We start from the raw sequence: 57,671 nt of genomic DNA, 5'->3' as shown, positions 1-57,671 counted from the left end.
TAATCGGTCTTGCACCTTCTTTTAACGGGCGAATAAAAAATTGATTAAATGAAGCATAATCTTTAGCATCGGAAAACTGTGCTTCATCCATATTAATACGATATTTTTTAGCAAAAAGACGAATTATCGTATGTGTTACCGCTCCCCACTGCTTTTCCGCTAACCAGCCGGCAGCACGTGTTATTGACAGTTGTGGCAATAAATAATGAAAGGCGACTTTTAATTTATCAAAGTAGCTGATCGTCTTGTTCAATTTGTTTCCCTCTTAAATAGAAAATAAATATAACTCCGTTATTCGGTAAATAGCGGATTATAACAATTTGGGTCTATTCTGCAATTTTCAAGCAAAGATGTTTATTTTTTCAACTTTAATATATAGCTTTTAATCACAAAAACTAAGAAAAAATCTGTATTTCCTTTGACTATTGTTGTATCTAACGTTAATATTTGCACCCTATGAAAAAGGTAAAACTACCCTTAACCGTTGATCCGGTTAAATCTGCACAAAGACGTTTGAATTATGAGGGTTATTATTCTCATAATCAGCTCGTGCGTTTGGCGGAAGCGGTTAATCAAGTGCTGAGTGATGTTGAGGCGAAGTTAAGCTTTACAATTGATCCTCAAAAATTAGTTGTAATGCAGGGCAAAGCGGAGGTTGATGTAATGTTGATATGTCAACGCTGCGGACAACCGTTTCCTTATCATTTATCTTGCACTTTTAGTTACAGTCCAGTGTCTAATTTGGATCAGGCTGATGTGTTACCTGAAATTTATGAACCAATCGAACTAAACGATTTTGGGGAAATAGATTTATTGGCAGTGATTGAGGATGAACTTCTCCTTTCACTTCCGTTGGTTCCAATGCATGAACCAGAACACTGTGAAGTGTCCGAGGACGAACAGGTTTTTGGTGAATTGCCTGAAGAGTTGGCAAAGAAACCGAACCCGTTCGCTGTGTTAGCTAGTTTAAAGAAGCAAAAATAGTTAGGAGTATAGCCAATGGCTGTTCAACAGAATAAAAAATCTCGTTCAAGACGTGATATGCGTCGTTCTCACGATGCGTTAACTACTGCTGCGGTTTCTATCGATAAAGAAACTGGTGCGACTCATTTACGCCATCACGTTACTGCTGATGGTTATTACCGTGGTCGTAAAATCAAATAATTTTCGTCTAAAGGTAATACATTGAGTCTAACCATTGCGTTAGATATGATGGGCGGGGACTTTGGTCCCCGTATCACTGTCCCAGCCGCAATTCAAGTGTTGGAAGAACATCCAACGCTTCGTTTTTTGTTTTTTGGTGATCATAACGCCATCCAACAATATCTTCCTCAAATTGATAAATCGCTTTCACAACGTATTATTGTTCATCATTGCGATCGTCAAATTTTTTCAGACACCTCCATTACTCAAGCATTACGCTATAGCAAAGGCACTTCACTGCGGTTGGCAATCGAAGCCGTGCAAAAAAATAGTGCTGCTGCTTGCGTTAGTGCCGGTAATACCGGTGCATTAATGGGGTTATCAAAGATTTTGATTCAACCTATTCCGGGAATCCAACGTCCGGCATTAGTTTCATTATTACCAACAATGAACGGTCGCCATACTGTGATGTTGGATTTAGGTGCTAATATTGAAACCAATGCCGAACAGCTATATCAATTTGCTAGAATAGGGGCAATTTTTGCAGAAAATATGTTGGATCTGGTTTATCCACGCGTTTCATTGCTAAATATAGGCATTGAGGCAATCAAAGGCTTGCCTGCAATTCGTGAAGCAGCTACTTTGCTTGAGAAAGACATTAACATTAATTACATCGGTTTTATTGAGGGTGATCAGCTGCTTAACCACTATGCTGATGTGATCGTATCAGATGGGTTTAACGGTAACATTGCCTTGAAAACACTGGAAGGTACGGCTAAAAATATTATTCAGCTATTGAAACAGAATCAATCCACTCATCCAATATGGTGTGCAAGTTGGTTTAAACAGATTCTTCGCCATATGCTGAAAGAAAAATATCAGCAATTACAATCTTTCAACCCAGATAAACATAGCGGTGCGTCATTATTAGGCTTACAGTCTGTTATTGTAAAAAGCCACGGAAGTTCAAACAGTAATGCTTTTGCTACAGCAATTAAACACGCTATTACCCAAGTAAACAAAAATATTCCGGAAAAAATACTCAACGAATTACATTAAACGTTAACAAAACTTTTGATTATCTATAAAAGTGCGATAATATTTCCAACGATTTTAATCAGATAGTTTAAGTGCAGGAACAGTGAGGATAGCAGATAAACAGCATCATTATCAAGCAAGGTTTCGTTGGGGCAAAAATCGCAGCAATAGCGTATTAACTTATACTGATATTGAATGTGTAAAGTAATTATATTATCAAGATCACGAAGCCTGTTTATTGCTAATTCACTCAATTTTCTTGTAAATTGTGAACCGGTTTTTGATTAAAAATATATTGGTGTAACACATTATGATTATGCCACTTTTCAAACAATAAAATGAGATAACTATGTATAGCAGAATATTAGCGACAGGTAGTTACCTTCCGCAAAAAATTAGAACAAATGCTGATTTAGAAAAAATGGTTGACACTTCTGATGAATGGATCACAACTCGTTCCGGTATCAAAGAACGCCGTATTGCAGCAGAAGACGAAACCGTTGCTACTATGGGGGCAAATGCAGCAAAGCAGGCATTACAAACAGCAAATATTGATCCACAAGAGATTGATCTGATCGTAGTAGGGACAACTACAAACTCACATTCTTACCCAAGTGCGGCTTGCCAGATCCAAGGTATTCTCGGCATTAAAGATGCTATTGCTTTCGATGTTGCGGCAGCTTGTACTGGTTTTATTTACTCATTAAGCATAGCAGATCAGTTTGTGCGTAATAATCAGGTAAAAAAAGCTTTAGTTATCGGTGCAGATTTAAATTCTCGTCATCTCGATGAAACTGATCGCAGCACTGTCGTCCTGTTTGGTGATGGTGCTGGTGCCGTTATTTTGGAAGCAAGTGAAAATGAAGGCATTATCTCAACCCATCTACACGCTTCCTCTGATATGGATGGAATGTTAACCTTATCACAAACTCAACATCACGATGAAAAATCTGGTTATATCTCTATGCAAGGTAATGCCACATTCAAATTAGCAGTAAGCCAACTATCCAATGTAGTTGAAGAAACGCTAAGTTCTCATCATCTTGATAAGAAAGATATTGATTGGTTGGTTCCTCATCAAGCCAATTTACGCATTATTAGCGCTACCGCAAAAAAATTAGATATGGATATGTCTCAAGTTGTGATAACGCTTGATCGTTATGCTAATACTAGTGCCGCAACTGTGCCAACAGCACTGGACGAAGCGATTCGCGATGGTCGTATCAAGCGAGGACAACTATTATTATTAGAAGCATTCGGTGGTGGCTGGACTTGGGGTTCTGCATTAGTCCGTTATTAAGTTTTTATAATTACAAAAAGGTTATTAAATGAAAAAATTTGCAATGGTTTTCCCTGGACAGGGTTCTCAATCTGTAGGAATGTTAGCCGAATTGGCTACACAATATCCGGTAGTGGAAGAAACATTTAAACAAGCTTCAGAGGTGTTAGATTACGATCTTTGGGAATTAGTACAGCAAGGCCCAGCTGAAGAACTGAATAAAACGTGGCAGACTCAGCCGGCACTATTAGCTGCCTCAGTCGCTATTTTCCGTGTATGGCAACAACAATATCCGGATTTACAACCCACAGTAATGGCAGGACACAGTTTAGGAGAATATTCTGCTTTAGTTTGCGCTGGAGTGATTGATTTTCAAGATGCGATCAAATTAGTGCAATTACGCGGTAAATTGATGCAACAAGCTGTGCCTGAAGGAACTGGAGCAATGTATGCCATTATCGGTTTAGATAATGAAAAAATTATTTCTGCTTGCCAACAAGCCGCTGAGGGAGAAGTAGTTTCCGCTGTGAATTTTAATTCTCCGGGACAAGTAGTGATTGCAGGCAATAAAGCTGCTGTTGAACGTGCAGCAACTTTATGCAAAGAAACTGGAGCTAAACGAGCATTACCATTAGCGGTAAGCGTACCTTCACACTGTGCATTAATGAAGCCAGCAGCAGATCAATTAGCTGTAGCATTGGAATCTATCTCATTTAAGCAGCCTCAAATTGCTGTGATTAATAATGTTGATGTAAAAGCAGAAAATGATCCTAATGCAATTCGTCACGCATTGGTACGCCAACTTTATAATCCTGTGCGTTGGACTGAAACCGTAGAAAAAATGGATCAGCAAGGTATTGAAATTACATTTGAAATCGGACCAAATAAAGTTCTTACTGGATTAAATAAACGTATTAGTGCCAATATTCAATCCTATGCCGTCAATGATACTACTTCCCTTACCGAAGTGGAAAACTTAAAAAATGCATAAAAAATGAAAGGAGAAATTATGCAGAAAATCGCTTTAGTAACAGGCGCTAGCCGAGGAATCGGGAAAGCAATAGCTGAAGAGTTAGTCAGCAAAGGGTTTACCGTTATTGGTACCGCAACCAGTGAAAAAGGTGCTGACGCTATTTCCGACTATTTAGGCAAGAATGGGAAAGGATTGGTATTAAATGTTACCTCTTTAGAATCTATCAACGCATTATTAGATCAAGTTAAGCAACAGTTCGGCGAGATAGATGTTCTCGTCAATAATGCTGGCATTACCCGTGATAATCTAATGATGCGAATGAAAGAAGAAGATTGGGATATTATTTTGCAAACTAATTTAAGTTCCGTTTTCCATCTCTCAAAAGCTGTTTTACGCAGTATGATGAAAAAACGCTTCGGTCGTATTATTAGTATCGGTTCTGTTGTCGGCTCAATGGGAAATCCTGGGCAAGCCAACTATTGTGCGGCTAAAGCCGGTATCATCGGCTTCTCTAAAGCCTTATCAAAAGAAGTTGCTTCTCGTGGCATTACAGTGAATGTTGTAGCACCAGGTTTTATTGCTACCGATATGACGGATGCACTTACCGAAGAACAAAAAGCAGCAACGTTAGCACAAGTGCCAGCAGGTCGTTTAGGTGATCCGAAGGATATTGCTAAAGCAGTTGCTTTCTTAGCTTCTGATGATGCGAGTTATATTACCGGCGAAACATTACATGTAAACGGTGGTATGTATATGAATTAACCTGCTGTTATACTTTTGTAACAGAAAAACATATTCCGGCAATACGATATATTAGGTTAAACAAAAAGCATAGCAATCAAGTTCGCTTAATGTTAGAATTGCCATTGAGTATGTAACTTTGGTCAATGTATGCATACAGATTTTGACCTTCTTGTTAGAGGTAAAATTAGACCTTTAATTTAGCAGTTGCAACTTAATTTATTATGCATACAATTTCTCCTTTTGCAGAACAAATAAATAGGGAATTAACAAATGAGTATTGAAGAACGCGTAAAAAAAATTATTGTTGAACAATTAGGCGTTAAAGAAGAAGAAGTGAAACCAGAAGCATCTTTTGTTGAAGATTTAGGTGCTGATTCTTTAGATACTGTTGAATTAGTAATGGCTTTAGAAGAAGAATTTGATATCGAAATTCCTGATGAAGAAGCTGAAAAAATTACTACGGTTCAATCTGCTATCGATTACGTTCAAAGCAACCAATAATTTCAGTAGAGTTTTTGATGAAAAAGGATTATCTCTTTGAGGTAATCCTTTTTGTTATATTAAGATTTTTAGTTTGATTTAAAGAAGAATTGATAATAACACATACAAATCGTATCAGTCTTTCCAACTCTTTCATCTTTAAATTTGCTTGATAAATTGCTAAATTTGAGAACAGTTGTCGTATAACAACTAATCACTAAGGAGATGTTAATGAACCCATTAATTATCGGAATTATGCTTTGCATTTTATCTCAAATCCTATTTAGCTCCTTGTTTTTATTCAGCTATGCAATGCAGCCACTTTCCGGTGTCTCTATCTTTGCCTTGCGTATTGTTGTTACTTTTTTCGGCTTCTGGTTATTAACACTTTTAAGTTCAAATCGGAAAGAAATCTTACCATTTATTTTGCAAAAACTTGGTTCCTCATTCAAAAACTGGGTAATTATGTTAATAGGTACTGCTATTTTGGCAAGCCAGCTATGCTTATTTATGTGGGCTCCGATTAACGGGGAAGGATTAAATGTTGCAATAGGTTACTTCTTATTTCCATTAATGATGGTTTTTTTCGGGAAATTAATTTGGAAAGAACAACTGACGAAATTGCAACTACTTGCCTTAATACTTGCTGTCTGCGGAATTTTAAATCAGCTTTACCATACTCACGCCTTTTCTTGGACAACATTATGGGTAGTTTTGCTTTATCCTCCTTATTATCTCTCAAGAAGAATTCTTAATATTCCTGCGTTGCTCGGTCTTACTTTTGATTTAACCTTTATCGCACCTTTCGCATTGCTCTACTTATTGCCTCAACAAGATATTTGGCAATTAATATATTCTGAACCTCGTTATTGGTTATTACTGCCATTATTAGGTGCTGTAAGTGCCTTATCTATGACATTTAATATTCGTTCCAGTGCTATTTTACCAATGAAGTTATTCGGCTTATTGAGTTATATTGAGCCTTCACTTTTATTTATTCTTTCGATAACAATCTTAGGAACCGTAATGCCGGCAGAAGCCTATATTAGTTATGGACTTATCTGGAGCGCATTATTAGTATTGGCTATCAATGGCTTTATCGCTCCAGTTAAGACTAAATTAAAAACAGTATAAAATTACTCTTGTTCCTTCAAGAAACGAATTCTATGGCGAGCTTGAATATATTGTTTACGTTTTTGAATTCGCTTTAATAACATCAAGCGACGAATTCTTAATGTTTTGAAATTTTTAAGTGAACTTCTTCTAACTCGGCGCATTTGATCTCCTCCTGTACTAAAATACTTTCATAAAAAAACACCTTACCATTATGGCAAGGTGTTTCCTTTATTTCATCATTTAATTAAATTATTTTTTTGGACCTGCTGCAACAAGTGCTTTACCTGCTTCATTACCAGTATATTTCACAAAGTTCTTAGTGAAACGATCTGCTAAATCATCAGCACGTTTTTCCCATTCACCTTTTTCTGCATAAGTATCACGAGGATCTAAGATTGCAGGGTTTACGCCAGGTAATTCAGTTGGAACTTCAAAGTTGAACACTGGAATTGTTTTTGTTGGTGCTTTATCAATAGAACCATCAAGAATCGCATTGATAATACCACGAGTATCTTTAATAGAGATACGTTTACCAGAACCGTTCCAACCTGTATTAACCAAGTATGCTTTCGCACCATTAGCTTCCATTTTCTTCACTAACTCTTCTGCATATTTAGTTGGGTGTAAACTTAAGAATGCAGCACCGAAACAAGCAGAGAATGTAGGAGTTGGTTCTGTAACACCGCGTTCTGTACCAGCTAATTTTGCAGTAAAGCCTGACAAGAAGTAGTATTTAGTTTGTTCAGGAGTTAAGATAGATACCGGCGGCAATACACCGAATGCATCAGCTGACAAAAAGATTACTTTATTTGCCGGGCCAGCTTTTGAAACTGGTTTAACAATATTTTCAATGTGATAAATTGGATAAGAAACACGAGTATTTTCTGTTACGCTCTTATCTGCGAAATCAATTTTACCGTTTGCATCAACAGTGACGTTTTCTAATAATGCATCACGACGGATTGCATTATAAATATCAGGTTCATTTTCTTTAGAAAGGTTGATAACTTTAGCATAGCAACCACCTTCAAAGTTAAAGATACCATCATCATCCCAACCGTGTTCATCATCACCGATTAATAAGCGGTTCGGATCAGTTGATAATGTAGTTTTACCTGTTCCTGATAAACCGAAGAAGATAGCTGTTTCTTTACCATCTTTGCTGGTGTTTGCGGAACAGTGCATTGACGCCATTCCTCTTAATGGAAGCAAGTAGTTCATATAAGAGAACATACCTTTCTTCATTTCACCACCATACCAAGTATTCAAAATAACTTGTACTTTTTCAGTCAAGTTGAATACAACTGCAGTTTCAGAATTTAAACCTAATTCTTTGTAGTTTTCTACTTTCGCTTTAGATGCGTTCATAATAACAAAATCAGGTTCACCGAAGTTTGCTAACTCTTCTTTAGTTGGACGAATGAACATATTGGTTACAAAGTGAGCCTGCCATGCAACTTCCATTACAAAACGTAATTTTAAGCGTGAGCTTTCATTTGCACCACAGAACGCGTCAACAACAAATAGACGTTTACCACTTAATTCATCTGTTGCCAATTTTTTGATAGTTTTCCAAGCTTCAGGAGTAACAGGCTTGTTATCATTTTTGTATTCGTCTGATGTCCACCAAATAGTGTCTTTTGTTGTATCATCTTTTACGAAGAATTTGTCTTTTGGAGAACGACCGGTGTAAACACCTGTCATTACATTAACTGCGCCAAGCTCAGTCACTTGACCTTTTTCATAACCTTGTAAATCTGCTTTGGTTTCTTCTGCAAATAATTGTTCATAACTTGGGTTATGAATAATTTCAGCAACATTGTGAATACCAATTGAATCTAGATAGGCTTTTAAGTCTGACATAATATTTTCCTTCAAATTGAATATAAAAAAATCATACTTTGTATTCTAATCCTTTTTCGAAAAAAAAAACGTTATCTAGATCAAATTTCCGTGATTCACTCCCTCAAGATAGTTATTTTTTTTTGATTTTTTCAATTTTTGTTGAGTTTTTAGAGATTCGGACTGGCTGACAAATAGGGCAATAAAAACTACTGCGTTGTCCGATAGTTACCATTTCAATCAAATGTCCGCAGGTTGGGCAATTTTCCCCCTTTCTGCCATAAACATTGAGTGATTGTTGGAAATATCCAGGGCGACCATCTGGCTGGATAAAATCTTGCAATGTTGTGCCACCCTGTTTAATCGCTTGCTGTAATGTCTGTTTAATATTAGCTACTAAGCGTTCACAATCTTCTTTACTCAAAGAACTAACCGAAGCGTTAGGATAAATTCCACAATTAAACAACACCTCATTAGCATAAATATTACCAACACCCACAACTACTGCATTATTCATCAACCAAGATTTAACTGCAGTATGCCGATTACGGCTCTTTTGATAAAGATAATCTCCATTGAAATCATCACTTAACGGTTCGGGCGCCAATTTTGAAAATAAAGAGAAATGCTGTATTGAATCCACCCATAGCCAAGCACCAAATTTACGTGGATCGTTATAACGCAGAATTTTTCCATTCGACAGAATCATATCAATATGATCGTGTTTATCGATCTCATCTTTTGCTGTTACAATTCTTAACGATCCTGACATTCCTAAATGCACAATGATATATCCACACTCCAATTGAAAAATTAGGTATTTTGCACGACGTTGCACATCCAAAATTTCTTCATTCTCAATTTGATAAAGCTCTTTACTGACAATCCAACGTAATTTTTCTGTTCTAATAATCAACTTAACAATTCGTTGATGTTTGGTATAAGGCTGAATCCCCTTTCTCGTAGTTTCAACTTCCGGTAATTCAGGCATCTTTAGCACTCCAATATCAAAATCTACAAATAAAAAAACTGCACCCTAAAAAGGGTGCAGTTTATAAACTCTCATTAAACTGATAAGCAAATTATTCAGTGACAATACTTACGTATTTGCGACCCTTGTCACCTTTCACTTCAAACTTCACTTTACCATCAGCTGTTGCAAATAAAGTGTGGTCACGTCCCATACCAACGTTATTACCTGCGTGGAATTTAGTACCACGTTGACGAACAATGATATTGCCTGCTAATACAGACTCGCCACCGAAGCGTTTAACACCAAGGCGTTTAGCTTCAGAATCACGACCGTTACGAGTTGAACCGCCAGCTTTTTTAGTTGCCATCTACTTGATCTCCTCTGAAATTATGCTTGAATCCCAGTGATTTTCACTTCTGTGAACCACTGACGATGACCTTGTTGTTTACGACTGTGTTTACGACGACGGAATTTAACGATTTTTACTTTATCGCCACGACCGTGTGAAACCACTTCAGCCACTACTTTCGCACCAGTAACAACCGGAGCGCCGATTTTAACATCTTCACCATTAACGACCATCAACACTGAATCAAATTCAACTGATTCACCCGTTGCCACTTCAAGTTTTTCTAAACGAACAACTTGACCTTCGCTTACTCTGTGTTGCTTGCCGCCACTTTGGAAAACCGCGTACATAGAAGAAAACTCCGCTAAATAAAATAGTACCATCAAATCAAACTCGAAAGTTATCTAACTTGGCACTTGTAAAATTCACATAATAGGTGGCGGATTTTACGGAAAAAAAAACAAAATAGCAAGCACGGATTTTAAACAAAATAAAAAATCTGCTTAATTTCACAGTTTAATTTTAGAAATTAAATTTTTAAGGTAGAATTGGGAATTCATTAATAGTATTAACAATTCTTGCACAACAATTATGAAGGGAAGTATGGATTTAAACGAAATTCAAGCGCTGTCTGCTAAGGATATGCAAGCCGTCAACGCAATGATTTCACAACAATTGCAATCTGATGTAGCCTTAATCAATCAACTTAGCTTCTATATTATTAACGGTGGCGGCAAACGTATTCGACCATTAATTGCTGTGTTAGTAGCTAATGCATTGAATTATCAAGGTAATCGGCATATTACCTGTGCAACATTTATTGAGTTTATCCATACGGCTACTTTATTACATGATGATGTTGTTGATGAGTCAACTTTGCGCCGTGGTAAAGATACTGCAAATGCTATTTTCGGCAATGCTGCCAGTGTTTTAGTCGGTGACTTTATCTATACTCGTGCATTTCAATTAATGGCTCGTTTAGGTTCATTGCCTGTTATGCAAGTAATGTCGGATGCAGTGAATGTTATTGCTGCTGGTGAAGTGTTGCAATTAATGAACTGTAACGATCCTGATACTACTGAACAGAGCTATATGCAGGTTATTTACAGTAAAACCGCACGTCTCTTTGAAGTTGCAGCTGAATGTTCGGCACTATTATCCGAAGCAACTGAAGAACAAGTACGAGCAATGAAATTATATGGTCGTTATTTAGGAACAGCATTCCAACTGATTGATGACGTATTGGATTATTGTGCTGATGTGGATAAATTAGGTAAAAACCTTGGCGATGATTTGGAAGAAGGCAAGCCAACATTGCCGCTACTTCACGCTATGCAACACGCCAGCGAAAATGAACGACAATTAATTCGCTCCATTATTGAACACGGTCACGGGCGTAAATATCTTACTAAAATTCAGTCAATGATGGATAAATATAAATCTCTTACCTATACGATAGAAAAAGCAAAACAGGAAGCCCAAAAAGCAATTGATGCACTCTCTGTTATTGATGATAGCCTATATAAAGAAGCATTAATTTCTCTTGCAAAAATTTCTGTAGAACGTAATTATTAAGAAAACAATATGTCAGATATTCAACAAATACCTCCTATTTCTAGAGGGAGAAAAAAGAAAATTACTAAAGATCCGAATGCCCCCTTTGTTCGTCCAAAATTAACTTTGCCTGACGGACATAACAAACTATTGCTCCACTCCTGCTGTGCACCTTGTTCAGGTGAGGTAATGGAGGCTTTACTTGCTTCGGAAATCGATTTCACTATCTATTTTTATAATCCTAATATTCATCCTCAAAAAGAGTATTTAATTCGCAAAGAAGAAAATATTCGGTTTGCTGAAAAATATAACATCCCATTTATTGATGCTGATTATGATCGTGCAGAATGGTTTGAACGGGCAAAAGGGATGGAAGATGAGCCTGAACGAGGTATTCGTTGCACAATGTGCTTTGATATGCGTTTTGAAAAAGCGGCTCAATATGCACACGAACACGGTTTTCCTGTGTTTACCAGCAGCCTCGGCATTTCTCGTTGGAAAGATATGAATCAAATTAATGGTTGTGGTCATCGTGCTGCTGAAAAATATGATGATGTCATTTATTGGGATTATAACTGGCGTAAAGGTGGCGGTTCACAACGAATGATTGAAATTAGTAAACGTGAGAAATTTTATCAACAAGAATATTGCGGTTGTGTTTACTCTTTGCGTGATACTAATAAGTGGCGTGAATCTCAAGGCAGAGCTAAAATTGAGATCGGCAAACTTTATTATTCTGCAGATTAATTTTTATTTGATAAGGACATATTTATGAAACAGTTAAAAAATTTTCTATTAATTGCTCTATTTTCTCTCTTTTTAGCCGCTTGTGGCGATAAAACTGCTGATATGAAAGCAGATGTTGATTTGCTTCAACAAACATTGAATACTGTGTTAAAACAGGAAAGCGGTTCTGCATTAATCCAGCAATTGGAATCAGCTCAAACTGCTGAGGATAAAACCAAAGCATATGCAGCAATTATTGATAATTACAAAATGGTAGTGAAATCTATCAGTGAACTCAAAATCAAAACCGAAGAAGCAAAAAAAGTACAAGCACAATATGATGCTGGTTTAAAATCTTTTATTGATTTAATGCAACAATCTTCCGATTATGTTACTCAACAACCTACACCGGAACAAATTAAGGCATATACCGAACTTCAAGCCAAGACCACACAATCACTTACCGATGCTGAAAAAGCACTTGCCGATTTAAAAGCTCAAATTGAAACCACACAAAAGAAATAAATTTTAAAAAAATCACATTGAAAAAGCGATCTTCGGATCGCTTTTTTATCGCATAACTACACCTCAACAATCGCATTTAAACGTTCTATTTCAACATCAGCTGTTAATGGTTCCATTGATGGTAACTGCTTGCTAACTTTATTAGAGAGCGTCTGAAAACGCTCGACTTTACCATATAAACCTCGTTGTCCGGAAAGCGAAGTAACCGAATCATTATATTGTTTAACCACACTATTTAAACCATTACCTAATTTTTGTAGTCGCTCCGCCACCACGCAAACTTGGTTATAAATATCTCCCGCTTTTTCACTGATTTCTCGAGCCTCACGATTTCCTTTTTCAATGCGCCATAAGCTAGCAACAGTGCGTAAAATCGGCATTAATGTAGTATATGACACTAAAATAACATTTTTTTCATAAGCATTATTAAACAATGTCGGATCTTGTTTTAATGCTTCGATATATGCCGGTTCAATCGGAATAAACATCAACACAAAATCGGGACTTTGAATACCCTCTAAATGACTATAATCCTTTTCCGATAACGATTTAATATGCTGTCTAATAGCTTGAATATGTTCTTTTAAATGTAACTGAATTTTAGCTTCATCAGTAGCAGAAACCGCTTGTTCATAAGCCACTAGTGACACTTTACAATCAATCACGATATGCTTGTTATCAGGCAATTTAATTAAAAAGTCAGGATAGCGATGATTACCCTCATTATCTTTAAAATGAGCTTGGGCAACATACTGCTCATCCGCTACTAAGCCAGCAGATTGCAAAGCATTTTCCAACTGCATTTCTCCCCAGTTGCCCAATGTTTTTTTCTGCCCTTTCAATGCTGTTGTCAAATTATTTGCCTCTTTCGACATATTTAATCCAATTTCCAACACCTTTTTAAGTTCTGCTTCCAAACTGGCATTCCCTTTTACCGTTTCAGAATGCACTTCATTAACACGTTTTTGAAAGCCCTCAATCTGCTCTTTAAATGGTTTTAATAAACTATCCAACGCTACTTGATTGGATTGTGAAAAACTGCGGCTTTTCTCTTCCAAAATCTGATTGGCAAGCTGTTGGAACTCTAACGTTAATTGTTTTTTATTATTTTCTAACAACTGCTGTTGTTCAGCAAAATGCATCTCTTTTTCCGCTAAACTGGTGCGTAATGCTGCTAATTGTTGCGATAATTGCGTAATTTGTTGTTGCGCCGATACATTTAGCTGTTCCAGTTCTTGGTGTTGTCGATTTTTCTCCTGTAGCAACGACTCAATTCCCTGTTTTTCCGTTTGGCTACGGATTTTTTCTTGTAACGCCAATTGATATTGCTCTGTTAATAACTCTGATTTCTGCAACAGCGCATTATACTGTTCCACCGTTTGTGCTTGTTGCTGTTGTAACGCCTGCAATAATTTTTGTTTCTGCAAATTCAATAAGATAAACACAACACTGGTCAAAGCTAATAACAACATAACAATATAAAGTACAAAATCCATAACTTCTCCTCAAAAAACAAATTGACTGATTCAGTATAACAAATGCTGATCTGAAATCCCGTAATCATTACAATATTAGCCAAACTGAATATAGGAATCTATTATGAAAAAAATTTATCTAGGATCTAACAGTCCACGCCGTTTTCAACTATTACAACAACTGGGTTTATCTGTCGAGGTATTAAAAGGTGAAATTGACGAAACGGTTGGTGAAAATGAAACAGCAAGTGATTATGTTTTACGAATGGCAATCAGTAAAAATCAGCAAATTCGCTATCTTTTCCCTAACAAAAGAAAATATCCACTTCTCACTGCCGATACCTGTATTGCATTTAATAATCAAATTTTAGGCAAACCCCATACAGAAGAAGAAGCTTTTGCAATGCTTTCAATGTTGTCCGGCAATACTCATCACGTATTAACAGCTATTTGCGTTTCAACACCCATCAAACAACATTATTGTCTGCAATCTAGCGAAGTCATTTTTAAATCGCTTTCGACAGAAGAAATTCACTCTTATATTGCCAGTGGAGAACCTTTTGATAAGGCAGGAGCATATGCGATACAAGGATTGGCTGCAAGTTTTATCAGGCATTTAAGTGGCAGTTATTCGGGTGTGATGGGCTTACCGTTGTTTGAAACGAGCGAATTATTAAAGAAATTTTCAACAAATATTCTCTAACCAATTGTATTTAAATAAAAAACTGCACTTTGTCGTGCAGTTTTCTGTTTCATTAACCGCTTTTAAAATTACAACAATAAAGCCGAACCCCATTTGATGATATCAAAGAAAAATTTATTTTCATTGGTCGCAATCCCATCCGGATTACTATTTTTACCATCCTCTGAACTGTTTTTAGGCTCATCCACAGCCATTCCGCTTTGATACTGTCCTTTCACCACTTTTAAATCATCACGTGCTTTAATTCTCAATGTTGCACATTCCGTCGTTGGCATCGGTTCAAATTCAGTTTGTTTGAATTTTTTATATTGATATTGTGCATACCCCATTGATTTTTCATCCTGTTGGATCATCTTTACATAATCTGCGCCAATAATGTCTTCCAGAGGATAAAAGAATACATATTGTGAATGAATATAAGCATCTTCTTTAGAAAAATGCTCTTGCTGAATACGTGTTAAGTTTGGATAGATGCATTGTTCTGCCTGATGACTCGCCACTACCCAATGCCGTGCATCATTATCACTTAACTCATAATCAGCATTAGCATATTCTGCAGGATAAGGATCAATATTTGAACTGCATCCTGCAAGAAATAAAATTGTTATTGAAAAAATTACTTTTTTTATCATCATCTTTTTCCATTAAGCTAAGCGCTGTCTGACAATTTCAAATAAACAAACACCAGTTGCAACCGAAACATTCAATGAAGAAACAGAACCTTGCATTGGAATGCTCACTAATTGATCGCAATGTTCTCGGGTCAAACGGCGCATACCATCGCCTTCTGCCCCCATCACTAACGCTAATGCTCCAGTTAACTTATTCTGATAAATTGAGCTATTGGCTTCACCGGCAGTCCCCACAACCCAGACATTATAATCTTGTTGTAGCGTTTTTAAAGTGCGAGCTAAATTTGTTACCCGAATTAACGGCACGACTTCAGCCGCACCGCACGCTACTTTTCTTGCCACAGAAGTTAATTGTGCGGATTTATCTCTCGGTATAATAACCGCATCCACTCCAGCTGCATCGGCAGTACGCAAACAAGCGCCTAAATTATGTGGATCCGTTACCCCATCAAGCACCAATAATAATGGATGTTTCTTCTGTTGCAATAAAACATATAGATCATTTTCTGTCTGCTCTTTTGGTGGTTGTACTTTGGCAATAATGCCCTGATGTGTTTCACCATTTGCTTTTTTATCCAACGCTTGACGTGTTAAAAACTGTACTGAAATGCCCCATTGGTGTAATTCATTTAATAAAGGCTGTAAACGTTTATCTTCACGCCCTTTTAACACAAATACTTCAATGAAACGCTCCGGCGTAGTTGATAACACTGCCGAAACTGCGTGAATACCGTAAATTTGTTCGCTCATACACACTCTCTAATTATTTTCGTTTTTTATTCTTGTTCCGCTTAGTTTTTTTCTTTTTCTCTTTACGTTTTTTCTCATCAACATTGGCTTGTTTCCGTAAACGTTTTTGCAAACTTTCACTATAACGCAAGCTCTTTTTAGCACGATCTTTTTCTGTTTTACCCAATCGTTGCGGTTTACGCTCACTTGAAATCAGTGTGAAATCTAATGTTTTTTCTTCCAAACTCACCGCTTCAACTCTGACCGTAACCTTATCACCGATACGATACAGCATTCCACTGTTCTCACCGATTAAACGCTGAGTACTCGGATCAAAACGATAATAATCGTTATCCAGCGTAGAAATATGGACTAAACCATCAATGAAAAGATCATTCAATCTGACAAAAAAACCGAATCCGGTAACACTGGAAATAGTTCCCTCAAACACTTCACCAATGTGATCTTGCATAAATTCACATTTAAGCCAATCTGCAACATCCCTCGTTGCTTCATCCGCACGGCGTTCCGTCATTGAACAGTGATCGCCTAACAAATCAATCTCATCCAATTTATAATGGTAGCCACCACTCTTAGTAGTACGTTTGGTTAAACCGTGCTGTTTTGACAATAAATACTTGATGCCTCGGTGTAAAGATAAATCGGGATAACGGCGAATCGGTGAAGTAAAATGCGCATATTCTGTCAAAGCCAAACCAAAGTGTCCAATATTATCACCACTGTATATTGCTTGGCTTAATGAGCGCAATAACATTGTCTGAATTAATTCTTTATCAGGGCGTTCATTCACTTTTAACATTAATTTGGCATAATCCGCCGGTGTCGGCTTTAATCCGCCTTCCAGAGTTAAACCGCATTCTCTTAAGAAAGTACGGAAAGAGGTGAGTTTTTCCTCGCTCGGCAAGGCGTGAATGCGGAATAGTGCCGGCTCTTGATGTTGCTCCATAAAATGTGCTGCACAAATATTCGCCAAAATCATACACTCTTCAATAATCTTATGGGCATCATTGCGTTGCACTGGCTCAATTCGTTCGATTCTGCCTTGATCATTAAAAATAAATTTAGTTTCTATCGTTTCAAAATCAATCGCACCTCGTTTATGCCGTGCTTTCAATAGCACTTTAAACATTGCATACAGTTCTTGTAAATGTGGCACTAAATCTTGATAACGTTCGGTTAATTCTTCGTCTCCCTGCAAAATTCGCCATACTTTGCTGTATGTTAAACGTGCGTGTGAATTCATTACCGCTTCGTAGAATTGGTACTGTTCAATTCTGCCTTTTGCAGACAGTTGAATTTCACACACCATACAAAGGCGATCTACCTGTGGATTAAGTGAACACAATCCATTTGATAATACTTCCGGCAACATTGGCACAACCCTACTTGGGAAATAGACAGAATTTCCTCTTTGATAGGCTTCTTTATCTAGCGCACTTTTTGGACGCACATAGTAACTGACATCCGCAATCGCCACCCATAATTTCCAACCGCCGTGCTCGCATTTTTGACAAAATACTGCATCATCAAAATCACGGGCATCTTCACCATCAATCGTAACCAAAGGTAGTTGTCGCAAATCGACACGCCCTTGTTTATCCTTGTCATCAACGATTTCACTCAATCCTTGAATCTGCTGTGCCACCTCTTCCGGCCAAACGTGCGGAATATCGTAATTGCGAATAGCAATTTCCACTTCCATTCCTTTCGCCATATTGTCGCCCAACACTTCGGTGATTCTGCCTGTTAAACGGGAAAGCCCTTTTTCTTTAGGTTTCAGTTCCACCACCACAACTTGCCCCATTCTGGCTCCGGCACGATATTCATTCGGAATTAAAATATCGTGATTAATCCGGCTATCATCCGGCACTACATAACCGATGCCCTCTTCTAAGAAAAAACGACCGACAATCTGCTTCTTGCGACGTTCTAGTACCCGAACAATTCGCACCTCTTTGCGTCCGCGACGATCTACGCCGTTCGGCTGTGCCAATACATAATCATCGTGTAACACTTTTTGCATTTGGCTATTAGGGATAAACCAATCATCCTTTACGCCATCAACCTGCAAAAAGCCATAACCATCTTTATGACCAATCACCGTTCCCTTCAAAAGATCCAATCGTTCAGGCAAGGCATAACATTTGCGCTTAGTAAAAACCAACTGCCCATCATTTTCCATTGCTCGTAAACGGCGACGCATTCCCTCCTGCTGCTCCGGATCGGTAATTGCTAACGCTTGTAAAATAGATTCCCGACTCATCGGTTTATTATGATCTCGAATAACCGTAAGGATCAATTCACGACTTGGAATTGGATTTTCATATCTTTCAGCTTCCTCGCTATAATGAGGATCTTGATATTGCATTAATGTCTCCTTAATTTTTTGTTTTATTTATTGCTTTTATTCACAATTAAAATATTGATTCATTTCTAACGCCGGTTTTGCTTTTTTATCTTGCCCTATCTGTTTTGCAGGCACGCCCGCTACCGTAGAATAAGCTACAACCGGATGTAACACTACCGAGCAGGCGCCAATTTTGGCATATTCACCTACTTCGATATTTCCTAAAATTTTTGCACCAGCACCAATCATCACCCCTTTACGCACTTTAGGGTGGCGATCACCAACTTCTTTTCCTGTACCGCCCAATGTCACATCTTGCAAAATAGAAACATCATTCTCTATCACAGATGTTTCCCCAATAACAATACCTGTGGCGTGATCTAACATAATACCGTAACCAATTTTTGCTGCCGGATGAATATCAACATCAAACGCAACAGAAATTTGATTTTGTAGATAAATTGCTAATGCTTTCCGTTGTTTCTGCCATAAGTGGTGAGTGATACGATAACTTTGCAAAGCGTGAAATCCTTTTAAATAAAGTAATGGTGTAGAATAAAGTTCCACTGCCGGATCGCGAACTCGTACAGCTTCAATATCGTGAGCAGCACTTTCAATAATTTTTGGATTTTCCCGATAAACTTCATCAATAATTTCACGCAATGAGATCGCTGGCATTGTCGAGCTAGATAACTTATTCGCTAAAATATAACTTAGTGCCGTACCCAAATGTTGATGCGTTAAAATTGTTGAATGGAAAAAACTTGCCAATGAAGGTTCTTGTTCTGCGAGTAATTTTGCTTCATCTCGAATGCTTTGCCAAATCCGTTGTAATAGTACCGACATAGATACCCCTATTCACTTTTCTTTTCTCTTGATAATAAATTTGCTGCTGCTTCAGTTGCAGTTAACCCACAGAATAGCATTTGATAAATTTGCTCAACAATCGGCATTTCTACCTGCTGTTGTTGTGCTAATCGATAGGCCTCCTGTGTGTTGAAATATCCTTCTACAACTTGCCCAATTTCCTGCATCGCTTGTTCTACAGAATAACCTTTGCCTAACATCATTCCAAAACGGCGATTACGAGATTGATTGTCGGTACACGTTAAAACTAAATCACCTAAACAGGCCATTCCCATAAATGTGTGTGGTTCTGCACCTAAAGACAATCCTAAACGTGAAATTTCTGCTAAACCACGCGTGATCAATGCTGTTCTTGCATTCGCTCCATAACCGATACCATCTGAAATACCAGCACCAATTGCGATCACATTTTTAATCGCTCCACCCAACTGCACACCAATCATATCCGGATTCAGATAAACGCGGAAATGTTTACTGCAATGAATACGTTCCTGTAACGCTTTGGCAAAAGCCTCTTCTGTTGAAGACAACACAATAGCAGTCGGCAAGCCTGAAGCCAGTTCTTTAGCAAATGTCGGCCCTGATAAAACAGCCAATGGCATATTATTTCCTAAAATATCTTTCGCTACCTGATGTAACAAACGTCCGCTATTATGTTCCAAACCTTTACTTGCCCAAATAATACGATGTTGCGGTTTTAATAAGGGCTTAATCTGCTTTAAAACATCGGCAAAAACGTGACTCGGCACAACGATCAATATATCTCGGCTGTTTGCAACTGCTGTATCCAATTCAGTTTCAATTTGTAATGCTTTCGGAAAAGTAACACCGGGCAAAAAACGTTCATTTTGCCGTTGTTGTGCCAATTTTCTCATTTCTACCGTATTTCGCCCCCATAATATTGTTGGCAAGCCATTTCTCGAAAGTGCTATCGCTAATGCTGTTCCGTAAGAACCAGCACCAATTACGGTAATGGGTAAAAATTCTGTCATAACTATCGCTTTTATTTGATTAGTGTTAAACAAAGGATAGACGAAAGAGAGAGGATTTCAATAAGATTTTAGAAAAGAGGTGAAAAAGCATCTCCGAAGAGACGCTTTTCAGGAATTAATTTACAGTTTCCGTTTTTTGTTCTTGAGCAGTCTCCGCCTGCGCTGCTTGTTGACGTTGCAAATATTCAACAAATAAAGCATCAAAATTAACCGGTGCCAAATTTAATGCAGGGAATGTGCCTCGATTAACTAAATTTGAAACTAATTCTCGAACATATGGAAACAACATATTCGGACATTGTGAAGTTAATGCGTGAGCTAACTGCATCTCTTCTAAACCGCTGATGGCGAAAATACCAGCCTGTTTTGCTTCACAAATAAAAGCAACAGTATCAGTACCTTCCAGTTTGGTTTCAATAGAAACATTAAGTACCACTTCATAAAGATTTTCTGCTAATACATTTGTTTCTGTATCCAAATCAAATTTTAAGACCGGTTTCCATTCCTGTTGGAATAAATGAGGTAAATTCGGTGCTTCAAATGAGACATCTTTTACATAAATGCGTTGAATCTGCAACATTGGTTGAGCTTGTTGTTCTGAACCTTGTTCTGCTGTTTTATTTTCTTCTGCCATCACTAATTTCCTTTTTTATCTAATTAACTTTTTTTAACAAGAGGTAAATTCGCTGCTCGCCAACCTTGGATTCCCTCTTTTAATGAATAAACCTGCTTAAAACCTTGTTTATACAACTGCTCTGCTGAACCGCGTGAAGTCATTCCTGAAGCACAAACAACAATGACCGGTTGCTCTTTGTACTGCTCCAATTTACCAAGATTATGCTGTTTAATATCGCTTGGTAACACATTTTGACTGCCTGCGATATGACCACGCAAAAACTCTTCAATACTACGTAAATCAATAATAACGGCATTCTGTTTATTAACTAATTGTGACAAAGTCGCTTGCTCAATCTCTTTTGCACCAGAAACGGCACTTTTTACAAAAACATAAATTGTCCCGATAAATACGACAATCCACGCAATAACCATCACCGTATGTTGAGAGGCAAACGCTATTGCCTTTGGCATAAATTCTTCCATTTATTTTGATCTCTTATCTTATTAATGGTTAAAAAGTTGAATAAGTATAACCTTACTCTATAGAATTAAACAATCGAAACATCATTTTTCCGGAAAAAATCTCAACAAAAATAAAGCACTTCTCTACATTATGCAGAAAAGTGCCTATTTCTTTTAATTAAGCATTAAAGATAATATTTTTTAATTACTTTCAAATCATCACTTAATTCATAAACTAAAGGCTGTCCAGTTGGGATCTCTAAATCCATAATGCCTTCATCAGAAATACCTTCTATGTGTTTCGCCAAAGCGCGAAGTGAGTTACCGTGAGCCGCAACCAATACTTTCTTACCGGATAATAATGCTGGTGCAATTTGATCTTCCCAGAAAGGTAACACACGATCTAAAGTTACTTTTAAATTTTCACAATCAGGCACTACATCCGCCGGCAAATGTTTATAACGGCGGTCATTATGTGCTGAATTAGGATCATCTTTTGCTAATTCAGGCGGCAATACATCATAAGAACGACGCCAAATGTGAACTTGTTCATCACCAAACTCTTCCGCAGCTTCTTTCTTATTTAAGCCTTGTAAACCACCATAGTGACGTTCATTTAAACGCCAAGTTTTAATTTGTGGAACCCATAACTGATTAGATTCTTCCAAAACAAGGTTACAGGTTTTAATCGCACGAGTTAATACGGAAGTAAATGCGATGTCAAATTCAAAACCAGCTTCTTTTAATTTACGTCCTGCTGCTTTTGCTTCTTCAACTCCCTTTTCACTTAAATTAACATCACGCCAGCCGGTGAAAAGATTCAATGCATTCCATTCACTTAAACCATGACGAATAAACACTAATTGCATAATGATTCTCCTAAAAATTAGATCAAAAAACTGCGCTCTTTATAACAAAATTTGATTACTTTTAAAATAGAACGGCTTCGCTTTTATTAGAATTGCTGATCTTTAACAAAAAAAATTCTAAAATAGCACCAAATTATTCTGTTTTTTATCATTATCATTGTTTGAATTATGTTCAATACCCGTTTTACTGTTCAGTCTTTATGCCACCTAATATTGTGTTTATTATTACTAATGAACAGCAATATCGGCTATGCAGTAAATGATCTTGCATCAATTCAGCAACAAATAAAACAACAAGAACAAAAGATTGCTCAGCAACAGCAAGAAAAAAGCCAGTTACAGTCACAACTAAAATATCAACAACAAAAGATTGAAAAAATTAGTGATCAACTGCAACAAAGTAGAGATGAACTAAAAACAATTCAACGCAATATTCAAAACGGGCAAAAACAAATTCGCCGATTACAACAACAAGAACGCGAACAAAAGCAACAGCTGGCACATTTGCTTGATTCTGCTTACCGTAAAAATTTACAACAACACGAAATTGAGAAAATGTTCTCTCAAGAAGCACGCGACAGTGATCGAATGAATACCTATGTGAAATACATTAATCAACAAAAAATCGCACTGATTCAGGATCTTAAACAGACTCAAGAACAGCTAAAGCAGCAACAACAGCTAGTTAAAGAACAGCAACAACAGCAACAACAGGAAATTAACAAGCAACGCCAGCAACAGCGTTCATTACAGCAAGTTAAGAACGAACACCAATCCACATTAGCCAAATTAAATCGCAGCCTAACCGCCAATCAAAATAAATTAACGCAATTAAAAGAGAACGAAAACCGACTACGCCAAGAAATCGCTGCGGCGGAACGAGCTGCTAAACAACGAGAACAACAGGAACTGGTCTCTTTACAGAAAAAACAGAAAAAAGCGGAACAGGAACATCAAACTTATAAACCGACAGAAAAAGAGCAACAGTTGGTTGGGAGAGGAAATGGTCTCGGAGCGGCACGCCGTCAATATATAATGCCGGTTTCCGGACGAGTAAGTAACCGCTACGGCTCAATTCAAATGGGAGAAATCCGCTGGAAAGGCATTGTTATTCAAGCCAATCGTGGTGCAAATGTGAGAGCCATTGCTCCGGGCAAAGTGATTTTAGCTAATCGTCTTCAAGGTTATGGTTTGGTCATTGTGATTGATCACGGTCGAGGTGATATGAGCATCTACGGTTATAACAGTACATTGCAAGTCCGAAATGGCGATGTGGTCAGTGCCGGTGAAACTATTGCTCAAGTTGGGCAAAATGAAGACGGTCGTGCAGCACTCTACTTTGAAATTCGCCGTCAGGGTGAACCAGTAAATCCATCACATTGGTTAAAGTAATAGCGGAGTTAACAGTGAAATATTGCATAAAATGTCTTCTTGCGTTATTAATGCTGTTCAGTTTGTCACCTAATGCTGCTCAATTAGCTATTGTGATCGATGATATTGGTTATCGTCAGCACGAGGACAATGCTATTTTTGCACTACCTTTAGCCGTCAATGTTGCTATTATCCCTTCCGCACCTTATGCACAACAACGTGCAAAACAGGCTCATCAGCAAGGTCGTGATACTTTAATACATATGCCAATGCAAGCTAAAAGCAATATAAAACTAGAAGCCAATGGCTTAGTGCTTGGGCTAACACCATCTCAAGTTTCATATCGTATTGATTTAGCACAAAATATTATTCCCAACGCTATCGGAATGAATAATCATATGGGAAGTGCCGCCACTTCCGATAGCGGTTTAATGCATATTTTAATGCAACAATTAGCACAAAGAGGATTATCATTTCTGGACAGTAAAACCATAGGTAATAGTGTTGCTGTCAAAATTGCCAAACAATATGGTGTTAGTGCGTTAGAGCGTAATATTTTTCTTGATGATAATAATGAATATGACAATATACAGCGCCAATTCCAACGAGCCATTCAATATGCAAGAAAACATCAAACCGCTATTGTTATCGGACACCCTAGAAAAAATACTATTGCCGTGTTACAGCAACAGTTATCCCATCTTCCAGCAGACATTGAATTAATCAAGATCAGCCAACTTTGGCAACAATCTCCCCAATTACTACAGCCATTTAATTTCTGGTTTAGTGATATTCCTGCACCAACATCAAAGCCACCATTCTATTTTCAAGAAAATTTACGAGGAATTCCGCAGTAAAATTAGGTTTAATTCTTGAAAATTCAGTCATATATTGTTACCGTTTACGCTATTTTTAAATTTTCATTTAATGATACTAATAGTAAGAAATTAATTTCGATAGTGAACAATAATCCAGAGGTTCGGTAATGATGAAATGGCAAAAAATATCTTTCTCTCTTACAATTTTATTTGCCGCCCTATCTGCTTTTGCCGATAAGCCGATGACCTTAAAAGTGGAAGGTATCAAAAATAAAACCGCCTATAATAATGTGATGGTACATCTCTCTTCACTAAAAACTATCCCGGTGGAAAATTCAGATCGTTATTATTATTTGGCAAGTAAAACGATTGATGAGGCACTACGTGCTGTTGGTTATTTTAACAGCAAAATTGATTATCAATTTGTGCCACAGCCTAATGCTAAACAGGATCTTCTAATTGCTAACGTTACGTTAAATGAACCTGTTAAAATTGCCGAAATTCAGGTGCAACTTTTGGGGGATGCGGAAAAGGATGAGAATTTTCTTGCATTACAAAAACAAGTTCCTAAATTAGGTAGCGTCCTTAATCAAGGCGTTTATGATGACTATAAAGGGGAATTAGAAAAAGTAGCTCTTGCTAAAGGTTTTTTCGATTACCAATTTTTAACGCATCGTTTAGCGATCCTACCTTCTGCTCACGAAGCCTATTGGCAACTTACCTTCGACAGTGGTAAACGCTACCATTACAGTAAAATTCGTTTTCAAGGTTCACAAATTAGAGACGATTATTTGCATAATATTCTTGCTATTCAAAGTGGAGATCCTTATTTAATCAATGATCTTTCTGAATTAAGTACAGACCTCTCTGCCAGCAACTGGTTTAAATCTGTTTTAGTTCAGCCTAATATTGATAAACAAAATAAAAAAGTCGATCTTGATGTTTTAGTTCAACCTCGCCTAAAAAATAGTTATGAAATCGGGATCGGTTACAGTACCGATGTTGGTCCTCGTTTACAGTTCGGTTGGAACAAACCTTGGATTAATAGTCGTGGACAAAGTTTTTCTTCCAATTTCTATATCTCCGATCCTAAAAAAACCATTGAAGCAACCTATAAAATTCCCTTATTAAAACAACCGCTTAACTATTATTATGAAATTTCTGCCGGTTATGAAGAAGAAAAGAAAAACGACACTGATACCTCCGGTTTAACCTTAGCCATTCTTCGCTATTGGAACAGAGAGACAGGTTGGCAAAATTCTTTCGGCGTAAGAGCTCGTTATGATAACTTTACCCAAGCGAATGTTTCCAACCGCACAGTATTAATTTATCCAACTGCCGGTTTTAACCGTACCCGTGTTCGTGGGGGATTATTTCCTTATTGGGGAGATGCACAGAAAATCACGCTTAATTGGGGGAATAAAGCAGTAGGCTCAGATGTCAATTTTTATTCCGCTATTGCCTCCACTTCTTGGATTCGAACTTATGCAGAAAATCATCGTTTTTTAACTCGAGCAGAAATTGGTTATCTCTCAACCAATCAATTTGACAAAATTCCACCGGCACTACGTTTTTTTGCAGGCGGTGACAGAAGTATCCGCGGTTATGGTTATCATAAAATTTCACCGAAAGATAAAAATGGTGAATTAACAGGCGCAAATCGCCTTTTTACCGCCAGCCTAGAGTATCAATATCAGGTGAAACCAAAGTGGTGGGCAGCTATTTTTTATGACACCGGTTTTGCTTCTGATCGCTTTTCTTTCAATGATTTACGTAAAGGAACAGGCATTGGTGTGCGTTGGAATTCCCCCATCGGTGCGGTAAAATTCGATATTGCTACCCCAATTAATGATAAAGACGATAGTAAAAATATCCAATTTTACATTGGTATAGGAGCAGAATTGTGACAGATAATCCAAAAAATCCCGAAACAGAACAAGCTACTGACAACGCACAAACTGCTTCAATTGCGATAAAGAAAAAAACATCCAAGAAGATTATCAAATGGTTTGCAATTAGCTTAAGTGCGGTTGTGATTTTACTGTTTACTACAATTATCTCATTTCTAAACAGTGAAACCTTACAACACAAACTACTCACACTGCTTGATCAGAAAATAGAACAAATACAAATTACTGAAGTAAAAGGGAATTTAAAACAAGGATTAACACTATCTAATCTTACTTATCATACTGACGGCATTATACTTATCCTACCAAAAACGCAGTTACAACTTACACCACAATGTTTATGGCAAATGACGATTTGCATTAATCAATTCAGCCTACAACAGCCACAAATTACGATTGATACGGCATTGTTGCCACCGAGCGAACCGAATGACAATCAATCCAATAGTGGTTTTGCAATGCCGATTGGATTAAATTTGCCACAAATTGAGATCAATCAACTTGCACTTAAAATCGATAATCGCTTGATCACACTTGATCATTTTTCTACCGGCTTGCAAGCAAACCGTAACAACCATTTTCATCTGTTGCCGACAAGAATCAATGGTTTAAGCGTTATCGAAACAGTGGAAAATCAGCTTTTGCAAAAATTGGAACAACTTGATGTTACAGATAAGCCAACACAAGAAAAAGAAGTTGAAAAACCAATGGATTGGCAAGCGTTAAAACAATCTTTAAATCAACCATTATTGGATAAAAAGCAAACACTAAAACTGCCTTTTAGTGTTGAAATCGATATCATTTCCGCCCAGAATTGGCTTTATCGCCAACAAAATACCAAAGAAAAAAATTTATCAGAACAGAAACTCAGTGAATTAGTGTTGAAAGCAAACAGCGATGATCAACAATTCAATTTAACTAAGCTCTATTTACGCAGCACTATTGTCGATCTTGATGGTCAGGGGCAGCTACAATGGCGTGATAATTATCCACTTCAATTCACGCTGAAAGGAGAATTTCATCAACAAAAAATCCTCGATGAAAAAGGTGAACAACACACATTTCCAAACAGCCATTTAACTGTCACTGCCAACGGTGAACTGTACGCTAAAACCAACATTAACACCAGCATTAGCGGCGTGGTGGATGCTACGCTATCATCACAGCTTGAATTAACCGCAGCAAAAACACCGTTTAACTTGGATTTAGCGATTCAACAGGCAAAATATCCACTATTCTTAAGTAAAAGTGAAAATCCAGCAACCGATCAGATCCGTTTAGTGAAAACAAAATTGAATGTTGTAGGTGATCTATTGCACTATCAAGCGAATTTACAAGGTAACGTTGAAGGAATGCATTCGCCAACGGTTGATCTGGAATTAAACGGTGAGGGATCGATTGGTGATTTTCGTATCCAATCCGCACATCTGTCCGGTTTAGGTGGCAGTGTTGATTTGCAAGGTTACACCTCTTGGCAAAATGAAGTCATTTGGGATAGCCGGCTGCAATTAAAAAACCTTAATGTTTACCGCTATTTTCACAGTGTGGATTGGTTGGCAACCCTCTCCGGCGAATTGGCTTCTTCCGGCAAAGTCGATGCTCAAGGCTGGCAAGTGGATATTCCGGTTATCAATCTCACCGGCAGTGCCAATAATCGCCCAATTAACATTCAAGGCGATCTTGCCCTCAGCAATCAAATTCCGCTTCTTAGTAAAGGATTTCAATTCGATTATGGGCAAAATCATCTGCTTTTAAAAGGCAAATTGGCACAAGATTCACAATTTGATTTAACGCTTAATGCACCTGATTTTAGCGGACTTTATCGAGGTTTAGATCTTGCCGCACAAGGTGAAATACAGATTAACGGTGATATTCATCAACCGGAGCTAGATATTGATCTTGACATAGCAAAGATCAAATTTGGCACATTTTTGCTGCAAAATGCAGATATCAAAGGAAAAATACAAAGTGATCAACAAAATATTCGCGGTAATCTTGCCTTAAAATTGGCTCAATTTAAACTGAGTGATACAACCCAATTCACACAATTACAACTCAACGCCCAAGGTGATGAAAAAAATCATCAGCTCAATTTGCGTTCTCAAGGCAAACCGGCTGCGTTAAATGTTGATTTACAAGGTAGTTTTGATCGCAATGCCGAACGCTGGCAAGTCAATCTTAAAAACGGCAAAATCGACACGTTCATCGGACAATTCAATGCCGATAAAACCATTAATATTGATTACCTCAATCAAAAACAGCAGGCAACCATTTCCGCACATTGTTGGAATAACAGCAGTTTACCGCTCTGTTTTCCGCAAACCTTTACCGCCGGAGTGAGCGGTCATATTCCGTTTAAATTGCAACAGGCGGATTTACGCTTCCTAAAACCATTTCTTGGCGACAACACGCAACTGAATTCTCGTTTCAATCTTGATGGTGAGGTAAATTGGTATCAGGATAAACCATTTGATGCCAAACTGAATTTAGACAGTAATAATTTATCATTAGTGCAAAAACTGGATTATCGCCGTTTTGAATTGAATTTAGACAGAATATCGCTACAAAGTATTCTCAAAGATAACAATTTAAAACTTAACAGTGATATAAAAATTCGCAATAACGGAGAAATCAGAACTGAACTCACTTTAACCGATCTTTTGGATAGTAAAAAATTAGGCGGAAAAGTGCAATTTAAGGCGTTACAATTAGCATTAATTAAACAACTGTTAAATTCTGGAGATCAGCTTGACGGCAAAATTAATGCTGATTTAAATTTGGCAGGAACAACTTCCTCACCACAATTACACGGCAAACTAGCATTGACGCAATTAACCAGTTCAATGCCGGCATTGCCGTTTAATATTAAGGATGGTTTTGCCAATCTGAACTTTAACGGCAACCGCTCCACAATGAATGGTGAAATCGTCACGCAAGAAGGCACGTTGCGTCTACAAGGCGACAGCAGTTGGCAAATGTTAGATCACTGGCAAGCTAATTTAAGTGCGAAATCCGACGGACTGTCACTCAATATTCCAGAAATCGCAAAATTGACCGTAGTTCCCGATATTCATCTGCACGCGCAACCACAACACTTGAATATTGAAGGCAAAATCGATATACCTCAAGCTAATATTGACATTGAACAATTACCGGAAAGTGCGATTACAGTTAGCAACGATGAAGTGATTTTAGAACAGAAACCTAAACTTTCTGCGGATCAGCGTTTAAATAGTTTCAATCAAAAAACAAATGCATTTTTATCCACTAATATTAATATCAGTTTAGGAGAACGCGTTTTAATAAAAGCTTATGGCTTAAAAAGCCGTTTAGATGGTGTACTGAATTTACGTCAACAAGACAACCAGCTCGGTCTTTATGGTCAAATTAAATTACTGAACGGGCGTTTTGCTTCTTATGGACAAGATTTGCTCGTGCGTAAAGGTGAAATTATCTTCTCTGGATTACCATCACAACCAACTTTAAATATTGAGGCAATTCGTAACCCAACCGCAATGGAAAATAGTAATATTACTGCAGGCATTCGTGTTACTGGTTTAGCAGAATCGCCTACCATTCAAGTGTTCTCCGAACCCTCAATGTCACAAGATAATGCTCTTTCCTATTTACTCACAGGTAGATCGCTCTCTTCTGACGGTGGGAACTCAGGAGCTTCGCTAGGTGCTGCATTAATCAGTATGAGTTTATCCAAAACCGGAAAAATTGTTGGGCAGATCGGCGAGACATTCGGTATCCGTAATTTAAACTTGGAAACACAAGGTCTAGGAGATCAATCACAAGTTGTAGTTAGTGGTTATTTGACACCTCGTTTACAGGTAAAATATGGTGTAGGATTATTTGAACCATTAGCTGAATTAACACTTCGCTATCGCTTATTACCGAAATTATATTTACAATCCGTATCAGGGACATCTCAAGCTGTTGATCTCTTATATCAATTTGAACGTTAAAGGATAGTTACTATGAAAGAAATTGCTGTCGTCGATCTTGGATCAAACAGTTTTCATATGATTGTTGCCCGTATTGTGAACGGTTCAATCCAGATACTCTCTCGTCTTAAACAAAAAGTACAATTAGCCGAAGGACTCGATCAAAATCAAATCCTTAGTCAGTCAGCAATAGATCGTGGTATTGCTTGTTTAGCACTTTTCTCTGAACGTTTACAGGGATTTCCTGAGGAAAATGTACAAGTTATCGGCACTTATACTTTACGTCGAGCATTAAACAGTGATCAGTTCTTGCAGCAAGCAGCGAGGGTTTTCCCTTATAAAATCAATATTATTTCTGGTCAACAGGAAGCAAAATTAATTTACGCTGGCGTGTCACATACCCAACCAGAAAAAGGTCGAAAACTGGTTATAGATATTGGTGGCGGTTCTACGGAAATGGTAATTGGTGACGACTTCACACCGTTAATTGCCGAAAGTCGTCATATGGGTTGCGTCAGCTTTGCTAAACGTTTTTTCAAAGACGGCGTTATCAGTAAACAACGTTTTCAACAGGCTAAACAATGCGCTTTAGAAAAAATTGAAGATCTCGCTTGGGAATATCGTCAACTTGGCTGGGAATCAACTCTCGGTTCATCCGGTACAATAAAAACCGTCAGTGAAGTTCTATTGGCTCTGCATTTTAAAGATGGGCTAATCACCCTTAATCGTCTTAATGATCTAATCGAACGTACCCTCAAAGTAACTCATTTTACACAACTGCATTTGCCAGGATTACACCACAATCGCATTGATGTCTTTGTGCCGGGACTGGCAATTTTAGTAGCACTATTTGAAACATTCCAAATAAAAAGTATGCGTTATTCGGATGGCGCAGTACGTGAAGGCGTAATGTACAATTTTGAAGATAAATTCCGTGTCGGTAATATTCGTAAACGTACGGTAAACAGCTTGAACCAACAATTTAATCTGGATCGGCAACAGGCACAGCGAGTTGCACAAACTGCACAGATGTTGGCAAAACAGTTTAAATTATGGAAAGACACACAATACAGCGAAGAAATGAAACAAATTTTATACTATGCCGCATTAACTCACGAAGTTGGTATTGTCATTAACCATCGCAATGTACAAAAACATTCTGCCTATATTTTACAAAACACCGAATTGCCCGGTTTTGATAATGAACAACAACGTTTATTAGCGATTTTAGCACGTTTTCATACCGGAATTTTCCGTATTGCCGATATCCCAGACTGTTATCGTTACAACAATGACGATGTAATATCGCTGATTTTATTATTACGTTTAGCCGTTATTTTTAATAAAGCACGACAAGCAACGGAACAGACGGAAACTGGATTGCAAAACAAACACTCTCAACAGTGGCAATTAACTTTTCCGAATCGTTATCTTAAAAATAATCCACTGTTAAATAACGATCTTCAACAAGAACAAAAATTCCTTGCCTCTTTGGGGATCATTTTTAATTACCAATAAAAATATAAGGGTACTTTTCTCTGATCTGTACCCTTATGCATTTCAATTCTTCCGTATCTTAATCGATTGATAATTCCAATGAATTATCTTTTTAATCCTGCTGGAATTGCTGGGGCGACAAGGCGCGATAACTCCGTCCCTTGCAAATCAATCGAACCAAATCGAGGATGATGGTTATTCCAATCATTAACTGCCTGTTCCAGATCCTGCACATTATCGGCAACAAAATTCCACCAAATCACTGTTGGATGCGACAACGGCTCACCGCCCAATAACATAATATGCGTTCCCTGCTCTGCCCACATCTTTAATTCTCCCTGAGCAGATGTGCAATCAGATAAAATCGCAATTTCATCCTTGGCATAGCTCTCTCCATTAATTTTAATTGTGCCGTTTATCACTAAAATGGCATATTCAAATTTATCCTGACGCTCAATTTCAAATGTTTGAGCCTGTTGAAAACGCATATCAACACCCACTAACGGACTAAATTGACTAGTCGGTGCTTGATGACCTTGATAACTACCGGTTGTTAAAATGTAATCAATACCCTGATCCGACCATTCCGGCAACTGCGGATAATGCTCAAAATTAGGCTCGATCTCTTTATCCATCGGCAAAGCAATCCATAACTGCACCGCGTGCAGATTTTTGACACCGGATGGCGTCTGTTCCGTATGGCTGATACCACGATGATTACCGGTTCCGGCGGTCATCAAATTTACCTGTTTCGGACGAATTAATTGGCGATTACCTAGACTATCCTGATGCCACACTTCTCCTTCCAACATCCAAGTGAATGTTTGCAAATTGGTATGAGGATGCAAACCAACCTGCATTCCTTTATTTTCTTGACTAAATGTTGCTGGGCCAGCGTGATCAAGAAAACACCACGCTCCTACGGTTCTATGCTTATGTTGAGGCAAAAGACGAGCGACAGGAATACCGCCAACATCTTTAGTTTTAGCCAAAAATTTATCAATACTCATTTATTTTCTACCCACTGAAAAAAGTGTTCCGCAAACTGTTTTAAGAAATTAGTAGTACGTTCATCTAGATCAAAACTTGCTTTACTCAAATAAACTTCTGGTTGAGATAAAACATTGGCGCCAACAAAAGTTAGCACTTTTCGCAGATCCAAACCGGCATTAATACCACCATAAACCCCTGGAGAGGCTGTTATAATAGCAACCTTTTTATTTATCCACATATTTTTTCCATAAGGGCGAGTAGCAATATCAATCACATTTTTTAATGCGGCAGGAATGGTTCGATTATGTTCTGGAGACGCAATTAGAATAGCATCGGCACACTTTATCTGTTCTCTCATACGATTATAGGATGGAATGTCTATTTCATCTAAATCCTGGCTATACAAGGGCAAATTACTAATATCAATCTCTTCAATTTCAACATTCTCTGGTGCAAATTTCAGAATTTGATTTGCAATATGACGATTTAATGATCGCTTGCTTAAACTTCCTACAATGAGTGCAATTTTCATAAATTCATCTACCAATAATTATAAAAAAACAAGGGGGTAATCCCCTCTAAATAGTACAATATCAATCAATCAAAATTAACTTCTTTCAGAATCAAGTTGTTCATTATTATGTTCAATTTCACATACTTTTAAATATGATCTTTAGATTCACAAGCCCGACTCTATTGGTAACTCCGCTTTGCACCAAGCATCGAAACCGCCACGAACACTATAAACCTCATCAAAACCTTGCTCGACTAAAAATTGTGCTACATTACGGCTGCTGTTACCATGATAACAAATGATTACTATCGGATCTTCAAAATCACATCGTTGGCAAAATTCACCATAACTTTGATTTGTCAAGTGAAACGCACCTTGCGGATGACTATATGCAAAACGCTGTATATCTCGTACATCAACTAGAAACGCCTTACGCTCCTGAACCAGTTGCCACGCAGTTTGTGCATCAATTTCTTGAAAAGTTTCTACCATAAATCCCCCATAAAAATGAGCCGATATTATACAGAATTTCATTTGATTATTAACAATCTTACAACACAATTTTTCCTAGCGGATAATGCACAACCACCTGATTACCACTACATTGAATATTAAAAATAATGCCATTTTGTTGCACGTTTTTTTCACAATTTTCACCGATTACTCTTAAATTCCATTGGTTTTCAGCAATTTGCAAAGCCTGTGTCGCTTGCCACAATATTGCTGTTTGATGTTGCTGCCGATTAATCCAATGCTGCACTGATAACAATAACAGTGACAAAAAAATCAACGCCGTCAATACGCTAATAATAGTGCCACCCTTCAAATTATATTGCATCAAAATCACGCCAACCACCCCTCATTTTCCAACTTGAATATCGTTTTGATAACTTCCGGATAATCTCTGCATCAAATACAATTTTAATATTTTCACCATAACGCAATTCTCTTTCATAAATAATTGCACCAAAAATAGTGCCTTTTCCTAAAATTTCTACATCATTGAGAGCAACAATCACACCATAAAAATCCTGTTCTAAGGTAATTACATTCTGCTCCACTTTCCATATTTGCGGCTGCACAGCTGAAGTGGGTTCCATCGATGGTGTAGAGAACGGATAGTTGATATTGAAATATTTTTTTAATGGCGAATTTAAATTTTTTTTCGGTTCCTGAACAAAAATCTGTTGTAACTCACAATCAATAAAATGGTTTATTCCACTACCAAATTTATATTTTTCTGCGGTTAATCTTTCAGTATAATTTAAACTATCTATATGATTAGATTGACAAAAAACAGAATATTGTTGTTGATACTGTTGATATAACTGTGCTTGTTGCAATGCATAATCTTGTCTTATTGATAGATTTTGACGATAAAGTGATAAATCATCTTCTGCCACCAACAACAATAACAGCACAATAGCGTTAATAAATAACAAGGTTAATAAATTGAGATAACCACTATGGTAATGCTGCATTTTGTACCTCATTGAGTAATGGCACTAATGCGGTGGCTTGATAGGTGATCTGTTTTTGCTCATTTAAATATACTTTTAACGTTATCTGAATCCCTTTTTTCTCTGCTAACCAATTAAATTTCAACGTTTCCACTACATAACTTTCCGGCAACAATTTATACCAACGTTTAGCAGTACAATTCGGATTATTGAGATGTCGTTGGCACTCATCAGTGCTGCATTTCTCATCAAAACTGTTTTTATCCATAAACAACATTTCAATATTGTTATTACCGTAACGATAACCGAATAGTTCCTCGTTCAATTTGGTACTGCTATTGCGTCCATTTTCAATACAAGCTTGATTTTTCCGTTGACTACCTATACAACCATCCATATTTAGATCATAAAAAAACATAACACATTGATAATAACCGGATTTTTCCTGATTTAATTGAATACTCTTACCATCTATCTGAAACAATTCGAGGTTATTTTCCTGTTTCACAGCGTGATAGCCAGCACGGCGTAAATCTTTACTCATCAGCTGCAACGCTTTATGTACTTGATTTTGCAGTTGTAACTGCTGCTGTTGTTGCTGGCGATATTGATGAATTCTCATCAACAATGAAACTAAGATGGATACAATTAACATCGAGATCATCAATACAATTAACATTTCAGGCAGTGTTGCCCCGACAAAATAGGTTTTATGCTTAATCTTCATATTGTAAACAGGCACTCTCTGATATGTTTTCATTGATTCTTACCTCACCAATGCCACTATATTTAAACAATATTCTTTGCTGCCCTGCCTGCAATAGAAAACACTTCTTTTTCATCGTGTTACGTTCCGGTTTAAACGTAGTCAACTCTTTTGGATAATAATCTTTAGCAATAAAAGTAACTCTTTCCGGTGAATATGGCATATAGACTAATCTTTCTTGATATTTCTCACAGCCTTGTAAATATAAACAATTACAAATTGTTGTACTTTTTGGCTGTGCAATTAAACACCAATTATGTGATGATTTATTGGCTATTAACTGCCAGCTCTCCAAAGAATGGTTTATACGTTGTTGTACCAAAGCCAAATAGCGTTGCAATCGATTCTGTTCCACATAAAGTAGAAATTGTTGCTGAATATTACGCCAATCAGGTGCAACCCATAACAACGACAAAGAGAAAATAAAGATCACGACTAACAATTCAATCAAAGTAAATCCCGGTTGATATTTAGACATTACAAAAATCCAAAACACTTTTTTGAATGAGATTAATTGTTTCTAATAACAATGATCAAAATAGTGCTTGTTTTTGCGATCAGGATCGAAAAAAGAAAATTAAAATAAAAAAGTGCCGCATCAGGTGCGGCACAATGGAGGATTAATCTAGAATTCTAAGATGAGAAGTTTTTTTCTGCGCTTGGCTTTGTTCTTTAGACTTCTCTTTATTTTCGTCAGGTGGCGTGTCTACAATATCGGTAAAACCGTTCGGCTGATCATCATTGATTTCAGCGATTTCATACGCTTCTTCCTCTTCAAACATCACACCATCGCCATTTTCACGCGCATAAATTGCTAACGCTGCACCCAATGGAATCACAATATGCCGGATAACTCCATTAAATCTGGCACTAAAACGAATTTCTTCATTACCAAGTGAAAGATTACCTACTGCATTTGGTGATAAATTCAGCACAATCTGACCATCTCTTACATATTCAACCGGCACATCAACATTTGGATAATCGGCATTCACAACTAAATAAGGCGTAAGCTCATTATCGACTAACCAATCAAAATAAGCTCTTAGCAGATAAGGACGTTTCGGTGCTAATACTGTCATTATTTATCCTTATTTGTCATCCATAATATTTAACGCACTACTATTACCTAATGATTTAGCAAAGCTATCACGTGAAAACACTTTATTCATATAATTTTTAATAGCTTTACTACCGGCACCGCTGAACTCAATTCCTAATAATTGAATTCGCCATAATAAAGGTGCTAAATAGCAATCAACTAAACTGAATTCATTGCTCATAAAATATTCATATTGAGTGAATATCGGTGCAACTGCTAATAATTCTTCACGTAGCTGTTTGCGAGCAGACATCGAATCTGGATTGTTTTCATCCACTGCTTTCGCAAAAACAGGATACCAGTCATTTTCAATACGTTGCATTAACAAACGGCACTCTGCTCTTGCAACCGGATATACCGGCATCAAAGGTGGGTGAGGGAAGCGCTCATCTAAATATTCCATAATAATTCTAGAATTAAATAAAACTAAATCTCTATCCACTAATGTCGGCAAACTTCCGGTTGGATTCAGTTCCAATAAATCTTCTGAAATTTCTCCCGGCTCGATATTTTCAGTTTCATAGGCGACACCTTTTTCAGCCAACACAATTTTCACTTGGTGACAGTAAATATCGTTTTTGTCGGTAAAAAGTGTCATAATTGAGCGTCTATTGGCTGCTATCGTCATTTATTCCTCCGCTAAAAAGTGGGTATAAGCCAGTTACCCGAATAATAATTTAAAAATTTGACCGGTGATTGTAGCACATTTTGCCGTCATACTGTTATAAATTTAAAAAAATTGAATGTAACTATTTAATCTATAAAGATTTTATTTTGTAATTCCATAGTGACGTAATTTATTAGCCACCGCAGTATGTGAAATACCTAAATGTTGTGCCAATTTTCGCGTGCTTGGATATTCGGCATAGAATTTCTGCAAAATTGCTGCTTCAAAATATCCCAACATCTCTTCCAACGTTGCGCCTTGTAACTGTTCAAGATTAAACTGAGAACACCATTGCTGTTGCAAATGCAAGCCACTAATGGTTAACTTTCCATTCTCTACCAATGAACAAGCACGATATAAAGCATTATACAATTCACGAACATTACCTGACCAAACGTGTTTCTGCAAAAATGTAATAAAATCATTATCATAGTACGGCTGAGGTATCCCTAAACGAGCAGAAATCTGTTTCACAAACTGCTGTACCAACAGAGGAATATCCTCTTGTCGTTCTCGTAAAGGTGGAATATTTAATGTCAGCACATTTAAACGATGATAAAGATCTTCCCGTAATTTTCCTTGCTCAACATAAGCGGATAAAGGTTCTTGTGTAGTACAAATAACACGCACATTAACATAATGTTCCTGCTCCTCGCCCACTCGGCGAAAAGAACCATCATTCAAAAAGCGTAACAATTTGGCCTGCATCGGCAAAGAGAGTTCGGCAATATTATCCAACAACACCGTACCGTGATTCGCATACTCAAAAAAGCCAATGGTTTTATGCCCATTAGCGTTATAACCGAACATTTCCGCTTCAGTATCCTCCGGCGGCAAGCCGGCGCAATTTACCGCAATAAACTGTTGATCTCGCCGATTCCCCAACTGATGGCACGCCTTTGCAATAAATTCCTTGCCCGTTCCGGTTTCACCTTGAATCAATAATGGCGCATCAGAAAAGGCAAATTTTTTTGCCATTGCAACCATTTCCGCCATTCTTTTGCTTTTAGCCACCACTTCATCAAACGTATTGCTGTGATAAATATTGAATTGCTGGGCATCAATACGCAACATATCAAAAGATTGTAACGTCACCACACTACCGATAAATTGTTGTTCATTTTCTGCCAAGGTTAACGGCAATAAATCAAAACGCCAATGTTGGTCATCCAGCTGAATATGATGAGAAATCGCTAACGGTGCGGAATGTTGTTTTGACTGTTTTAAAAATGTTTGATACCAACTGGATTGTTGTAATGCCGGAATTGCATCAAGCAGAAATTGATCTTGTAATGAGCTGATCTTCGGCTTTTTTTCTTGTAGATAGGGTAACAATAATTGGGTGGCGTGCTGATTGGCAAACTCAATTTTCCCTGAAAAATCAATGGATAAGATCGGATGAGGTAGAGCTTCAAACAATGCATTGAGTTCTATAGTTTTACGCTCGTAAGGCAAATAATCCAATTTTGTTACTGCCTTTACCCCATCAATTCGGCGTAATTTATCGCTAAGATAATCAATTTGAAAATTGGCAATTTTTTCAAATTTCAGATAAATAATCCCATTTTGATCTATCTTTTTTAGTTCAATCCCTTCTAAATTAATTTGCTCTTTAGCCAATAAATCCAGAACTTCTTTAGCCACCCCGATTCTATCAATACAGGTTACCGCAAAACGCATCTTTTATCTCCTCATATTTTTATACTATCGGCTATAATACCCGATAGTTCGTATAGAAATAAAGACAGCGTAAAGAAAAGTTTACGATTTTTTCTCCACTAACGGTAACAATTCGGCAATCGTTTCTATTTGATAAGTCGGCGATATCGCAGTTTGGTTATCTCTACCATAATGCAACCAACAGGTATCCAAGCCAGCATTATTACCGCCAAGAATATCCGATTCCAATGTATCGCCCACAACTAACACCTCCTCACTATGTCGAGGTTTTGCCAACTGCAAAGCGTGATGGAAAAAATCAGGATGTGGCTTAGAAACGCCGATCTCTTCAGAAACCACCACAAATTCAAAATAATCGCTTAACCCCGTTTTCTGCAAACGTAATTGCTGCATTGCGGTAAAGCCGTTGGTAATAATGGCTAATTTAGCACGATGTTGTAATTGTTGTAACAAATCCACCACGCCTTCCAACGGGCGACAAACTTCCGCCATTGTCAATAAAAAGCCGTGATTCAATTCCGCCGGTTTCACTGACAAACGCCTGCCCCACTCACTAAAACGTTGTTCCTGTAAGGTTTTTGCATCTATTTTTCCATCTTGATAAGCTACCCAAAGAGGTTTATTAAGTTGTTGATATTCAATAAAATCTTCTTGTGTAAAATCAACATCATAGTGAGTGAAAAGTCGTTTCAACCCTGAAAAAGAGTCAAAAGAGAATAAGGTTTCATCCGCATCAAAAAGAATCCAGTTATATTTCATCACATTCCTTATCCAATAAAGTTTGCAATTCCACATTGTTTTGACAATATTTCAATTTTGCAAATAGCTGTTCCGCTTCAATAAAATGATTCGATAAAAATCTAAGCCACTGCTTAATACGGGATAAATGATACCAACCGCTATCCCATTGATTATCAACACGACTATAATATTGCAATAAAATCAAAGTGTTCCGCCACGACATTACCTCGTTATTGTCTTTAATGACATAGCTCAAATTGGGAATTTGCAATGCACCGCGAGCCACCATTAAATCTTCACAACCGGTAACGGCAAGACATTCCTGTGCCTGTTGCGCATTAAAAATTTCACCATTAGCAATCACCGGAATAGATAATTTTTGTCGCACTTCTCCAATTTTCTGCCAATCAATTTTATCAGCACGATAACCATCCATTTTTGTTCTACCGTGAATTGCAATCTCATCAGCACCGCCTTGCTGTACAGCATCGGCAATTTCCAGTGCTTTTTGTTTATCGTCCCAGCCTAAACGCACTTTCACACTAACTATTTTTTCAGAACTTACCGCTTGGCGAATTGCTTTGGTTGCTTGATAAATCAGTTCTGGCTGTTTTAACAAACTCGCTCCGCCACAACTACCATTAACAGTTTTTGAAGGACAACCGCAATTAAGATCAATGCCGTGAGATCCCAATTCAATCGCCAAGTTAGCATTTTCTGCCAACCATTGCGGATGTTGCCCTAACAACTGAACTCTTACCGGTGTGGCACTATCTGTGTAACCCTGCTGATACAATTCAGGACAAAGCCGATAAAAAACCTTCTTCGGTAATAACTGGTCAACGACACGAACAAATTCAGACACACAAAGATCATAATTATTACAAGAGGTTAAAAGCTGACGCATAAACGGATCAAGCACCCCTTGCATAGGTGCTAAAATTAAACGCATTCTATTTTATTTCTTCCAGCCTTTGACCTTACAGATCAAATCATAGGCAGCTTGAATTTGTTGGGCTTTCTCTTTTGCCATCTCCATCATCTGTTCCGGCAACCCTTTCGCAATCAATTTATCTGGATGATGTTCATTCATTAATTTACGATAAGCTCTTTTCACTGCGGTTCGATCATCTTCTTCCGATACACCTAACACACGATAAGCATCTTCAAGTGTCGGCCCGGAAGAACTTTGCGCCGTATTTTGGTATCCGCCGTAGGATTGTTGATATTGATAATCGCCATTTTGTTGTTGGTATTGACGATAAAAACCGCCTTGAGAAAATTGACGTGCTGCATAAATCATCGCCAACATCTGCTCAAATTGCATTCTTGAATAACCCAATTCTTCGGCAACAATGAACAATACCTCTTTTTCATTCGGATGCAATTCTTGATCTGCCAGCGCCGTTTGAATTTGAATTTCCAAAAACATCCTCAACAAATCAGTACGCTGTCCACACCCAATTCTAAATTCTCTAATAGCTTGACGAATCGGGAAATCAGCCTCTTTCCCTCGTGTAAATGCCGCTTTTGCCAATTGTCGATGAGCTTCATCAAGCTGCATACGATCCATAAACATATTAGCCAATTGAATATCTTCTTCAGTAACCCGACCTTTTGACTTACTCAAATGCCCCATTACTGCAAAAGTGGTTTGCATAAATAGAGATTGACGTGAAACAGAACGCCCGAATAAAGAGGAACGTACACTGCCCAACTCGTATAATTTTTTATCAGCAAAATGCCCTAAAATAGCGCCGAAAATTGCGCCAAAAAAGCCGCCGAATTTAAAACCGACAATAATCCCGATTAACTTACCGATAAAATTCATCTCTTATCTTTTCCCTTCTATCTAGGTTAAAAAATCGGTCTATTCTACCGCACAAATAGGGAAGTCGCGAATGGATTTCAACACTAATCCTGCGGTTTGAACGCTTCTGAAATTTCTTCTTGAGAAAAACCGCGTGATAATAAAAAACGCCACATTTTTTGCTTGGTTTTAAAATCGGAAACTGTAGCGTAATCAGGAAATTTCTTTGCCAACGTCTGCTGTGCTAACGCATACCAATCAATATCAGCTTGTTCCAGTGCGTGTTGTATCACTTCGTTTTGAATACCTTTTTGCTGTAACTCCTGTTTAATACGTTGTAATCCATAACCTTTGTGTACTCTCGAAAGTAAGAAATTCTCACAGAAGCGAAAATCATTTTGCCAATTTTTCTCCTGACATTTCGCAATAGTTTGTTCTATTTCCTGTTCTGAGAAGGCTTTTGCTTGCATCTTACAACGTAATTCATATTCGCTGTAATCTCGAATTTCCAACAATTTCAACACATAATTAAGGGCAAGATTTTCCATAATTCAATCGCTTTTCATATTATTGAAGAGAGAACATAACAAGCAATGGTTAAAATAACCAAGCTATTTGTATGTTATCTAAATTGAAAAAATCCCTGCCGCTCAAACTATTAATTTTAGGCAGGGATATTGAGGGTATTATTCACCAAAATTTAATGCATCATCTTCTGGTTGTTTTTCTGTATCATCCGCTACTAACAATTGTTCAGGATTGGAAAGCAACTCTTCACGTAATTTGCGTTCCAACTCGACAGCCACATCTGGATGTTCAGCAAGCCACTTCATTGCATTGGTACGACCTTGTCCAATCTTTTCATCATTGTAAGAGTACCAAGCACCTGATTTATTGAGCAATTTATGTTTTACACCCAATTCGATTAACTCACCGTTTTTAGAAATACCTTCTCCGTAGAGAATTTGGAATTCAGCTTGTCTAAATGGTGCTGCTACTTTATTTTTCACTACTTTAACTCTAGTGTCATTACCAATTACCTCATCGCCATCAGTAATTGAACCTGTGCGGCGAATATCTAAACGCACAGAAGCGTAGAATTTTAATGCATTACCACCGGTTGTTGTTTCAGGATTACCAAACATAACACCAATTTTCATACGAATTTGGTTAATAAATACCACTAAACAGTTTGCTGTTTTGATATGACCGGTAAGTTTACGCAATGCTTGAGACATTAAACGAGCCTGTAGCCCCATATGGGAATCCCCCATATCACCTTCAATTTCCGCTTTCGGTGTTAATGCTGCTACAGAGTCAATAATAATAACATCCACCGCTCCGGAACGGACTAAAGCATCACAAATTTCTAACGCTTGTTCGCCGTTATCCGGTTGAGAAACCAAAAGGGATTGCACATCAACGCCCAGTTTAGAAGCATAAATAGGATCTAATGCGTGTTCCGCATCAATAAAGGCACAGGTTTTCCCTTCTTTTTGTGCTTGCGCAATCACAGATAAAGTTAATGTCGTTTTCCCTGAAGATTCAGGCCCGAAAATCTCAACGATTCGCCCCATTGGCAAACCACCGATACCTAACGCCACATCCAACGCCAATGAACCGGTAGAAACCGCTTCCACATCTAACGTCTGTGTATCACCAAGGCGCATAATTGAACCTTTACCAAATTGTTTTTCAATTTGCCCTAATGCTGCTGCCAGCGCTCTTTCTTTATCTTCATTATTTGTTGTCATATTCATTGCCCTTTTATTTATAAACTAAGAGGAATTTTTTTGCCTATTATACTGTATAACCATACAGTATCAAGTATTTTATGTTACCAATAATTAAAACTGTGAGTGTGCTTCCAAATTTTTACACATTTTATATTGCTGACTGTTTGTAACTTTCGCTTTGTTTCATCATCTTTTATACTATTCATCCAGCAAAAAGGATAATAATTATGACTTTAGAGAGCAATATTTCTTCTTTTACCCCGATGATGCAGCAATATTTAAAAATTAAAGCGGAACATCCCGATATTTTGCTGTTTTATCGTATGGGAGATTTTTATGAACTGTTTTTTGATGATGCCAAACGTGCATCACAACTCTTAGATATTTCATTAACTAAACGTGGCAAAACCGATGGCGATCCAATCCCAATGGCGGGAGTTCCTTATCACGCCGTAGAAGGGTATTTAGCAAAACTGGTGCAATTAGGTGAGTCGGTTGCTATTTGTGAACAGATTGGCGATCCAGCGACAAGTAAAGGGCCGGTTGAGCGCAAAATTGTACGCATTGTAACCCCCGGCACTATCAGTGATGAAGCATTATTACAAGAGCGACAGGATAACCTTATCGCCTGTGTTTATTATGAAAAGAAAATTTTTGGTTTGGCAACACTAGATATGACATCAGGGCGTTTCCAAATCAGCGAACATTCAAATGAAATTGCTTTAACAACTGAGTTGCAACGCATTATGCCAGTTGAAATTCTTTATCCAGAAGATTTTGCTTATATCAAACTGCTGGAACCCTACAAAGGATTACGTCGTCGTCCAAACTGGGAGTTTGAACTGGTTACCGCAATCAAATTATTGACTAAACAATTCGGTACACAGGATCTCAAAGGCTTTGGTGTCGAAACAGCGATTGTGGCTTTATGTGCTGCCGGTTGTTTATTGCAATATGCTAAAGAAACACAACGCACCGCATTGCCACACATCAATGCAATTTCACTCTCTCAAGAGAACGATTTTATTGTGATTGATGTCGCTTCTCGCCGTAATTTAGAATTAACACAAAACCTTGCCGGCGGTACTGAAAACACGCTCGCTTCCGTACTTGATTACTGCAATACTCCAATGGGTAGTCGCCTACTTAAACGTTGGATTCATCAGCCATTACGCAACAAAAAGCCATTATTAATCCGTCAAAAAGCTGTTAAAAATCTTATGCAGCAGGAACTTTATTCCGATTTTAAACCGCTATTAAAACAAATCGGGGATATGGAACGTATTTTAGCACGTATTGCATTACGTTCTGCTCGTCCGCGTGATTTAACCCGTTTACGTCAAGCATTAGGGCAATTACCAGAAATTATCCAGCTTTTACAACAACATAATCAGAATCAGCAGTTTGATACACTGCTGTCAAAATTACAGGATTTTAGTGAATTATTTACATTATTAGCTCGTGCAATCATCGAAACACCACCTTTATTAATTCGTGATGGCGGTGTGATTGCCTCCGGTTATCATCAGGAGTTGGATGAATGGCGTGATTTGGCTACCGGAGCAACACAATATCTAGAAAATTTAGAAATTCGAGAACGGCAACAAACTGGCATTGACACACTAAAAATCGGTTATAACGCTGTTCACGGTTATTATATTCAAATTAGCCGAGGTCAAGCAGAACGCGCACCAACACACTATATTCGACGCCAAACCTTAAAAAATGCGGAACGTTTTATTATACCGGAATTAAAAGATTACGAAGATAAAGTCTTAAAGGCAAAAGGTGCTGCCTTAGCATTAGAAAAACAACTTTATGATGAACTGTTCGATTTGTTGTTACCTCATCTTCCAGCGTTACAAACAACAAGTTTGGCCTTAGCCGAACTAGATGTATTAGCAAATTTAGCAGAACGTGCGGAAACATTGAATTATGTTGCTCCGACCTTCAGCGAACAAACACTAATTAGCATTGAAGCAGGTCGCCATCCAGTAGTAGAAACCGTTTTACAAGATCCATTTATTGCCAATCCACTTGAACTCAATCAAAAACGCCACCTTTTGATTATCACAGGCCCCAATATGGGTGGTAAAAGTACCTATATGCGCCAAACCGCATTAATCACCTTAATGGCGTATATCGGCAGTTTTGTTCCGGCTCAACAGGCAGTTATTGGACCGATAGATCGTATTTTTACCCGTATTGGTGCATCCGATGATTTAGCATCTGGTCGCTCCACATTTATGGTTGAAATGAGTGAAATGGCGAATATTCTTCATCAAGCCACGCCACAAAGTTTAGTATTAATTGATGAAATCGGGCGTGGTACTTCTACTTATGACGGTCTTTCCCTAGCTTGGGCGTGTGCGGAATGGTTGGCAACACAACTCAAATCCTTAACACTGTTCGCCACCCACTATTTTGAATTGACCTCTTTACCGCAACAGTTGTCAGGTTGTATCAATATTCATCTTGACGCTAAAGAGCATAATGATACGATTGCATTTATGCATTCAGTGCAGGAAGGCGCAGCCAATAAAAGTTACGGTATTGCAGTGGCACAACTTGCCGGCGTACCTAAAGCGGTTATCCAACTGGCAAAACAAAAATTAAAACAGTTGGAAAAACTTTCGTTTCAAAACAGCCGAATTAATGATTACCAAAACGAGCTGGATTTCAATCCGGAACCAGAATTTGATGCAAACAGCGAAGCAATTTTGCAACAATTAGCACAGATTGATCCGGATGATTTAACGCCGAAACAGGCACTGACAATGTTATATCAACTTAAAAAATTACAACAATCTTAATCAGTTAACACAACAGAGGAAAATGTTATGCCAATCAATTTACGTCAACGTCATTTTTTACGTTTAATGGATTTCACACCACAAGAGATCCAGTTTTTGCTTGATTTAGCCGCCGAACTAAAAAAAGCAAAATATGCCGGCACCGAACAGCCGCGCTTAAAAGGTAAAAATATCGCATTGGTGTTTGAGAAAACCTCAACCCGCACCCGTTCTGCATTTGAAGTAAGTGCGTTTGATCAAGGTGCTAACGTTTCTTATATCGGCCCTAGCGGTTCACAAATCGGGCATAAAGAGAGTATGAAAGACACCGCGCGCGTGTTGGGCAGAATGTATGACGCTATTCAATATCGTGGCTATGGTCAAGAATTGGTCGAAACATTGGCGAATTATTCTGGTGTTCCGGTTTGGAATGGCTTAACCGATGAATTTCACCCAACACAAATTTTGGCAGACTTCTTAACAATGTTGGAACACGGCAAAGGTAAACGTCTTGATCAAATGAAACTTGCTTATCTCGGCGATGCTCGCAATAATATGGGAAACTCTTTTGTTGAGGGTGCTGCGCTGATGGGGTTAGATTTACGTTTGGTCGGCCCGAAACAATTCTTTCCGGAACATAAATTACTCGATGAAGTGGCTGAAATGGCTAAACAGACAGGAGCAAACATTACCTGTACTGAAGATGTTGAAGCCGGCATAAAAGATGTTGATTTTATCTACACCGATATTTGGGTTTCGATGGGCGAACCGGAAAGTGCGTGGGCAGAACGCATTGAGCTAATGAAGCCATATCAGGTTAATGCCAAATTAATGGCGCTCACTGGCAATCCTAACGTGAAATTTATGCATTGCTTGCCATCATTCCACGATGAAAATACTGTTATCGGCAAAAAAATGGCAGAAAAATATGGAATGAACGGCTTAGAAGTAACAGATGACGTTTTTGAATCTGAAGCTTCGATCGTCTTTGATGAAGCAGAAAACAGAATGCACACCATCAAAGCGGTAATGGTAGCAACTTTAGCTTAAATCATATCGGTAAATACCGATTCATTTTTCACAAACAATAAGGAAAAAACGATGACTAAAATTATTCACACAGAAAAAGCACCGGCGGCGATTGGTCCTTATGTACAAGCAGTTGATTTAGGTAATCTTGTACTTACTTCAGGGCAAATTCCGGTTAATCCACTCACCGGCGAAATTCCAAACGACATTGTAGCGCAAGCTCGTCAATCATTAGAAAATATTAAAGCTATCGTTGAACAAGCCGGTTTAAAAGTGTCTGATATTGTAAAAACAACCGTATTTGTCAAAGATTTAAATCAATTTGCCATCATCAATGCAGAATATGAACGTTTCTTCCAACAAAATAATCATCCAAGTTTTCCGGCACGCTCTTGTGTTGAAGTTGCCCGTTTACCGAAAGATGTCGGTTTGGAAATTGAAGCAATTGCTGTGAGAAAATAATATGTTTAACTTTACTTTACACCTACCAACTAAAATATTGTTCGGTAAAGGTCAAATTGCTGAAATTAAAAACCAAATTCCTACCGGCGCAAAAATCTTAATGACTTATGGCGGTGGCAGCATTAAAAGAAACGGTGTTTACGATCAGGTGCTAGACGTATTAAAAGGCTTTGAAATTGTTGAATTTTCTGGCATTGAACCTAACCCACAATTTTCAACATTAATGAAAGCGGTTGAGCTTGGTCGCCGTGAAAAAGTAGATTTTCTGCTTGCTGTCGGTGGTGGTTCAGTGTTAGATGGTACAAAATTTATTGCTACCGCCATCAATTTCCAAGGTGACGAATGGGAAATCGTGAAAAGTCACGGCACTGTAATTAAAAGTGCATTACCAATAGGTGCAATTCTTACGCTACCAGCAACCGGCTCCGAAATGAACGGTAATGCGGTGGTCAGCCGTAAAGAGACCCAAGATAAACTTGGCTTCTTCTCACCGTTTGTCAAACCACAATTTTCCGTGCTTGATCCAACCACCACTTTCTCTTTGCCTGCCAAACAAACTGCAAATGGCGTTGTCGATGCATTTGTGCATACTTTCGAGCAATATATGACCTATCCAGTCGATGCCAAAGTTCAAGATCGTTTTGCCGAAGGTGTCTTCTTAACATTGATTGAAGAAGGTCCAAAAGCATTACTTGAGCCAGAAAATTATGATGTGCGTGCCAATATTATGTGGGCAGCAACAATGGCATTAAACGGCATTCTTGGTGTCGGTGTACCGCAAGACTGGGCTTCACACGGCATTGGTCACGAACTGACAGCTCAATACGGTTTGGATCACGGGCAAACTTTAGCTATTATTGTACCTGCAATTATGTGGCATCAACGCGAATTTAAAAAAGAAAAATTGGTACAATTTGCTCAACGTGTTTGGGGTTATCAAGGCAACGACAGCGAACAAGCGATTCGTATTGCTATTGATAAAACACGAGCTTTCTTTGAACAAATGGGAACACCAACTCGCTTATCAGTTCACGGCATTGATGACAGCCAATTCCCAAGCGTGTTAAGCAAACTCAAAGAACACAAAACAGAAAATCTCGGTGAACATAAAAATATTGATATTAAAGCCGCAGAAGAGATTTTGCGTTTAGCGTTATAAATCACTTTATAAGCTATTGAGGGGCAGACCACAAATTGCCCCTTAAATCCTTAATATTAAATTATTTTTATAACGCTTCCCTTGTTTTTTCCGCAATCATTTTAGCGGAAGTTGCCAGTAATTGTTGTTCATTTGCAGTCAATGCAAGCGATCTGATCCCAACAATCCCAGATCTCGCTACTACCGCCGGATAACCGACATAACATTGATACTGTTCAAGATAAACTGATACTGGACAAGCTAAATAAGCGTCTGAAATAACTGCTTGGGCTAATTTTACCGCACAGGTGGCAATCGCATAGCTCGTATATTTTTTACCATTAAAAACCAACCATCCGCCTTCCCGTGCCGATTTATCCAAATCGGCTAAATTGAGCGATAATTTTTCAGCAATTTCTACAATCGGTTCACCTTGCACCGTTATAGTTGACCAAGCAGCGAACTGTGATTCACCGTGTTCTCCCAATACATAACCTTCAATATTATGCGGATTTTGTCTCAACGCTTGAGAAACCGCACGTTGCATTCGAGCCGTATCCAAAAAAGTGCCAGTGCCAAAAACCTGTTGTTTTGATAAACCGCTATGATGTTGCAACAGTCCGGTAATCACATCGCACGGATTAGAAATATTGATAATCACGCCGTTAAAACCGACCTGTTTTAATGCAATACCCACCTGTTTCGCCTGCTCTTTATTAAAATGATATTCAAGAAAACGATCACCTCCCTCAGCCAATGCTTTAATATCCCCAAAGGCAGTAATCACCACATCCGCATCTGCCAACGCCTGATAATCTTGCATTATCAATTTGGTGTAATTTTCCAATCTGCCCAGACTGTCCAACAAATCATAATATTCAGCCGTACACTTTTCCTGCTTACTATCTATCAATACCAATTCATCCGCCAGCCCTTTAGTAACTATCGTATAAGCCACCGTAGCACCAACATTTCCTAAACCGATAACACCAATTTTTCTCATAATTCCATCCTTCTTTATCAAAATAGCTGTTCCAAGACTGAACGAAAGTCGCTCTACTTTATTTTAGCGGACCAACTTCAAAAATTTTTTGGCATAGTTCACACTTTTTAAAATTAACACTTGAATTACATTTAATTAACATTAATATTTTTCCTTTTACTTATATTCCTTTAAAGGAGATGCTTTTCTATGGTAACTATTAATGTTGGTATGTTCCAGACACTTGCTTTATCGGTGGTCGCCATTTATGTCGGTGAATTTATCCGTCAACAATTTCCAATTTGGAAGAAATACTGTATTCCGGCACCGGTTATTGGCGGAACATTATTTGCGATTATTACAACCTGTTTATATTCACTTGATCTACTTACCTTTAAATTTGATTATAAAACAATCAACACGTTCTTTTATAACGTCTTTTTCGCCGCAATGGGCTTCGCCGCCAGTTTTGCCTTGCTGAAAAAAGGCGGCAAATTAGTGATTATTTTCAGTATTTTGGCTGCAATACTTGCCATTTTGCAAAATGTGTTATCACTCGGGCTAGGGGTTTTATTAAATATGGATCCGCTGATTGCACTGATGTCCGGTTCAATTCCATTAACCGGCGGACACGGCAACGCCGCCGCCTTTGCACCGATAGCAGAACAAATGGGAGCAAATGGCGCAATTGAAGTCGCCATTGCAGCCGCCACATTTGGTTTAGTCGCTGGCTGTATTCTAGGTGGACCATTGGGCAGACGACTTATTCAAAAACATAAACTTAATGAGCAAATCAGCCAAGAACAAGTAATCAATCAAGAAGATAACAGCAAATTGCCACGCATTAGTTATCGCCGTTCCAGTCAAGCCGCTTTTTTACTACTATTAGCGTGCGGTATTGGACAAACACTCTTTTTCCTTTGTAAGGCTATATTCCCACAAGTGAATATTCCTATTCACGTGATGAGTATGTTAGGCGGTTTAGTGCTACGCTTAGTGTTAGACTCTACCAAACGTGATCACCAAGCACTTTATGAAAACATTGGTATTATCGGCGAGATCTCATTGGCAATTTTCGTTTCTATCGTCATTGTCACAATGCAATTATGGAAATTGGCGGATCTTGCCTTGCCACTCATCATTATTTTAACTTTGCAAGTTGTGCTTTGTTATTTGTTCTGCGTCTTTATTACGTTCCGTCTTTGCGGTAAAAACTATGATGCAGCAATTATCGCCACCGGACATTCTGGCTTCGGGTTGGGAGCAGTGCCGGTTTCAATGGCAACAATGACTGCAGTTTGTTCAAGTTATCATTATTCAAAAATCGCTTTCTTTGTCGTGCCGTTAATCGGTGGCTTTATCAGTAATATCAGCAATGCCTTGATTATTACTTTATTCTTAAATATCGCACAGGGAATAGCATAAATTGTGCAAATCAGGCTTCGCTTAAACGGCGAAGCCTATACTGCTCACAACAGTTACATTTCATCGCTGCCATACAATCGCAGCAAACTCTGTTTTAACTGCTCAAACACAAATGTAACACGATCAGTTACCAAACTTTGGTATGGTCGATAAAGATATAAATGCCATTGTTGCTTTTCTATTTCTGGGAATAATTCTACCAACTGCCCTTGTTGCAAATAAGGTTGACAAAATGGAGAAATAATTTGTGTACAAGTTCTGCCGGCTAAAGCAGCTTGCAATTCATAAACGGCATCGCTACTGATGAATCTGGTCTGTGCCGGAAAAAAATGAATGTCATTATTCACTCGCCAATCCCAAATCCGTTGTAATTTCGGGTTTATTAATCCACTTAATGGATAATTTTGTGCCAAATCAGCAACATCTTTCGGCATTCCCAAACGTTCAATTAATTTAGGCGAAGCAACAATTTTCTCGTGAAAAGTACAAATATGCTGTGCAATCCAATGCGGCTCCGGTTCCAAACAGATACGTAAACCGATGTCGATTTTATGATCAATGGCTTTCACTTTATCAACAGATTGCTGCCAATCCAGCACAATGTCCGGATAAGGCTCCAATGCTGCCAACAGTTCGCTTAATAACCTCTGATTAAGTGGCAACGGCGGCAGTGTAATGCGCACCATTCCCTGCATCGCTTTTTTATTCAACTTATTATTCGAAAACAAGCGTTCTTCTTCCAGTAAAAACTGCTGTGCTTGTGGTAAGAACTGTTCGCCGAACTCGGTTAAACGAATATTTCTAGTGTTCCGTTTAAACAGGCTTTCGCCCAACAAACTCTCCAACTCAGCAACCATTCTGGTAACTACTTGTGGCGATACCGCCAATCGTTGCGCCGTTTCCCTAAAATTCAGGGTTTCACTGGCAACACAAAAATAACGAAGTGCCTCTAATTTATTCATCATTATTCCTTTTTTAAGAATAGTTTATTCCAATTTTATTCCTTTTTTTATCACTTAATCCAACGATAGAATACACACCATCAAAACAATACTGTTGTTTAGTATTAAAAATTTCACTTTTATTTTGGAGATTGATTATGACTGAATTAAGCAAAAAACCTGTTGCTGACCGTGCGGAACATAACGCATTTTTCCCATCAGATTATTCTTTAACCCAATACACCAGCAAAGTAACTGACTTTGACGGTTTTAAATTCGATAAATCCTACAGCGGTGGTAAACATAAAGTGTTGATGATTGCTACCGATGAGCGTTATATCGAGATGAAAAACGGTAAATTATTCTCAACCGGAAATCATCCGGTAGAAATGTTATTACCAATGTTGCATATGCACCACGCCGGCTTTGAAATTGATGTTGCAACATTATCCGGCAATCCAGTAAAACTTGAAATTTGGGCAATGCCGGAAGAAGATAAAGCTGTAATGGATTTATATAACCAATATTTACCAAAATTGGTCAACCCGAAAAAACTGGCAGATATTTTGCCTGAAGTCTTATCTGAAAATTCACCTTATATTGCGGTCTTTATTCCGGGTGGACACGGTGTTTTAGCTGGCATTCCTCACAGCAAAGAGGTGAAATCCGTTTTAAATTGGGCATTAAATCAAGATAAACACATTATTACTTTATGTCACGGTCCGGCATCATTATTGGCGGCAAGCGTTGATGAAAAAGCGGAAGATTATCCGTTTAAAGGTTATGAAATTTGTGTATTCCCTGATGCATTAGATGAAGGTGCGAACCAGGATATCGGTTATATGCCGGGTAAATTACAATGGTTAGTGGCAGAAAATTTAGAAAAATTAGGGGTTAAAGTTTTAAACAAAGGCATTACCGGTCAAGTACATAAAGATCGTAAATTATTAACCGGTGATAGCCCATTAGCTTCGAATGCACTTGGTATTTTAGCAGCAGAAGAACTATTGAAAACCGTTGCCTAATTAAGTATTAGCAAACATTGTAGGGAAGCGATGGCTTCCCTATTTTCTTACACAAGAAAAAACCCATCAAACAGTGTTTGATGGGTTTAACATTAAGTTCAAAAATACGAATCTATAGTAATTTTACACACTAACTAAATGTGGTTACTTGAATCGTATCATCAATATAAATGATAATATCACCATATTGATACTGTTTCATACCGGTCGTTGAACCAATTTCTCTCCAATCACTTTGAAGTTTCACAGCATCAGTGTTATTCCCATGAATAGTGATTACATTACGTTCTAACTCATTATTAGGATTACCTACATTATTAGTACCAATAATCACTTCTGTGCCGTGTCCATTTAAGTTCAAGACATCAACGCCTGAAACATCAATATTATTACCACCAGTATTACCAAAGATTTCTAACCTTGTTGATACTGACGATTTACCAGTAATATTAATGGTATCCATACCAGCGCCCCCATGAATCAGTGAAGTTCCTTCATATGATAATGTCTGTGATACACCACCAAGATTCAGAGTATCGTTTCCGTTTCCTAATATCACTGAGTTATTGTTCAACGTCCATTCATTAATGGTAACAGTATCATCCTTGCCACCTGTATCTAATGATGTTTGTGAAAGCGCACCCTTGATAGTAATAGTATCCTGACCATCTCCAGTGATAATTTTTGCATACCACACATTTGAACCAAAGGTTGCCGTATTATTACCATTACCAAGATCGATCTTAGGTTGTTTTACATCCTCTATTACTTTATCTATTTGTGTAGCACTTTCAGCATACCAACCATCTGATTTACTATCTTTATAAGCTCGATAGAAAGCAGATTCTCTGTCTGCATCTTTATAGTTTACGGCAGTATTTACGGTTAAAGTGTCATTACCATCACCTAACACAATCGCAGTATTGCCACCAATAGATTTTCTCGCTAACGATACCCCTGAACCAATAGAAATTGTATTATCTCCATTTTCAGAAAGGATAAGAGTATGTTGTTCAACACTTCCTTTTACTATCAAAGTATCATTTCCAGTACCTAAATCAATAATATTTGAAGCGTGAGTTGCGCTTGGTATAGCAGAAGTTTGCGTGTCTGTAATATTCTTACCAACTCGCATCACATCATCCCCACTGCCAAGATTGAAATAGTTAGAGTAATTGCGCCCAGCATCACCATCGCCCTTGATCGTGCTTTCAACTTCAATAGTGTCATGCCCTGTGCCCATATCTACTTTAGCTGTAGTTAATGCGAATGAATTATCACCATAATCAGAATGTAGGTCGATCATTGAACCACGAATTTTGAAGGTGTCATTGCCATCGCCCATCAAAATACGTTGAGCACCGTCAAATGAACCAGTAGAGAAATTCCCTTTTTGTCCCCAACCTGAAAGACCATAACGCAATTCAAATCTATCGTTACCCCCTCCGGTAATCACATCAGTATGACCTCCGATACCGAAAGCATAAATATAGTCATTACCATCATAGGTTTGTAACGTCGCTTTATAATCATCGCCCGTTCCACCATCAATAAAGCCACCGAAGAAATCACCATCAGGTTTCTTCGCTACAATAATGATATTATCGCCTGCTGACGTTGTTAAGCCGTCTGGACCGGTATCCTTCCATTGGTCTTCATTACCATCATTCATATAGTTTCGTGGGCCTTCATTTTGATTCATATTAGTGGTTAAACGACCTAAACGTTTTACTTTCACTTCCGGTGCTACCACACCTGCTGCATTACCAGCTTGATCATAGAAGATATAAGTTTTCGGTGTTGAGCCTAGATCAAAGGTTGCATCCATCGAAGGTAAATCTTTTGCACTACTATAATTTTGCTTTCCAGTAACCGAAATCTGATCAGATTCAACCTTACCATCGTAAATAAAATATTTCACCGGCTCTTTTAACTCGACATGAAGTTTTAAATTGCCTCCTGAATCTGTTGTCAAATTAGATGTTACTTCCGGTGGCGTAGTATCTACTGTTATATGTTCTTCAACAGTATTCGCTTTCTCGCTATTACTCAATGCTGTTGCTTTTAAGGTATAGCTATGTCCATTCTCAGCAGTAAATCTACTTGCATCAAAGCTCACCGCCTGAGAGCTTGAAGTAATACCACCTTTATCTTGTGTCCATACTGGAATGTCAGGATTCTGATCATCAAAGATTTCCAATTTGACTTTCCAGCTTGCAAGATCATTACCTGTTGCTGACAATACGACTGAAATGTCCTTCCATTGAGTATCATCTGTAACACCATTACTTGCTACATTGCCTACTATTGGATACACATCATCTTTCACAGTAACCGAGAATAAGGTAACTGATGTACCAGACTTATTATTGTTCTCAAAGAAAACATACAATGTTAATGGTGTACCATCTTCCGCAGTAAGCTCATATGTTTCATTTTGAGTCTTACTGATATTTTTTACTTTTTCTGCATCAATCTTAATTTCAAGATTACCATTCTCATCCACTCTATACTCAGAGAAACCCACAGAAGTATTACCCGGCAGAGTGTGAACCCAATCTTTCATTGGTTTCAGTTTCGGTGTATAACCTGATTCCGCATCAGGATCTTTAATCACTAACTGAGATGCCGGAATAACAAACACACCACCATCTTTTTTAGCCAAATCATCTAAAGTTAAATGTTCTGTATTCTTAGAACTGTCTTTACGGTAATCATAATACGTTACTGTTCTATTATTTGACCAAGTAGAATCAGCATCATTGGTTACTTCAGGCACAGTATCTGTTAGTTGTTTGATTTTCGCTATTAAATCCGCTTTGCCATCATTATCGTGAACATAATTAGCCGCATCTAATGCTTTATCTTTTTCACCGTCTAATGGGAATAGCAATTTTTCTAACTTACTAACCTCTTCCTTAGTAAAACCACCTTTTGCAAATTCTGCTTTTTTCGCTTCAAATGCATCATAAGTTGCTTTTGCCTTGTTATAAGCATCTTCTGCTAACGTTTTTGGTGTTGAACTAGCCTGATCAGGATCTGACCCCGCTCGACTTTCTTCCTCATTAGTGTAACCATCATTATCCGAATCCGATGATGGAACCTCTGCTTCCACAAATGAATTGCTACCATCTTTACCCGCTGAACCATTACCTGCCAAATCAGTTACTTTTGCCGCAATTGTTGAGCCAGCTGGTGCTACAGTTTGTGAAATAGTAATCGTATTACCACTCACTGCAGGTGCGCTACTTAAACCAGAATCAGCCGGTTTAAATGTTGCCACTTCCCAACCTGAATCAGTCTTACGATATTGCACATAAATCGCTTGTTGTTTACCTGGCTGCGTGATATTAACATCAACCACATCGCCAATGACGGCATTCTCTGGTAAAGAAATAGAACTATCACGACCTGATTCAACATTAATACGAGGTGCATCCGGCGCTGTCGTATCCACCACATAAGTATCTGTATTAGAAACTGTTTCCATACGACCTGTTGCGGTATTACGCACCGTAACTTGAATACTACCCGGAGCATAACTTCCCTCTGATAAGGTAATACTGCTACCTATCAGACTTTCTTCTACGTTATTAACTTCTACTCGATCAATCGTATATCCCTGCGGTGCAGCCAATACTAATTCACCATTAGTCGTAATATTATCGCTTCCTGAAATACCTGTATCGGATCTAAAACTCATACCAACAGTCGGATCAGCTCCAAGATCAAGAGCAGCTTCTTTTCTATCCGCAGTCGCTGAAGATTGTTGTTCCGCATCCTGAACTTTTACGCCTTGAAGCACTAATTTTCCAATGAACCCATCTGTTACAGGCACAGTGAATGATACTTTGCCGTTAATGATATCATTTTCAGTTAAGCTATAACCCGATTTATCACCACCCAAATAAGAAGGTGTTTTACCTAAGAGAATCACGCCACTTAACTTATCACCCAGTTTCACGTTTTGCATACCAGCCAAACTCACTTCAACAGTAACCGGATTTAACTGCCCATCAGCGCCCACGCCTAATTCGCCACGATCAATAACCGTATCCGCATCATTACCATCACCAACAATTGTTACTACTGGTTTGCCTGTTGGAATTGGGGTTACTGAAGACGGTTGAGGAATCACAATACTCGCAGACTCACCCTCTTTTGCTGTTTTATACGAACCAGCCGGCAATTTACCGATCTCTTGATCCGCTAATGATTTTGCCTCATTAGCAGCCGTAATCGCTTGATCTAACTGAGCTTTCTCTGTTGCAGTAACTACACCATTCAACTCAATTCGTTCTTTTAACTTCTGTGCGTCTGTCGCTTTCTGCTTCGCATCAGCCAACAAACGATCAATATTCGCTTCCGTTGTATCTAATACACCGTTGCTGTTTTTGTCGTTCAC

At 38.0% G+C, this 57,671-nt stretch carries 56 protein-coding genes and 1 pseudogene (1 of these 57 running past the window's edge); 23 read left to right on the top strand and 34 right to left on the bottom strand.

Annotation, left to right across the window (positions count from 1 at the left end; translation table 11 throughout):
• Positions 1-253 carry the beginning of an archaetidylserine decarboxylase gene (asd, locus tag JP36_RS07055; protein ID WP_039173414.1) on the bottom strand. 632 nt of this gene lie to the left of the window's left edge, so only the first 253 of its 885 coding nucleotides appear in the window; the start codon lies at positions 251-253; its stop codon lies beyond the left edge, outside the window.
• Between the two features lie 203 nt (positions 254-456).
• Between asd and yceD the strand changes: the two genes are divergently transcribed.
• From yceD to rarD, 8 genes are all read left to right on the top strand, one after another.
• Positions 457-984 (top strand): 23S rRNA accumulation protein YceD, encoded by a 528-nt coding sequence (gene yceD, locus JP36_RS07050; RefSeq protein WP_039173411.1) that lies wholly within the window; start codon positions 457-459, stop codon positions 982-984.
• A 15-nt stretch (positions 985-999) separates the two neighbouring features.
• Positions 1,000-1,164, top strand: a complete 165-nt coding sequence (rpmF, locus tag JP36_RS07045; RefSeq protein ID WP_013745784.1) for a 50S ribosomal protein L32 — start codon at positions 1,000-1,002, stop codon at positions 1,162-1,164.
• A 45-nt stretch (positions 1,165-1,209) separates the two neighbouring features.
• Positions 1,210-2,202, top strand: a complete 993-nt coding sequence (gene plsX / locus JP36_RS07040) for a phosphate acyltransferase PlsX (RefSeq protein ID WP_039173492.1) — start codon at positions 1,210-1,212, stop codon at positions 2,200-2,202.
• A gap of 328 nt (positions 2,203-2,530) precedes the next feature.
• The gene (locus tag JP36_RS07035) at positions 2,531-3,481 is read left to right on the top strand and encodes a beta-ketoacyl-ACP synthase III (RefSeq protein ID WP_039173407.1); all 951 of its coding nucleotides are present in this window, start codon (positions 2,531-2,533) and stop codon (positions 3,479-3,481) included.
• Between the two features lie 28 nt (positions 3,482-3,509).
• Entirely contained in the window at positions 3,510-4,451 is a 942-nt protein-coding gene (gene fabD, locus JP36_RS07030) for an ACP S-malonyltransferase (protein ID WP_039173404.1), read from the top strand.
• A gap of 15 nt (positions 4,452-4,466) precedes the next feature.
• Positions 4,467-5,195 (top strand): 3-oxoacyl-ACP reductase FabG, encoded by a 729-nt coding sequence (gene fabG / locus JP36_RS07025; RefSeq protein ID WP_156106929.1) that lies wholly within the window; start codon positions 4,467-4,469, stop codon positions 5,193-5,195.
• A 252-nt stretch (positions 5,196-5,447) separates the two neighbouring features.
• On the top strand, positions 5,448-5,678 hold the full coding sequence (gene acpP / locus JP36_RS07020; RefSeq protein WP_013745789.1) for an acyl carrier protein: 231 nt from the start codon (positions 5,448-5,450) through the stop codon (positions 5,676-5,678).
• Positions 5,679-5,888: 210 nt separating this feature from the next.
• A complete protein-coding gene (rarD, locus tag JP36_RS07015) occupies positions 5,889-6,791 on the top strand; it encodes an EamA family transporter RarD (protein WP_039173401.1) in 903 nt (300 codons plus the stop codon).
• Between the two features lie 2 nt (positions 6,792-6,793).
• Here the strand turns inward: rarD and JP36_RS11630 are convergent, their stop codons facing one another.
• The 5 genes from JP36_RS11630 to rplU form a co-directional block, all read right to left on the bottom strand.
• Positions 6,794-6,934, bottom strand: coding sequence for a hypothetical protein (locus JP36_RS11630; RefSeq protein WP_021461129.1), 141 nt, complete (start codon positions 6,932-6,934; stop codon positions 6,794-6,796).
• 88 nt (positions 6,935-7,022) lie between these two features.
• Positions 7,023-8,636 (bottom strand): phosphoenolpyruvate carboxykinase (ATP), encoded by a 1,614-nt coding sequence (pckA, locus tag JP36_RS07010; RefSeq protein ID WP_039133458.1) that lies wholly within the window; start codon positions 8,634-8,636, stop codon positions 7,023-7,025.
• 112 nt (positions 8,637-8,748) lie between these two features.
• Entirely contained in the window at positions 8,749-9,606 is an 858-nt protein-coding gene (gene mutM / locus JP36_RS07005) for a bifunctional DNA-formamidopyrimidine glycosylase/DNA-(apurinic or apyrimidinic site) lyase (RefSeq protein WP_039173397.1), read from the bottom strand.
• 91 nt (positions 9,607-9,697) lie between these two features.
• Positions 9,698-9,955, bottom strand: a complete 258-nt coding sequence (gene rpmA, locus JP36_RS07000; RefSeq protein WP_013745795.1) for a 50S ribosomal protein L27 — start codon at positions 9,953-9,955, stop codon at positions 9,698-9,700.
• A 20-nt stretch (positions 9,956-9,975) separates the two neighbouring features.
• The gene (gene rplU, locus JP36_RS06995; protein ID WP_039173396.1) at positions 9,976-10,287 is read right to left on the bottom strand and encodes a 50S ribosomal protein L21; all 312 of its coding nucleotides are present in this window, start codon (positions 10,285-10,287) and stop codon (positions 9,976-9,978) included.
• Positions 10,288-10,540: 253 nt separating this feature from the next.
• Here rplU and ispB point away from each other — a divergent pair, with 253 nt between their 5' ends.
• The 3 genes from ispB to JP36_RS06980 are packed head-to-tail and all read left to right on the top strand — an operon-like array spanning position 10,541 to position 12,742.
• Positions 10,541-11,512 (top strand): octaprenyl diphosphate synthase, encoded by a 972-nt coding sequence (gene ispB, locus JP36_RS06990; RefSeq protein WP_039133465.1) that lies wholly within the window; start codon positions 10,541-10,543, stop codon positions 11,510-11,512.
• 9 nt (positions 11,513-11,521) lie between these two features.
• Complete coding sequence (locus tag JP36_RS06985; protein WP_039133468.1) at positions 11,522-12,238, top strand: epoxyqueuosine reductase QueH; 717 nt, start codon at positions 11,522-11,524, stop codon at positions 12,236-12,238.
• A 24-nt stretch (positions 12,239-12,262) separates the two neighbouring features.
• A complete protein-coding gene (locus JP36_RS06980; RefSeq protein ID WP_039133471.1) occupies positions 12,263-12,742 on the top strand; it encodes a hypothetical protein in 480 nt (159 codons plus the stop codon).
• Positions 12,743-12,798: 56 nt separating this feature from the next.
• Here the strand turns inward: JP36_RS06980 and rmuC are convergent, their stop codons facing one another.
• A complete protein-coding gene (rmuC, locus tag JP36_RS06975; RefSeq protein ID WP_039173393.1) occupies positions 12,799-14,238 on the bottom strand; it encodes a DNA recombination protein RmuC in 1,440 nt (479 codons plus the stop codon).
• A gap of 103 nt (positions 14,239-14,341) precedes the next feature.
• Between rmuC and JP36_RS06970 the strand changes: the two genes are divergently transcribed.
• On the top strand, positions 14,342-14,920 hold the full coding sequence (locus JP36_RS06970) for a Maf family protein (protein ID WP_018345693.1): 579 nt from the start codon (positions 14,342-14,344) through the stop codon (positions 14,918-14,920).
• Between the two features lie 68 nt (positions 14,921-14,988).
• On the opposite strand, the gene JP36_RS06965 is transcribed toward JP36_RS06970, so the two are convergent.
• From JP36_RS06965 to JP36_RS06930, 8 genes are all read right to left on the bottom strand, one after another.
• On the bottom strand, positions 14,989-15,552 hold the full coding sequence (locus JP36_RS06965; protein ID WP_081964352.1) for a DUF5358 domain-containing protein: 564 nt from the start codon (positions 15,550-15,552) through the stop codon (positions 14,989-14,991).
• 12 nt (positions 15,553-15,564) lie between these two features.
• Complete coding sequence (rlmB, locus tag JP36_RS06960; RefSeq protein WP_039173388.1) at positions 15,565-16,302, bottom strand: 23S rRNA (guanosine(2251)-2'-O)-methyltransferase RlmB; 738 nt, start codon at positions 16,300-16,302, stop codon at positions 15,565-15,567.
• Between the two features lie 13 nt (positions 16,303-16,315).
• On the bottom strand, positions 16,316-18,670 hold the full coding sequence (gene rnr, locus JP36_RS06955) for a ribonuclease R (RefSeq protein ID WP_039173385.1): 2,355 nt from the start codon (positions 18,668-18,670) through the stop codon (positions 16,316-16,318).
• Positions 18,671-18,706: 36 nt separating this feature from the next.
• Positions 18,707-19,495, bottom strand: a complete 789-nt coding sequence (gene cysE / locus JP36_RS06950; RefSeq protein ID WP_039173383.1) for a serine O-acetyltransferase — start codon at positions 19,493-19,495, stop codon at positions 18,707-18,709.
• 8 nt (positions 19,496-19,503) lie between these two features.
• Entirely contained in the window at positions 19,504-20,508 is a 1,005-nt protein-coding gene (gene gpsA / locus JP36_RS06945; protein ID WP_039133567.1) for an NAD(P)H-dependent glycerol-3-phosphate dehydrogenase, read from the bottom strand.
• Between the two features lie 115 nt (positions 20,509-20,623).
• Entirely contained in the window at positions 20,624-21,142 is a 519-nt protein-coding gene (secB, locus tag JP36_RS06940; protein WP_039133570.1) for a protein-export chaperone SecB, read from the bottom strand.
• A 23-nt stretch (positions 21,143-21,165) separates the two neighbouring features.
• Positions 21,166-21,609 carry a rhodanese-like domain-containing protein gene (locus JP36_RS06935; RefSeq protein WP_039173380.1) on the bottom strand — a complete coding sequence of 148 codons (444 nt, stop codon included), beginning with the start codon at positions 21,607-21,609 and terminating at the stop codon, positions 21,166-21,168.
• 164 nt (positions 21,610-21,773) lie between these two features.
• Positions 21,774-22,457 (bottom strand): 2,3-diphosphoglycerate-dependent phosphoglycerate mutase, encoded by a 684-nt coding sequence (locus JP36_RS06930; protein ID WP_039094662.1) that lies wholly within the window; start codon positions 22,455-22,457, stop codon positions 21,774-21,776.
• Between the two features lie 231 nt (positions 22,458-22,688).
• On the opposite strand from JP36_RS06930, the gene envC reads away from it, so the two are divergent.
• The 5 genes from envC (at position 22,689) to ppx (ending at position 32,024) form a co-directional block, all read left to right on the top strand.
• Positions 22,689-23,849: a murein hydrolase activator EnvC gene (envC, locus tag JP36_RS06925; RefSeq protein ID WP_234702165.1), complete on the top strand. Its 1,161-nt coding sequence runs from the start codon at positions 22,689-22,691 to the stop codon at positions 23,847-23,849.
• 14 nt (positions 23,850-23,863) lie between these two features.
• The gene (locus JP36_RS06920) at positions 23,864-24,685 is read left to right on the top strand and encodes a divergent polysaccharide deacetylase family protein (protein ID WP_039133580.1); all 822 of its coding nucleotides are present in this window, start codon (positions 23,864-23,866) and stop codon (positions 24,683-24,685) included.
• Between the two features lie 128 nt (positions 24,686-24,813).
• Positions 24,814-26,553, top strand: a complete 1,740-nt coding sequence (locus JP36_RS06915; RefSeq protein WP_052119459.1) for an autotransporter assembly complex protein TamA — start codon at positions 24,814-24,816, stop codon at positions 26,551-26,553.
• Positions 26,550-30,527, top strand: coding sequence for a translocation/assembly module TamB domain-containing protein (locus JP36_RS11510; RefSeq protein WP_039173375.1), 3,978 nt, complete (start codon positions 26,550-26,552; stop codon positions 30,525-30,527). The genes JP36_RS06915 and JP36_RS11510 overlap by 4 nt, the downstream gene beginning before the upstream one ends.
• Before the next feature lie 12 nt (positions 30,528-30,539).
• Positions 30,540-32,024, top strand: coding sequence for an exopolyphosphatase (gene ppx / locus JP36_RS11505; protein ID WP_039173372.1), 1,485 nt, complete (start codon positions 30,540-30,542; stop codon positions 32,022-32,024).
• A gap of 83 nt (positions 32,025-32,107) precedes the next feature.
• Here the strand turns inward: ppx and JP36_RS06900 are convergent, their stop codons facing one another.
• From JP36_RS06900 to recA, 16 genes and pseudogenes are all read right to left on the bottom strand, one after another.
• Positions 32,108-33,013, bottom strand: a complete 906-nt coding sequence (locus JP36_RS06900) for a pirin family protein (RefSeq protein ID WP_039173371.1) — start codon at positions 33,011-33,013, stop codon at positions 32,108-32,110.
• Positions 33,010-33,528, bottom strand: a complete 519-nt coding sequence (locus tag JP36_RS06895) for an NADPH-dependent FMN reductase (RefSeq protein ID WP_039173368.1) — start codon at positions 33,526-33,528, stop codon at positions 33,010-33,012. Before JP36_RS06895 ends, JP36_RS06900 begins: the two co-directional genes overlap by 4 nt.
• 147 nt (positions 33,529-33,675) lie before the next feature.
• Positions 33,676-34,002, bottom strand: coding sequence for a thiosulfate sulfurtransferase GlpE (glpE, locus tag JP36_RS06890; protein ID WP_039173366.1), 327 nt, complete (start codon positions 34,000-34,002; stop codon positions 33,676-33,678).
• 58 nt (positions 34,003-34,060) lie between these two features.
• Complete coding sequence (locus JP36_RS06885; RefSeq protein WP_234702164.1) at positions 34,061-34,348, bottom strand: DUF5374 domain-containing protein; 288 nt, start codon at positions 34,346-34,348, stop codon at positions 34,061-34,063.
• Positions 34,338-34,991 (bottom strand): DUF2572 family protein, encoded by a 654-nt coding sequence (locus tag JP36_RS06880; protein WP_039147297.1) that lies wholly within the window; start codon positions 34,989-34,991, stop codon positions 34,338-34,340. The genes JP36_RS06885 and JP36_RS06880 overlap by 11 nt, the downstream gene beginning before the upstream one ends.
• Positions 34,975-35,730: a PulJ/GspJ family protein gene (locus JP36_RS06875; protein ID WP_234702163.1), complete on the bottom strand. Its 756-nt coding sequence runs from the start codon at positions 35,728-35,730 to the stop codon at positions 34,975-34,977. The genes JP36_RS06880 and JP36_RS06875 overlap by 17 nt, the downstream gene beginning before the upstream one ends.
• Positions 35,687-36,214, bottom strand: a complete 528-nt coding sequence (locus JP36_RS06870; protein WP_039173358.1) for a prepilin-type N-terminal cleavage/methylation domain-containing protein — start codon at positions 36,212-36,214, stop codon at positions 35,687-35,689. The genes JP36_RS06875 and JP36_RS06870 overlap by 44 nt, the downstream gene beginning before the upstream one ends.
• A gap of 142 nt (positions 36,215-36,356) precedes the next feature.
• Positions 36,357-36,818, bottom strand: a complete 462-nt coding sequence (locus JP36_RS06865; RefSeq protein WP_039173356.1) for a ClpXP protease specificity-enhancing factor — start codon at positions 36,816-36,818, stop codon at positions 36,357-36,359.
• Positions 36,819-36,827: 9 nt separating this feature from the next.
• The gene (gene sspA, locus JP36_RS06860; protein WP_039173354.1) at positions 36,828-37,466 is read right to left on the bottom strand and encodes a stringent starvation protein SspA; all 639 of its coding nucleotides are present in this window, start codon (positions 37,464-37,466) and stop codon (positions 36,828-36,830) included.
• Between the two features lie 141 nt (positions 37,467-37,607).
• The gene (locus JP36_RS11675; RefSeq protein ID WP_234702168.1) at positions 37,608-38,501 is read right to left on the bottom strand and encodes a sigma 54-interacting transcriptional regulator; all 894 of its coding nucleotides are present in this window, start codon (positions 38,499-38,501) and stop codon (positions 37,608-37,610) included.
• Positions 38,502-38,843: 342 nt separating this feature from the next.
• Positions 38,844-39,185: pseudogene (locus tag JP36_RS11975) on the bottom strand (ACT domain-containing protein); the annotation flags it as partial.
• 81 nt (positions 39,186-39,266) lie between these two features.
• The gene (yjjG, locus tag JP36_RS06850; protein WP_039173348.1) at positions 39,267-39,944 is read right to left on the bottom strand and encodes a pyrimidine 5'-nucleotidase; all 678 of its coding nucleotides are present in this window, start codon (positions 39,942-39,944) and stop codon (positions 39,267-39,269) included.
• Entirely contained in the window at positions 39,934-40,878 is a 945-nt protein-coding gene (gene dusC, locus JP36_RS06845) for a tRNA dihydrouridine(16) synthase DusC (protein ID WP_039173345.1), read from the bottom strand. The genes yjjG and dusC overlap by 11 nt, the downstream gene beginning before the upstream one ends.
• Before the next feature lie 6 nt (positions 40,879-40,884).
• Positions 40,885-41,757, bottom strand: coding sequence for a co-chaperone DjlA (gene djlA / locus JP36_RS06840; protein WP_039149612.1), 873 nt, complete (start codon positions 41,755-41,757; stop codon positions 40,885-40,887).
• Between the two features lie 83 nt (positions 41,758-41,840).
• Positions 41,841-42,284, bottom strand: a complete 444-nt coding sequence (gene recX, locus JP36_RS06835; protein ID WP_039149609.1) for a recombination regulator RecX — start codon at positions 42,282-42,284, stop codon at positions 41,841-41,843.
• A gap of 138 nt (positions 42,285-42,422) precedes the next feature.
• Positions 42,423-43,490 carry a recombinase RecA gene (recA, locus tag JP36_RS06830; RefSeq protein WP_039149605.1) on the bottom strand — a complete coding sequence of 356 codons (1,068 nt, stop codon included), beginning with the start codon at positions 43,488-43,490 and terminating at the stop codon, positions 42,423-42,425.
• A gap of 209 nt (positions 43,491-43,699) precedes the next feature.
• Between recA and mutS the strand changes: the two genes are divergently transcribed.
• From mutS to JP36_RS06810, 4 genes are read left to right on the top strand one after another with little or no spacing between them, the layout of a single operon-like run.
• The gene (gene mutS, locus JP36_RS06825; protein ID WP_039173343.1) at positions 43,700-46,285 is read left to right on the top strand and encodes a DNA mismatch repair protein MutS; all 2,586 of its coding nucleotides are present in this window, start codon (positions 43,700-43,702) and stop codon (positions 46,283-46,285) included.
• A 27-nt stretch (positions 46,286-46,312) separates the two neighbouring features.
• Positions 46,313-47,314, top strand: coding sequence for an ornithine carbamoyltransferase (gene argF / locus JP36_RS06820; RefSeq protein ID WP_039173340.1), 1,002 nt, complete (start codon positions 46,313-46,315; stop codon positions 47,312-47,314).
• A 51-nt stretch (positions 47,315-47,365) separates the two neighbouring features.
• Complete coding sequence (locus JP36_RS06815) at positions 47,366-47,755, top strand: RidA family protein (protein ID WP_013745835.1); 390 nt, start codon at positions 47,366-47,368, stop codon at positions 47,753-47,755.
• 1 nt (position 47,756) lies between these two features.
• On the top strand, positions 47,757-48,914 hold the full coding sequence (locus JP36_RS06810; protein ID WP_039173338.1) for an iron-containing alcohol dehydrogenase: 1,158 nt from the start codon (positions 47,757-47,759) through the stop codon (positions 48,912-48,914).
• A gap of 67 nt (positions 48,915-48,981) precedes the next feature.
• Here JP36_RS06810 and JP36_RS06805 read toward each other — a convergent pair whose 3' ends face one another.
• Positions 48,982-49,896 carry a lactate/malate family dehydrogenase gene (locus JP36_RS06805; protein WP_039173336.1) on the bottom strand — a complete coding sequence of 305 codons (915 nt, stop codon included), beginning with the start codon at positions 49,894-49,896 and terminating at the stop codon, positions 48,982-48,984.
• A 189-nt stretch (positions 49,897-50,085) separates the two neighbouring features.
• Between JP36_RS06805 and JP36_RS06800 the strand changes: the two genes are divergently transcribed.
• On the top strand, positions 50,086-51,300 hold the full coding sequence (locus tag JP36_RS06800; protein ID WP_039173334.1) for a sodium/glutamate symporter: 1,215 nt from the start codon (positions 50,086-50,088) through the stop codon (positions 51,298-51,300).
• A 53-nt stretch (positions 51,301-51,353) separates the two neighbouring features.
• On the opposite strand, the gene JP36_RS06795 is transcribed toward JP36_RS06800, so the two are convergent.
• Positions 51,354-52,262, bottom strand: a complete 909-nt coding sequence (locus tag JP36_RS06795) for a LysR family transcriptional regulator (protein ID WP_052119458.1) — start codon at positions 52,260-52,262, stop codon at positions 51,354-51,356.
• Between the two features lie 137 nt (positions 52,263-52,399).
• Between JP36_RS06795 and hchA the strand changes: the two genes are divergently transcribed.
• Positions 52,400-53,266: a glyoxalase III HchA gene (hchA, locus tag JP36_RS06790; protein WP_039173330.1), complete on the top strand. Its 867-nt coding sequence runs from the start codon at positions 52,400-52,402 to the stop codon at positions 53,264-53,266.
• A 130-nt stretch (positions 53,267-53,396) separates the two neighbouring features.
• On the opposite strand, the gene JP36_RS11625 is transcribed toward hchA, so the two are convergent.
• Positions 53,397-57,671 (bottom strand): calcium-binding protein (locus JP36_RS11625; RefSeq protein ID WP_167332836.1); only part of this gene is annotated, 4,275 nt, incomplete at its 5' end.

The sequence above is a fragment of the Gallibacterium genomosp. 1 genome (assembly GCF_000771875.1).
GTDB lineage: Bacteria > Pseudomonadota > Gammaproteobacteria > Enterobacterales > Pasteurellaceae > Gallibacterium.
Note: the sequence above shows the minus strand (reverse complement) of the source record. Positions and strands in the feature narration are given on the sequence as shown.

Excerpts from the sequence above, each read along its gene's own strand:
- yceD (WP_039173411.1), top strand. The coding sequence starts at position 457 with ATGAAAAAGGTAAAACTACCCTTAACCGTTGATCCGGTTAAATCTGCA.
- rpmF (WP_013745784.1), top strand. The coding sequence starts at position 1,000 with ATGGCTGTTCAACAGAATAAAAAATCTCGTTCAAGACGTGATATGCGT.
- plsX (WP_039173492.1), top strand. The coding sequence starts at position 1,210 with ATGATGGGCGGGGACTTTGGTCCCCGTATCACTGTCCCAGCCGCAATT.
- JP36_RS07035 (WP_039173407.1), top strand. The coding sequence starts at position 2,531 with ATGTATAGCAGAATATTAGCGACAGGTAGTTACCTTCCGCAAAAAATT.
- fabD (WP_039173404.1), top strand. The coding sequence starts at position 3,510 with ATGAAAAAATTTGCAATGGTTTTCCCTGGACAGGGTTCTCAATCTGTA.
- acpP (WP_013745789.1), top strand. The coding sequence starts at position 5,448 with ATGAGTATTGAAGAACGCGTAAAAAAAATTATTGTTGAACAATTAGGC.
- rarD (WP_039173401.1), top strand. The coding sequence starts at position 5,889 with ATGAACCCATTAATTATCGGAATTATGCTTTGCATTTTATCTCAAATC.
- JP36_RS11630 (WP_021461129.1), bottom strand. The coding sequence starts at position 6,934 with ATGCGCCGAGTTAGAAGAAGTTCACTTAAAAATTTCAAAACATTAAGA.
- pckA (WP_039133458.1), bottom strand. The coding sequence starts at position 8,636 with ATGTCAGACTTAAAAGCCTATCTAGATTCAATTGGTATTCACAATGTT.
- mutM (WP_039173397.1), bottom strand. The coding sequence starts at position 9,606 with ATGCCTGAATTACCGGAAGTTGAAACTACGAGAAAGGGGATTCAGCCT.
- rpmA (WP_013745795.1), bottom strand. The coding sequence starts at position 9,955 with ATGGCAACTAAAAAAGCTGGCGGTTCAACTCGTAACGGTCGTGATTCT.
- rplU (WP_039173396.1), bottom strand. The coding sequence starts at position 10,287 with ATGTACGCGGTTTTCCAAAGTGGCGGCAAGCAACACAGAGTAAGCGAA.
- ispB (WP_039133465.1), top strand. The coding sequence starts at position 10,541 with ATGGATTTAAACGAAATTCAAGCGCTGTCTGCTAAGGATATGCAAGCC.
- JP36_RS06985 (WP_039133468.1), top strand. The coding sequence starts at position 11,522 with ATGTCAGATATTCAACAAATACCTCCTATTTCTAGAGGGAGAAAAAAG.
- JP36_RS06980 (WP_039133471.1), top strand. The coding sequence starts at position 12,263 with ATGAAACAGTTAAAAAATTTTCTATTAATTGCTCTATTTTCTCTCTTT.
- rmuC (WP_039173393.1), bottom strand. The coding sequence starts at position 14,238 with ATGGATTTTGTACTTTATATTGTTATGTTGTTATTAGCTTTGACCAGT.
- JP36_RS06970 (WP_018345693.1), top strand. The coding sequence starts at position 14,342 with ATGAAAAAAATTTATCTAGGATCTAACAGTCCACGCCGTTTTCAACTA.
- JP36_RS06965 (WP_081964352.1), bottom strand. The coding sequence starts at position 15,552 with ATGATAAAAAAAGTAATTTTTTCAATAACAATTTTATTTCTTGCAGGA.
- rlmB (WP_039173388.1), bottom strand. The coding sequence starts at position 16,302 with ATGAGCGAACAAATTTACGGTATTCACGCAGTTTCGGCAGTGTTATCA.
- rnr (WP_039173385.1), bottom strand. The coding sequence starts at position 18,670 with ATGCAATATCAAGATCCTCATTATAGCGAGGAAGCTGAAAGATATGAA.
- cysE (WP_039173383.1), bottom strand. The coding sequence starts at position 19,495 with ATGTCGGTACTATTACAACGGATTTGGCAAAGCATTCGAGATGAAGCA.
- gpsA (WP_039133567.1), bottom strand. The coding sequence starts at position 20,508 with ATGACAGAATTTTTACCCATTACCGTAATTGGTGCTGGTTCTTACGGA.
- secB (WP_039133570.1), bottom strand. The coding sequence starts at position 21,142 with ATGGCAGAAGAAAATAAAACAGCAGAACAAGGTTCAGAACAACAAGCT.
- JP36_RS06935 (WP_039173380.1), bottom strand. The coding sequence starts at position 21,609 with ATGGAAGAATTTATGCCAAAGGCAATAGCGTTTGCCTCTCAACATACG.
- JP36_RS06930 (WP_039094662.1), bottom strand. The coding sequence starts at position 22,457 with ATGCAATTAGTGTTTATTCGTCATGGTTTAAGTGAATGGAATGCATTG.
- envC (WP_234702165.1), top strand. The coding sequence starts at position 22,689 with ATGAACAGCAATATCGGCTATGCAGTAAATGATCTTGCATCAATTCAG.
- JP36_RS06915 (WP_052119459.1), top strand. The coding sequence starts at position 24,814 with ATGATGAAATGGCAAAAAATATCTTTCTCTCTTACAATTTTATTTGCC.
- ppx (WP_039173372.1), top strand. The coding sequence starts at position 30,540 with ATGAAAGAAATTGCTGTCGTCGATCTTGGATCAAACAGTTTTCATATG.
- JP36_RS06900 (WP_039173371.1), bottom strand. The coding sequence starts at position 33,013 with ATGAGTATTGATAAATTTTTGGCTAAAACTAAAGATGTTGGCGGTATT.
- JP36_RS06895 (WP_039173368.1), bottom strand. The coding sequence starts at position 33,528 with ATGAAAATTGCACTCATTGTAGGAAGTTTAAGCAAGCGATCATTAAAT.
- glpE (WP_039173366.1), bottom strand. The coding sequence starts at position 34,002 with ATGGTAGAAACTTTTCAAGAAATTGATGCACAAACTGCGTGGCAACTG.
- JP36_RS06885 (WP_234702164.1), bottom strand. The coding sequence starts at position 34,348 with ATGCAATATAATTTGAAGGGTGGCACTATTATTAGCGTATTGACGGCG.
- JP36_RS06880 (WP_039147297.1), bottom strand. The coding sequence starts at position 34,991 with ATGCAGCATTACCATAGTGGTTATCTCAATTTATTAACCTTGTTATTT.
- JP36_RS06875 (WP_234702163.1), bottom strand. The coding sequence starts at position 35,730 with ATGAAAACATATCAGAGAGTGCCTGTTTACAATATGAAGATTAAGCAT.
- JP36_RS06870 (WP_039173358.1), bottom strand. The coding sequence starts at position 36,214 with ATGTCTAAATATCAACCGGGATTTACTTTGATTGAATTGTTAGTCGTG.
- JP36_RS06865 (WP_039173356.1), bottom strand. The coding sequence starts at position 36,818 with ATGACAGTATTAGCACCGAAACGTCCTTATCTGCTAAGAGCTTATTTT.
- sspA (WP_039173354.1), bottom strand. The coding sequence starts at position 37,466 with ATGACGATAGCAGCCAATAGACGCTCAATTATGACACTTTTTACCGAC.
- JP36_RS11675 (WP_234702168.1), bottom strand. The coding sequence starts at position 38,501 with ATGGCGGAAATGGTTGCAATGGCAAAAAAATTTGCCTTTTCTGATGCG.
- yjjG (WP_039173348.1), bottom strand. The coding sequence starts at position 39,944 with ATGAAATATAACTGGATTCTTTTTGATGCGGATGAAACCTTATTCTCT.
- dusC (WP_039173345.1), bottom strand. The coding sequence starts at position 40,878 with ATGCGTTTAATTTTAGCACCTATGCAAGGGGTGCTTGATCCGTTTATG.
- djlA (WP_039149612.1), bottom strand. The coding sequence starts at position 41,757 with ATGAATTTTATCGGTAAGTTAATCGGGATTATTGTCGGTTTTAAATTC.
- recX (WP_039149609.1), bottom strand. The coding sequence starts at position 42,284 with ATGGAAAATCTTGCCCTTAATTATGTGTTGAAATTGTTGGAAATTCGA.
- recA (WP_039149605.1), bottom strand. The coding sequence starts at position 43,490 with ATGACAACAAATAATGAAGATAAAGAAAGAGCGCTGGCAGCAGCATTA.
- mutS (WP_039173343.1), top strand. The coding sequence starts at position 43,700 with ATGACTTTAGAGAGCAATATTTCTTCTTTTACCCCGATGATGCAGCAA.
- argF (WP_039173340.1), top strand. The coding sequence starts at position 46,313 with ATGCCAATCAATTTACGTCAACGTCATTTTTTACGTTTAATGGATTTC.
- JP36_RS06815 (WP_013745835.1), top strand. The coding sequence starts at position 47,366 with ATGACTAAAATTATTCACACAGAAAAAGCACCGGCGGCGATTGGTCCT.
- JP36_RS06810 (WP_039173338.1), top strand. The coding sequence starts at position 47,757 with ATGTTTAACTTTACTTTACACCTACCAACTAAAATATTGTTCGGTAAA.
- JP36_RS06805 (WP_039173336.1), bottom strand. The coding sequence starts at position 49,896 with ATGAGAAAAATTGGTGTTATCGGTTTAGGAAATGTTGGTGCTACGGTG.
- JP36_RS06800 (WP_039173334.1), top strand. The coding sequence starts at position 50,086 with ATGGTAACTATTAATGTTGGTATGTTCCAGACACTTGCTTTATCGGTG.
- JP36_RS06795 (WP_052119458.1), bottom strand. The coding sequence starts at position 52,262 with ATGAATAAATTAGAGGCACTTCGTTATTTTTGTGTTGCCAGTGAAACC.
- hchA (WP_039173330.1), top strand. The coding sequence starts at position 52,400 with ATGACTGAATTAAGCAAAAAACCTGTTGCTGACCGTGCGGAACATAAC.